Origin of the sequence: Pseudomonas sp. B22129, assembly GCF_044218875.1 — a bacterium.
GTDB lineage: Bacteria > Pseudomonadota > Gammaproteobacteria > Pseudomonadales > Pseudomonadaceae > Aquipseudomonas.
On the sequence record NZ_CP162592.1, the window covers coordinates 6,754,651 to 6,812,321 of the forward strand.

Consider the following 57,671-nt stretch of genomic DNA (forward strand, 5'->3'; position numbering starts at 1 on the left):
GCGCTGGCCGTCACCACATCAAGCAACTGGGCCATCGGCCCGCAGCGCAGCCGCAGCGGCAAAAGCCTGTTGGCCAGCGACCTTGCAGCCGCGCCACAAGCGCCGTCGCCGTGGAACTACGTACAGATTCGCGCCCCGAAATACCAGGCCGTCGGCGCCTCGATTGCCGGTTTGCCGACGCTGCTGTCCGGCTTCAACGGCAAAGTGGCGTGGAGCATGAGCTCGGTCAAAGGCGACACCCAGGACCTGTTCCTGGAAAAGGTCAAACGCCAGGGCAGCGCGCTGTACTACGAAAACAACGGAAAATGGCTGCCGGCCGGTGTGCGTAACGAAACCTTCTTCGCCAAGGGCCAGCGGCCGCTTCGCGAAGTGGTGTACGAAACCCGCCACGGCGCCCTGCTCAACAGCAGCCAGGCCCTGACCAGCGGTTTCGGCCTAGCCCTGCAAACCGCCGATTTCGAGGACGACAAGAGCCTGGACGCGTTCTTCGACTTGTCCCGCGCGCAAAACGCGGGCAAGGCCTCGGACGCGACCCGCGAAATCCGCGCCATTGCCCTGAACATGATCTTTGCCGACGCCACCAACATCGGCTGGCAAGTCACCGGCCGCTTCCCCAACCGCCGCGAAGGCGAAGGCCTGCTGCCGTCGCCGGGCTGGGATGCACGCTTTGATTGGGACGGCTACGCCGACGCGATGCTGCACCCCTACGACCAGGACCCGGCCCAAGGCTGGATCGGCACCGCCAACCAGCGCACCGCCCCGCGCGGCTACGGCATGCAGTTGTCCAACTCGTGGGACGCACCGGAGCGCAGTGAGCGCTTGGCGCAACTGGCGAATGCCGGCAAGCACGACAGCCGCAGCATGATCGCCATGCAGTACGACCAGACCACCACATTCGCCGCCAAACTCAAGACCATGTTCCAGGCGCCGGGCATGGCCCAGCCGCTGAAGCAGGCGATTGACGCACTGCCGGCCGCCGAGGCGGGCAAGGCACGCGAGGCGCTCACCCGGCTGATGGCGTTCGACGGTCGCCTCGTATCGACATCAGCTGACGCCGCAATCTACGAACTGTTCCTGCAGGAAAGCGCCAAACAGATCTTCCTCGACAAGCTCGGCCCGGACAACAGCGCCAGCTGGAAAGCCTTTGTCAGCAATGGCGGCCTGTCCTACTCCGCCACCGCCGACCATTTGCTGGGCCGCGAAGACAGCCCGTTCTGGGATAACTCACGCACACCGCAGAAAGAAGACAAACCCGCCATCCTGGCGCGCAGCCTCGCCGCCGCGATCACCGCTGGCGACAGCCAGTTGGGCAGCGATCACAAGGCCTGGCAGTGGGGCAAGCTGCACACCACCACCTGGAAAGGCGCCAATGGCCAGGTGATCCGCGGCCCGTTCGCCAGCGGCGGTGACCACAATACCCTGAACCCGGCGCCGTACAGCTGGGGCCAGGACTTCGCCACCACCCAGGTGCCGGCGTTGCGCATGATCGTCGACTTCGGCCTCGCCGAACCGATGACCGGCCAGGGTGGCACCGGCCAATCCGGCAACCCGGCCAGCCCGAACTATGCGAATGGCATCGACCCGTCGCTCAAGGCGCAATACCTGAGCTTCCCGATGCAGCCGCAGAACTTTGACAAGGCGTATGGGAAAACCCGCTTGACCCTCACGCCCGGCAAGTAACCCGGTTTCTTCTGAAGGAACCGGATCAAAAAATGTGGGAGCGGGCTCGCGAATGCGGTAGATCAGTCACTACATCTTTGACTGACACTCCGCATTCGCGAGCAAGTCGAATCGTCGCACCGCCGTTCCCACAGTTGCTTTGCATGCATTCAGATAGAACTTCTGCGTTGCGCCCCGCCTCCTAACTGATAAGCCCATCGCCCCCGGCACGCCCATGGACCTTGTCATCGCCCGGCCCGAAGGCCTCTATTGCCCCGCCGGTGATTTCTACATCGACCCCTGGCGCCCCGTCGAGCGCTCGGTCATCACCCACGCCCACGGCGACCATGCCCGTACCGGCAACGAACATTACCTGGCGGCCGGTCCCGGCGAAGGCATCCTGCGTTCGCGCCTGGGCCAGGACATCAACCTGCAAACCCTGGCCTACGGCGAAAAACTGCTGCACCACGGCGTCACCTTGAGCTTTCACCCCGCCGGGCATGTGCTCGGCTCGGCGCAAGTGCGCCTGGAATACCAAGGCGAGGTCTGGGTCGCGTCCGGCGACTACAAAGTCGAGCCCGATGGCACCTGTGCGCCCTTCGAGCCGGTGCGCTGCCACACCTTTATCACCGAATCGACCTTTGGCCTGCCGATCTACCGCTGGCAGCCCCAGGCGCAGATTTTTGCGGGTATCAATGATTGGTGGCAGGGCAATATCGCGGCGGGAAAAGCCAGCGTGTTGTTCTGTTACTCCTTTGGCAAAGCCCAGCGCATCCTGCATGGCATCGACGCCAGCATCGGCCCGATCCTCAGCCACGGCGCCGTCGACCCCCTGAACCGGGTGTACCGCGAAGCCGGCATCTACATTCCCGAAACCCTCTACGCCGGTGACTTCAAAAAAACCGACCCACTGTTGCGCCAGGCACTGATCATCGCGCCGCCCTCTGCCGGTGGCAGCAGTTGGATAAAGCGCTTTGGCGACTACAGCGATGCCTTCGCCAGCGGCTGGATGCGCCTGCGCGGCACCCGTCGGCGGCGCGGGGTGGACCGGGGTTTCGTGCTGTCGGACCACGCCGACTGGCCGGGCCTGTTGTGGGCCATCGAACAAACCGGCGCCGAACGGGTGATGGTCACCCACGGCTCCGTCGGCGTTCTGGTGCGCCACCTGCGGGAAAAAGGCCTGGACGCCCAAGGCTTCACCACCGAATACGGCGATGACGAAGAAGAGGCCACGGCATGAAGGCCTTCGCCGAGCTGTACGCCAACCTAGACGCCACCACGTCCAGCAATGCCAAGCTCGCAGCGCTGCAAGCTTACTTCCGCCAAGCACCACCGGAAGACGCTGCATGGGCGGTGTACTTTTTATCCGGCGGGCGGCCCCGCCAACTGGTGCCGACGCGCCTGTTGAGGGACATGGCCACCGAAGCGTCCGGCATCGAGCCGTGGCTGTTCGAGGAGAGCTACCAATCGGTGGGCGACTTGGCCGAGACCATTTCCCTGCTGTTACCGGAATCCACCTACACATCGGAAGATGGGTTGGCCGTATGGCTGGAGGAAAAGCTCCTGCCCTTGCGTGGCCTGCCGCCCCTTGAACTGGCGCAGCGGCTGCCCGCGTTGTGGGCGCAACTGGACCAACCCAGCCTGATGGTGTGCATCAAGCTGATCACCGGCAGCTTTCGCGTGGGCGTGTCGAAACTGCTGGTCACCCGCGCCCTCGCCGCCATGGCGGACCTCGACAGCAAACGCGTGGCCCAACGGTTGGTGGGCTACACCGACTTGGCCAATCGCCCGACAGCTGAGGGCTACCTCAAGCTGATCGCTGCCGAATCGTCTGACGAACACGCGCAACGCGGCGGGCAGCCTTATCCGTTTTTTCTGGCCCACGGGCTGACGCAACCGGTGGAGCAATTCGACGCCCTGCTGGGTTCGCCTGCCGACTGGCAGGTGGAGTGGAAGTGGGACGGCATACGCGCACAGCTGGTCAAGCGTGAAGGCCGGCTGTGGATCTGGTCGCGCGGTGAGGAATTGGTGACCGAACGTTTCCCCGAACTGCATAGCCTGGTCAGTGGCTTGCCCGATGGGACAGTGATCGACGGCGAAATCGTGGTGTGGAAAGGCTCGGTGCAACCCTTCGCCCTGCTGCAACAGCGTATTGGCCGTAAAACCCTGAGCAAAAAAGTCCTCGACGATGCGCCGGTCGCCGTCCTCGCCTATGACTTGCTCGAGCATCAGGGCGATGACTGGCGCAACCACGCCCAAGCCGAACGCCGCACCCAACTTGAGCAGGTGATTGCGCAGTGCAACAACCCGGCCTTGCTGCCATCGCCCGTGCTGACAGCCACCACTTGGGCGGAACTGGCCGAACAACGCGAAGCCTCCCGCAGCCTCGGTGTGGAAGGCATGATGCTCAAAGCGCGCGACGGGCTGTATGGCGTGGGCCGCACCAAAGACATGGGCGTGTGGTGGAAGTGGAAAGTCGACCCGTTCAGCGTCGACGCGGTATTGATCTACGCCCAGCGCGGCCATGGCCGGCGCGCCAGCCTGTATAGCGACTACACCTTTGCGGTGTGGGACGGGCCACTCGGCACTGAACGCTCGCTGGTGCCCTTCGCCAAGGCGTATTCCGGGCTGACTGACGAAGAGATGCGCAAGGTCGATGCAATTGTGCGCAAAACCACGGTGGAAAAGTTCGGCCCGGTCAGCAGTGTGACGCCGAGCATGGTGTTTGAGCTGGGGTTTGAGGGGATCGCCCTGTCCAAGCGCCACAAGAGCGGGATTGCGGTGCGGTTTCCGCGGATGTTGCGGTGGCGGCAGGATAAGGCGGTGGAGGAAGCCGACAACCTCGCCACACTGCAAGACTTGTTGGCCTGACCTCTCCCTCCCAAACACTGCAAATCAATGTGGGAGCTGGCTTGCCTGCGATGGCGCTGGGTCAGACACAGAGATTTGGCTGCTCCACCGCTATCGCAGGCAAGCCAGCTCCCACATGTTTGATCCGAGTCATGATCCGAAATGGTGCATTGAAAAAACAATGCCCATTTTTGGGCATCTTCTACACTTGGAACGCCCTCATCCCACCTTTTAAAACACTCATTCGGAACTATGGTGCAGAAATTGCTACTTGAGATCCGTCTGACACCGTTCAGTAACAGTCCTAAACGCGCCACAAGCGCTTATCTTGGTTTCCAGGGATTACATAATGAAAAAAGCATTGCTGACCCTTTCTGCACTGGCTCTGTGCATGGCTGCGGGTGTCGCTACAGCCAAGGAATACAAGGAATTGCGTTTTGGTGTCGATCCTTCCTACGCGCCGTTCGAATCCAAGGCCGCTGATGGCAGCCTGGTGGGCTTCGATATCGACCTGGGCAATGCGATCTGCGCCGAACTGAAAGTGAAGTGCAAGTGGGTCGAAAGTGACTTCGACGGCATGATTCCAGGCCTCAACGCCAACAAGTTCGACGGCGTGATTTCGTCGATGACCGTGACCGAAGCCCGTGAAAAGGCGATCGACTTCTCCAGCGAGCTGTTCTCCGGCCCGACGTCCCTGGTGTTCAAAAAAGGCGCGAACTACTCCACGCCTGAATCGCTGAAGGGCAAATCGGTCGGCTACGAGCAAGGCACCATTCAGGAAGCCTACGCCAAGGCCGTGCTGGACAAAGCCGGTGTGACCACCAAGGCCTATGCCAACCAGGACCAGGTTTATGCTGACCTGACGTCCGGCCGTCTGGACGCTTCGGTGCAAGACATGCTGCAAGCCGAACTGGGCTTTTTGAAGTCGCCAGCCGGCGCTGACTACGAAGTCAGCAAGGCAATTGACGACCCACTGCTGCCAGCCAAAACGGCGGTCGGTATCAAAAAAGGTAACAAAGACCTCAAGGCCTTGCTCGATAAAGGTATCAAAGCGTTACACGATGATGGCACCTACGCCACCATCCAGAAGAAACACTTCGGCGATCTGAACCTCTACAGCGGTAAATAACACCCTGGCGCCCACCGGTTTGCGGTGGGCGCTTTTTTATCGCCATTAGGTCCTGAATTCATGTTTGAAGATCTTTTGCAAACCCTGGGGCTGGGTGCCTTCAGCTTGAAGGGGTTCGGCCCGCTGTTGCTGCAAGGTACGTGGATGACCGTGAAGTTGGCGGTCGCCTCCCTGGCCGTCAGCGTCCTGCTGGGCCTGCTCGGCGCCAGCGCGAAATTGTCCAGCGTGGCCCTGATTCGCATCCCCGCGCAGATTTACACCACCCTGATTCGCGGCATACCTGACTTGGTGCTGATGCTGCTGATTTTCTACAGCCTGCAAATCTGGCTGACTGGCCTTACCGATTTTATGGAATGGGACTACATCGAGATCGACCCATTCAGCGCCGGGGTCATTACCCTGGGCTTCATTTACGGTGCTTATTTCACCGAGACGTTTCGTGGTGCGATCCTCGCCGTGCCCCGTGGCCAGCTGGAAGCGGCCACCGCCTACGGCCTCAAACGCGGGCAACGGTTTCGCTACGTGACGTTCCCGCAAATGATGCGCTTCGCCCTGCCGGGCATTAACAACAACTGGTGCGTGATGCTCAAGGCCACAGCGCTGGTGTCGATCATCGGCCTGGCCGACCTGGTCAAGGCGGCCCAGGATGCCGGCAAGAGTACTTACCAACTGTTCTTTTTCCTGGTGCTCGCCGCGTTGATCTACCTGGTGATTACCAGCGCATCCAACGTCGTCCTGCGCTGGCTTGAACGGCGCTACTCCGCTGGGTCCCGGGAGGCCGTGCGATGATCGAACTTCTGCAGCAATACTGGCGGCCCTTCCTGTACAGCGACGGCCAACACATCACTGGGCTTGCGATGACGATGTGGCTGCTCAGCGCCTCGATCTTCATTGGTTTTCTGGTTTCGATCCCGCTGTCCATCGCCCGCGTTTCACGCACGTTCTGGGTACGTTGGCCGGTGCAGTTCTACACCTACCTGTTTCGTGGCACACCGCTCTATATTCAGTTGCTGATCTGCTACACCGGCATCTACAGCATCGCGGCCGTGCGTGCGCAGCCGGTGCTGGACGCGTTCTTTCGCGACGCAATGAACTGCACCATCCTGGCCTTCGCCCTCAACACCTGCGCCTACACCACCGAGATTTTCGCCGGTGCAATCCGCAGCATGGCCCACGGCGAAGTCGAAGCCGCCAAGGCCTACGGCCTGACCGGCTGGAAGTTGTATGCCTACGTGATCATGCCCTCGGCCCTGCGCCGCTCGTTGCCCTACTACAGCAACGAAGTGATCCTGATGCTGCACTCGACCACCGTGGCGTTTACCGCGACGGTGCCGGACATCCTCAAAGTGGCCCGGGACGCCAACTCGGCGACCTACATGACCTTTCAATCATTCGGCATCGCTGCGCTGATTTACCTGACCGTGACTTTTGCCCTGGTCGGCCTGTTTCGCCTGGCGGAGCGCCGCTGGCTGGCCTTTCTCGGGCCGAGCCACTAAGGAGTTTTTATGCGTCATCAGGTGCATGAACTGATCGCGCCCGTGCCAGGCACGGCGCGGCAGATTCACAGTTTCCACTTCGGCCCGGAGCTGGCTGAAGGCAAAATCTACATCCAGTCGTCGCTGCACGCCGACGAGCTGCCGGGCATGTTGGTCGCCTGGCATTTGAAGGTGCGCCTGGCGGAGCTGGCAGCAGCCGGCCGCCTGCGCAGCGAAATCGTGCTGGTGCCCGTCGCCAACCCGGTCGGGCTGGAGCAGGTGTTAATGGATATTCCCCTGGGCCGCTACGAGCTGGAAAGCGGGCAGAATTTCAACCGCAAGTTTGTCGACCTCAGTGACGAAGTGGGCAACCAGGTCGAGGATTTGCTCGGCGATGACCCGCAGCACAACGTCGAGCTGATCCGCACCGCACTGGTCAGCGCCCTCGCCGCGCAAACCGCCGACACCCAGCTGCAATCCCAGCGCCTGGTGCTGCAGCGCCTGGCCTGTGACGCCGACATGGTGCTCGACCTGCATTGCGATTTCGAAGCCGTGGCGCACCTGTACACCACGCCCGAAGCCTGGCCGCAGGTGGAACCACTGGCGCGTTATATCGGCTCGGAGGCCAATTTGCTGGCGACCGACTCCGGCGGGCAGTCCTTCGATGAGTGTTTCACGCTGGTGTGGTGGCAATTGCAGCAGCGTTTCGCCAAGCGTTTCCCGATTCCCATGGGCAGCTTTTCGGTGACCGTCGAACTGCGCGGCCAAGGCGACGTCAACCACGGCCTGGCGGCCCTGGATTGCCAGGCGATCATCGATTACCTGATCCACTTCGGCGCGATTGAAGGCGACGCGGCGCCACTGCCCGCGCTGCCCTACCCGGCCACACCGCTGGCGGGCGTCGAGCCGGTGACCACGCCGGTTGGCGGGCTGCTGGTGTTCAGCGCCCTGCCTGGGGAATACCTGCAAGCCGGGCAACTGATCGCCGAAATCATCGACCCCATTACTGACCGCGTAACGCCCGTGCACTGCCAGAATGCCGGCCTGCTCTACGCCCGTTCGCTGCGCCGCATGGCCACTGCCGGGATGGTCATCAGCCATGTCGCAGGTCTAGAGGCCTACCGCAGCGGCTACCTACTTTCGCCTTGAGGATGCACGCCGCATGTACAAATTGACCGTTGAAGGCCTGCATAAAAGCTATGGCGACAATGAAGTGCTCAAAGGTGTCTCGCTCAAGGCCAAGACCGGTGACGTGATCAGCCTGATCGGCGCCAGCGGCTCGGGCAAAAGCACCTTTTTGCGCTGCATCAACTTTCTGGAAACCCCTAACGACGGCGCCATGACCCTCGACGGCCAGACAATCCGCATGGTCAGCGACCGCCACGGCATGCGCGTGGCCGACGACGCCGAGCTGCAACGCTTGCGCACGCGGCTGGCGATGGTGTTCCAGCATTTCAACCTGTGGAGCCACATGAGCGTGCTGGAAAACATCACCATGGCCCCGCGCCGGGTGTTGGGCTGCAGCAAGAAAGACGCCGAAGACCGCGCCCGCCGCTACCTCGACAAGGTCGGGCTGCCGGCGCGTGTGGCCGATCAATACCCGGCATTTCTGTCTGGCGGCCAGCAGCAACGTGTGGCCATCGCCCGCGCCCTGGCCATGGAGCCGGAGGTGATGCTGTTCGACGAACCTACCTCGGCCCTTGACCCGGAGTTGGTCGGCGAAGTGTTGAAAGTGATCCAGGGGCTGGCCGAGGAAGGCCGCACCATGATCATGGTCACCCACGAGATGAGCTTTGCGCGCAAGGTGTCGAGCCAGGTGTTGTTTTTGCACAAGGGGCTGGTGGAGGAGCAAGGCGCACCGGAAGATGTGCTGGGCAATCCGAAGAGCGAGCGTTTGCAGCAATTTCTCAGCGGCAATCTCAAGTAGCCCGACTGAAAGAGACGCAGGCACGGAACGTGTAGGCTCTGCGCCGGGTATCAAGGGACCAACCGGCATGAGCGCAAGCTCGGGAGACAATCTCCAGGCCGAACCCGAAGCCTTGTGAAGAGGAATGTTTCAGTCGTGTGTTGATGATCACCAAACGTTGCTCAGTGAGGATGACCCGGACCTTTCCGGCACCATGCTGGGCGGCGTTACCGAGCAGGTTCTGGATAACACTGCACGCTATTGCTTCATTCGCCGGCAAGGTGAACGGCGCTGGGCCGCTGAACGCCAAGTCGCCCACAGCGAGCGGGTAAAGCGTCTGATATTTTTCGATCTGCTCGACCACGACTGCGCGCAAGTCAATCACCTCACAACGCAGTTGGCGCGGTTCACGGGTCAGCGATAAAAACAACTCGATGGTCATTTTCATTGCCGCCAATGCCCCTTCCATACGCAACAGGCTGCGCGCACGCTTATCAGCATTGCACTCTGACAAGCGCAGTATCGCCAGGCAGTTATTCAAGATACTCAGAGGGGTTCGCAACTCATGACTGACGTGCCGGGTAAAAGCCTGCTCGCGTAGCAGCACCCCGTTTTGCTGGGCAACCAACGAGGACAGTGTGCGACTCAACGTACCGACTTCATCTCGGCGGTCAAATCCGCTGAACCGGCTTGGCCCGCTGGGTGTGTGGGCCACCTCCGTCGCCAGCCGGGTGATTGGCTGGGAGATGGCCCGGGCAATGGCGATGGCCAGAATCGCGCCCAGGATCAGGATCAATCCGGCCACCGCGCACAACAACCCGAAAATCTGCGCGCCATAGCCTTCGGTCTGGCTGAGCTGCGCTTCGTTCAGCACTAGAATCAATCGCTGCGATGCCCCTGCGACGTCACTCACAAACATATGAATGTCCTTTCCACCGAGCTCATGGTGGCCAACCGATAGTTGCCGTGCGACTGCGGGGGCGTCTGCATCTGCCGACCAATAGCCCTGCAGGTAAATGCTATTGGGCATCGATGTGGCTTGCCCCTCCAAGGCATGCCGCTCCTGGAACGCCTCAGCCTCAAGCTTCAAATAACTGGAAATGATGTGATCCTCCGTCACGTAGACAGTGACCCAGATCAACACGCTGTAAAACAACGTGATGGTTGCCATGAACGGCAGCAGCGCACAGAGCATGCGCGCGAAGAAGGAGTCAGTGGGGAATGGCAAGACGGTAACCCTTTGCGTGGACAGTCCGGATCAGCTCGTTACCGTAGGGTTTACCCAAGGCTTGCCGCAGCCGGTAAACATAGGTTCGCAGTGCATCGCTGTCAGGGGGGTCGCCCTCGGGCCACAGGATAGCCTCCAGTCTGCGTCGGCTGACAGGTTCTGGCGCCGCATCGGCCAACAGGTTCAACAGGTTGAACGGCAGGGCAGGCAACACTGTGACAACACCGTTGTGGCTCAACGACTGCGAGACCGGGTCAATAATCAGGTCGCCCAGCTGTCTCGGGGTTCGTGGCTGGCGCGCAGCGCCTCGACGCAGCAATGCACGGATGCGCCATATCAACTCCTGGGGCTCGAATGGTTTGACCAGATAATCGTCGCCGCCGGCCTCATAGCCCTGCGCCTTATCGGGCAAGGCGTCACGCGCTGTCAAAAATATAACGGGCGTCTGGTTCTGCTCGCGGCGCAATTGCCGACAAGCGTCAAAGCCACTCATTCGCGGCATTGCAACGTCCATGACGATAAGGTCGTACTCATGCCGCCGGGCAAGTTCCAGGCAAGTTTGCCCATCCCGCGCAAAGTCTACGTCGTAGTGAAACTCGGCGAGGTAATCCATCAATGACCCGGCTAATTCATGATCATCTTCCACCAGCAATAATTCCACCATATATAACTCCAACTTCCTACATAAAATCAGGATAGATCTGTCAGTCAGCTATTGAGTTTTTAACGCAGGTGCAAAGGGGCGACGTGACATTTGATTCACGTTTCACCTTATACATTTCAAACATGCCAAATACACTTAAATTGTTCGCTCGCCACTTGAGTGCCGGTGCCGTCGCTACGCTAACGCACTTCATAGTGTTCGCCGGTTTATTGCCTCATCAGAACGCAACACGTTCAACGTTTTGCGCAGGCATCGCCGGGGCGCTGGTCGCTTATGGCCTGGCCAGACATTGGGTCTTCGCAAAGCGACCTTGCAGCGATTTACGCTTTGTTATCAATGCGACAGGCCAAGTTGCTTCAAACACGTTGATCGTCACCGTGCTGGTTGATTGGTACGCGCATCCGTATTTCGCCCAAACGGTAGCGACGGCGGTTGTAACTCTTCAGGGTTTTATCATTAATCACTTATGGGTATTCCAACATGACACCCCGCGCGACCCCTTTACTTGAGTCTCCTCCCGCCATGGAACTTACCATACTGGTTCCGTGCTTTGATGAGCAGTGTGTACTTGAAGAGTTTCACTGCCGGCTGATGGCGACCCTCAAACTTTTGAACATTACCCGTGAGGTGCTGTATGTCGATGACGGCAGCCAGGACAGAACCGCTGAACTTCTCGATCAATTTGCGCTAAGCGAAAATGTTAGAGCACTGCACCTGAGTCGTAACTTCGGTAAAGAAGCAGCGATGCGCGCAGGTATCAATGATGCACAGGGCCGCGCCGTGATCATCCTGGATTGTGATCTGCAGGACCCGCCCGAGTTGATTCCGCTGATGGTGCATGAATGGCATAAGGGGTTTGAAATTGTGAACATGCAGCGCCGATCGCGGCGTTGCGACTCCTGGGTAAGAAAAACCGCCGCCCGTGTGTATTACGCCGCCATGGACCAATTGATCAACGACTTCAACGTGCCCAAGCAAGTCAGCGATTTCCGCTTGATCGGACCTGATGCAGTCACCGCCATTCGAGCCATGGACGACAGTGCCGGTGTATTGAAGATACTGGTCAGTTGGCTCGGCTACCCCAGCACCGAAGTGAATTACGACCGCGAACCGCGCCAGGCAGGCAAGACCAAATGGACCTCGCTGTCGTTGCTGAACCTGGGTGCGGACTCGATCCTGGCGTTCTCGATTCGACCGTTGAGAATGTACAGCTACTTGAGCACAACGAGCTTTGCGGCGGGCCTGATATGGGTCGTAGGCACTGCGATGTTCGGAGATATCACCCAGCAGCATCTGCTGGTGCAATCGATTTTGTTATTGAGCCTGGGCACCGCGGTGGTCGGTGAATACGTCGGCAGGGTGCTGACTGTTGTCAGCCCCCGGCCCCATGCCCTGTGCAAGCGCGCTCAACCCTAAATCCGCCCATCTACCTGCCAAGGCTGCCAGCATGAACCTTTCCGCATCTGTACGTGTGCTCTGGGGAATTTTATTAACCGTGCTACTCATTCGCCTGGCAACGCTTGGGCTTTATCCGCTCATGGATACATCGGAGGCTCGCTATGCGGAAATCGCCCGCAAGATGCTTGTGACAGATGACTGGATCACCCCAATGTTCGATCACAATGTCCCCTTCTGGGGCAAGCCGCCGCTTTCATTCTGGCTACAGGCGCTGAGCATGAAGGCGTTCGGCATCAGTGAGTTCTCCAGCCGGTTTTCAAGCTGGCTGCTGCACGTCGCCAGTTGTTTGTTGATCGTGCGTTTCGCCGCTCAAGAGCGCAGCCTACAGGTTGGATTGACCGCAGCAATCATCTATTCGACGTGTGCGCTGGGCTTCCTTTCCAGTGGCGCGGTATTGACCGATAGCGCCTTGGCGTTCTCCCTGTTGCTCGCCCATTTGGGCTTGTGGCGCGGGCTGATGCACGCAGATCGCAGTTGGGCCTTGGCAGGGTTTATCGGATTGGGTCTGGGCTTGCTCGCAAAGGGTCCTCTTGTGTTGGTGTTGATCACTTTGCCCGCCACACTTTGGCTTGCACTCACCGGTTATTGGCGCCGGCTGCTGGGGCTGCCGTGGTTAACCGGCACCGCGCTGACGCTCGGCATCGCCCTGCCCTGGTACTGGCTGGCGGAACAGAAAACCCCGGGGTTTCTCGAATACTTCATTGCAGGAGAACACTTCAGCCGATACGTGATCAGCAAATGGCAGGGCGACCTCTACGGCAGTGCGCATGCCGAGCCATTGACGATGATATGGGGGCATTTGTTGGGTGCGCTCATGCCTTGGGCACTTTTTTTACCGGTGCTGGTTACGTTGCGAAAGCAGATTAAGGGTCAGCGCGAATACATCATCTTTGTGCTGGCATGGGCGGTTTCAACGCCGCTGTTTTTTACCATGTCCAGCAACATTCTATGGACCTACGTGTTGCCCGCGCTGCCAGCCTGGGCGCTATTGCTGGCCGATGCGATCTGCCAGAGAACCCGAGCCGTGGTGATCGCCGCCCTAGCGCTGGCACTCCCATTGAGCGGTTGCGCCATAATCGTCAGCGGGAAACTCTCCGATCGCCCCCAAAATCAAAAAGACATCGTTGCGCTGTGGAAAGCGCAACAGTCCGCCGCACCGGGCAGCCTGATTTACGTGGGCTCGCGCTCCTACTCGGCGGAGTTTTATAGCAACGGCTGGGCGCGTCACACCAAAAACCTTCAACAGGTCCTGCTTTCCGAAGATGTTTACCTGGTTCAGCGCTTGGACAAAAAGCAACCACTCCCCCTCACCTGTCGCGTGGTGGGCCAGGCAAACGCCTCTGAGTTGCACTACTGCCCAGCCACACTAACGCAGTGAATTAAACCTTTGGTACGCCTCATGGGTCAGTGAATTAAGCCCTCCAGACAGTCAGCGGTCACATGGCAAAACCTCGACACTACGCCAGGCAGTGGTTTGCCACCAAAGGCTGGAAGCCGTTCGCTTTTCAGCGAGAAGTCTGGAAGGCGGTAGAGGACGGTCAGTCCGGTTTGCTGCATGCCAGCACCGGCGCGGGTAAAACCTACGCGCTGTGGTTTGCGGCCCTCAATCGTTTCGCCATCACTCGCCCGCCTGTCACCGCAAAGCGTAAACCGCCTGCCGAGCCGTTGACTGTACTGTGGATCACGCCGATGCGTGCGCTGGCCGCCGACACCGCGCGCGCCCTTGAGGCGCCATTGCAGGCGCTACAGATTCCGTGGAGCGTCGGCCTGCGTACCGGCGACACCAGCAGCAGCGAGCGCGCGCGCCAGACCCGCCGCCAGCCCACCGCACTGGTCACCACCCCGGAAAGCCTGACGCTGATGCTCGCCCGCGCCGACAGCGAGGTGAGCCTGGGCCACCTGCGCATGGTGATCGTGGATGAATGGCATGAACTGATCGGCAACAAACGCGGCGTGCAGCTGCAACTGGCCTTGGCACGGCTGCGGCGCTGGCATCCTGACTTAATGGTGTGGGGGATTTCCGCGACGCTGGGTAATCAGGCTCACGCGCTGGAGGTATTGGTCCCACAAGGTGGCGGGATCAATGTACAGGGCCAGACCGCCAAGCAGTTGCTGGTCGACACCCTGTTACCACCGGTCACCGAGCGCTTCCCTTGGGCCGGGCATATTGGCTTGAAGATGTTGCCGCAGGTGGTCGCCGAGGTGGCCTCCAGCAACAGTTGCCTGGTGTTTACCAATACACGGGCGCAGTCGGAGATTTGGTATCAGGCAATACTGGACGCGCGCCCGGACTGGGCGGGGCTGATTGCCTTGCATCACGGCTCGCTGTCGCGAGAGACCCGCGACTGGGTGGAACGGGCGCTGAAAGACGGTCTGCTCAAAGCCGTGGTGTGCACGTCCAGCCTGGACCTCGGGGTGGATTTTCTGCCGGTGGAGCGTGTGCTGCAGATCGGCTCGGCCAAAGGCGTGGCGCGCCTGATGCAGCGCGCCGGGCGCTCCGGGCATGCGCCGGGGCGGCCATCGCGGGTGACGCTGGTACCGACCCATAGCCTGGAGCTGGTGGAGGCCGCCGCCGCCCAGGATGCGATTGCGCAGCGGCGCATCGAAGCACGGGAATCCCCCTGCAAGCCGCTGGACGTGCTCGTACAACATTTGGTGAGCATGGCACTCGGTGGCGGGTTTACGCCTGACGCCTTGCTCTCGGAAGTACGCGGCGCCTGGGCCTACAAAGACCTCACCGAGGAGGATTGGGCCTGGGCGCTGGGGTTTGTGCGCCATGGCGGGCTGTCACTGACGGCCTATCCCGATTACCGCCGGGTCGAGCCCGACGAGCACGGCGTCTGGCGCGTGCCGGACGCCCGGCTGGCACGGCGGCACCGCATGAGCGTGGGCACTATCGTCAGCGATGCAAGTATCCAGCTGAAATTCTGGAGCAAGGGCGGCGGCGGCAAGAATCTGGGCAGTGTCGAGGAAGGTTTTATTGCACGGCTCAAGCCCGGTGATGGTTTTCTGTTTGCCGGGCGTTTGCTGGAGCTGGTGCGGGTGGAGAACATGACCGCATACGTGCGCCGCAGCAGCGCGAAGAAGGCCGCCGTGCCGCGCTGGAATGGCGGGCGCATGCCACTTTCCAATGAGCTCGCCCAAGCTGTGGTCGAACGCTTTGACGCGGCGGCACAGGGGCGGTATGACGGCCCGGAGATGCAGGCCGTGCAACCCTTGTTACAGACGCAGTTGCGCTGGTCCGGCCTGCCGACGCGCGAACGTTTGCTGGCGGAAGCGTTGAAGTCGCGCGAAGGCTGGCACCTGTTTCTCTACCCGTTCGCCGGGCGTCAGGTGCACCTGGGTTTGGCAAGCTTGTTGGCATGGCGAGTCAGCCAACAACAGCCGGTGACGTTTTCGATTGCGGTGAACGATTACGGGCTGGAACTGTTGAGCGCCACCCCCATCGATTGGCCGCGGTTGTTGAACGAGGCCTTGCTGAGCTCGAAAAACCTGCTGGAAGACGTTGCAGCCAGCCTGAACGCCGGGGAGCTGGCCCTGCGCCGCTTTCGTGAGATCGCCCGTATTGCCGGGCTGGTCTTTGCCGGCTACCCCGGTGCGCCGAAAAGCACGCGTCAGGTGCAGGCCTCCAGCGGATTGTTTTTCGAAGTGTTCAAACAATATGACCCGCAGAACCTGCTGCTGGCCCAGGCCGGGGAAGAAGTCCTGCGCGATGAGTTGGATATTCGCCGGCTGGAAGAGACATTGCGTCATCTGTCGGCGCTGAAACTGGACCTGCATGTGATCGAACGGCCCACCCCCCTCGCCTTTCCGTTACTGGTGGAACGTATGCGTGAAAGCATGAGCTCGGAAAAGTTGTCGGAGCGTATTGCGCGAATGGTCAAGGATTTGGAGAAAGTCGCGGATAACGGGAAGCGCTGATGCACTGCTCACTGGTACTTGAGGATCAAGAGTTGCTGTTGCTGGCGGACAAGGCGGTGTATTGGCCTGCGCGCAAGTGCCTGCTGATTGCCGATGCGCACTTTGGCAAGGCCTCGGCCTATCGCAGCCTGGGCCAACCCGTGCCGCAAGGCACTACTACCGAAAACCTGCTGAAGCTGGATCGGCTGCTGGCCGCCTTCGAATGCACGCAAATGATTTTTCTCGGTGACTTCCTGCACGGCCCCGGCTCCCATGCCAGCGGCACCTTGAGCGCGCTGAGAGCCTGGCGTGAGCGCCATCCCGACCTGACCATGAGGCTGATTCGGGGCAACCACGATAAACGTGCAGGCGATCCACCTGCCGACCTGGGGATTGAAGTGATGGCAGAGCCCCTGCTGATGGGCCCTTTCTCCCTGCAACACGGACCTGAGGTTCACTCTACCCACCATGTACTGGCGGGGCATGTGCACCCGGTGTATCGCCTGCGTGGCAAGGGCCGGCAGAGCCTGCGCCTGCCCTGCTTTCAGATCGGCAGGCGCATGAGCCTGCTGCCCGCGTTCGGGGCATTCACCGGCGGCTATTCAGTGGAAAGAAACGACGATCAGCAGATCTTTGTAGTGGGCGATCAAGCGGTGTGGCCAGTTCAGTGAAGAACGGGCCACACCTGAATCATCACGCGACCGGCGCAGGTGGCGGCTCGTCCGGAAGTACTGGTTCGCCAGGTTCGGTCGGTTGGGGATAATCGGGTTCGGGTTGACCGGGAATGCCGCCTGCAAAGGCGGGGTCGGCCATCAGGGACCAGGCCAGAACACCAATCTGGTTGGGTTCAAGCCGGGCGAGTTCGGCGCTTATTCGCGGGTCGATCTTCATAAAGTACTCCTCAAGCGTGGCCCGGCGCGCTTTGCACGCGCCGAGGCAGTACACCCAATAGAGTCACTTCCCGCAGACAAATTCCCTTAACGTGTAAGACCTTTCGATCAAGCGCGTGGGAGCGTAACGCCGCGCTGGCCCTGATACTTGCCGGCACGGTCTTTATAGGACACTTCACAGGCCTCGTCGGACTGCAGGAACAGCATCTGTGCCACGCCCTCGTTGGCGTAGATCTTCGCCGGCAGCGTAGTGGTGTTGGAGAACTCCAGCGTCACGTGGCCTTCCCACTCAGGTTCAAGCGGAGTCACGTTGACGATGATGCCGCAACGGGCGTAGGTGCTTTTACCCAGGCAAATGGTCAACACGTCGCGGGGAATACGGAAAAACTCCACGGTGCGCGCCAGGGCAAAGGAGTTTGGCGGGATGATGCACACATCACTCTTGACGTCGACGAAGCTTTTTTCGTCGAAGTTCTTCGGGTCGACAATCGCCGAATTGATGTTGGTGAACACCTTGAATTCATCGGCGCAGCGCACGTCGTAGCCATAGCTGGACACACCGTAGGAGATCACCCGGTCAGCGCCTTCGCCACGGATTTGGCGCTCTACGAAGGGTTCGATCATGCCGTGCTCTTGCGCCATGCGGCGAATCCACTTGTCCGATTTGATGCTCATGGCGGGTGTCCTGAATAGCGAGGTGGAAAAATTCTGTGTGGCATCTTACCGGGGCCAGCGTTGGGGTTCAAAGGGCGCAGGGCATTTCTTGATGAATGCACGACGCTCTATAAGCCACAGCCAGCGGGGCCGGGACCCGAATTGCCGTGCGCAGTGACCGTAAATACCACCGCCAGTCACGAAAATGGATAAACCTTGGGAAATACCATTGGCACGTCCCGGAAAAAGGGTTAAGGTGGCGCCACTGTGCTGCTTGTGTCACTGAGAATCTCTACACGATATGTTGAATTTCGATCCAACCATCTCCAAGAATTTTTCCTGCTCTTTGCACTCAGTCTCGGCCAGGGCTTTTCCTGAGTCGCAGTTAACTTTGTCCAAGGAGATACACCATGTCTAATCGCCAAACTGGTACCGTTAAGTGGTTCAACGATGAAAAAGGCTTCGGCTTCATCACTCCACAATCCGGTGACGACCTGTTCGTTCACTTCAAAGCTATCCAATCCGACGGCTTCAAAAGCCTGAAAGAAGGCCAACAGGTTTCTTTCATCGCTACCCGCGGTCAGAAAGGCATGCAAGCTGAAGAAGTTCAAGTTATCTAACTTGTACTGACTTAGTCGAAAAAACCCCGCCCTTAAAAGCGGGGTTTTTTTATGCCCGGGATTTGGTAATGCCTGGCATAAAAAATGTGGAAGCCCTGCATCATGTGGGAGCTGGCTTGCCTGCGATAGCTTCACCCGGTTTTTCAGTTACACCGAGGCGATGCCATCGCAGGCAAGCCAGCTCCCACACAAGCCCGGCTCCCACATTTCAGGGCGCGTCGCTTACTGGAACAACGACTCACTCGACAAGCCATTCTTCTCAAGGATCTCACGCAAGCGCTTGAGACCCTCCACCTGGATCTGCCGCACCCGCTCACGGGTCAGGCCGATCTCCAGGCCTACATCCTCCAGGGTGCTGCTCTCATGGCCGCGCAGGCCGAAGCGGCGAATCACCACCTCACGCTGCTTGTCCGTAAGCTCCGACAGCCACTGGTCAATGCTTTGGGAAAGATCATCGTCCTGTAACAGCTCACAAGGATCCGTCGGACGATCATCCGTCAGAGTGTCCAGCAGGGTTTTATCCGAGTCCGGACCCAATGAGACATCGACCGAAGACACACGCTCGTTCAAGCCGAGCATGCGCTTGACCTCCCCTACCGGTTTTTCCAGCAGGTTGGCGATTTCTTCAGGCGAGGGTTCATGATCGAGTTTTTGAGTCAGCTCACGTGCCGCCCGCAGGTAGACGTTGAGCTCCTTGACCACATGGATCGGCAACCGGATCGTGCGGGTCTGATTCATGATCGCCCGTTCGATGGTCTGGCGAATCCACCAGGTGGCATACGTGGAGAAGCGGAAGCCCCGCTCAGGGTCGAACTTCTCCACCGCCCGGATCAAGCCCAGGTTGCCTTCCTCGATCAAGTCCAACAGGGAAAGACCACGATTGACATAGCGTCGGGCGATTTTCACCACCAGCCGCAGGTTGCTTTCAATCATGCGCTTGCGCCCAGCCGGATCGCCCTTTTGCGACAAGCGCGCAAAATGGACTTCTTCTTCGGGGGTCAGCAGAGGGGAAAAGCCGATTTCATTGAGGTACAGCTGGGTCGCGTCGAGCGCCCGCGTGTAGTCAATGTACTTGTGTTGCTTTAACGCGGTGGAGTTCTTGGATTTGGTGCGAACTGAAGGTGCAGCTGACCCTTCATCATTCGACATCGATTCCTTTTCGGTGAGAATCTCCATTTCAAGGAGAACCTCATCGTCGATGTCAAACTCCGGCGCTTCTTTACTGAGAGCCATTGTTATAGTCCTTTGGTGAGTTCGACCTCAAGCTCAAGCGACGCCTTTATCCTTGGCAACGCTGGAGCCTGTTCCTTCTACGTGAGGGAACAGGCTGTGCAACACATCAACGACGGGGCAGGAATTGCAGCGGATCTACAGGCTTCCCTTGACGGCGAATCTCAAAGTGCAGTTTCACCCGGTCTGTACCAGTTGACCCCATTTCGGCAATTGTCTGTCCGACTTTGACCTGCTGCCCCTCCCGAACCAACAGCCTACGGTTGTGGCCGTAAGCACTGACGTAGGTATCGCTGTGTTTGATGATGACCAGTTCGCCGTAGCCCCGCAAACCACTCCCGGCGTACACCACTGTCCCATCAGACGCAGCTAAAACAGGCTGTCCCAAATCCCCGGCGATATCAATGCCTTTATTCAAACTACCGTTTGAAGAGAATTTTCCAATCAGCACTCCGTTTGAGGGCCACCCCCAACCCGTCGGTGCAGGCCCTGCAGGCGGCAACGGCGCGGGTGCCGGTTTGTTCGCAACCCCAGGCGCGGCGGTGCCTGCAGGCCGGGTGATGATCGTTGTTTTGCTCGAAGACGACGGCGAAGATCCGGTGTTTGTCACAACTGCCACAGGTGCAGAACCGGTGCGCCCATCGAATCGGATGGTTTGCCCCGGATGTATCGTATATGGCACAGGAATATTGTTACGAGCTGCGAGCGCCTTGTAATCCCAACCGTAACGGAAGGCGATCGAGAACATCGTGTCGCCTTTGCGCACCACATATTGCCCGGTGGTGACCGTCGGCTTTTGCGGCACGGCACTGGCACCTGTTCGGTCGACAACCCTGGCGCCACTGGATGGCGAGCTGGAGCAACCCACCAATACCGAACTCAAGACAAGGCCAAGCACCAGTCGCTGAAAACTTGTTTTACTCATACGCTGCGCAAGACCTGTGAGACTCACCCGCCGCTCCCTTTGTGGTGGCTGAACATGAACGCCTGTATCAGGCTTGAAATATGTCGCAAGTATAACTGGGCATTGGCTTTTTACCGGCACACGACTGAAACGAAAAATTCATCATGTTTAAAACCGGTTGTTGACCATGTTGACTCAACTGACCCCGCCGTAAGACACATCCCCGCCAACAGAATTCACTGCCGGCGAATAAATGATCAGGCCAACGGGCCATTGAGCAACGGCACAAAGCGCACGGCGCCCAGCACATGCCGTGAAAAGCCCTCCTCCTCACGGATAATGAGCATCAATTGTTGCACTTCACCGGAACCCACCGGGATAACCAGCCGCCCGCCAGGCGCGAGCTGATCCAGCAATGCCTGGGGCACGTCAGTCGCCACGGCGGTGACGATAATGCCGTTATAAGGCGCCAGCGCCGGCCAGCCTTCCCAACCGTCACCCCAGCGGAACACCACATTGCGCAGGTTCAACTCCACCAGGCGCTCCTTGGCGCGGTCCTGCAGGACCTTGATGCGCTCCACCGAGAACACCCGCTCCACCAACTGTGACAGCACGGCCGTCTGGTAACCCGAACCAGTGCCAATCTCCAGCACCTTGTCCAACGGCCCTGCCGCCAACAGCAGCTCGCTCATGCGCGCCACCATATAAGGCTGGGAGATGGTCTGGTTGTGGCCGATGGGCAGCGCGGTGTCCTCATAGGCACGGTGCGCCAGGGCCTCATCGACAAACAGATGCCGCGGTGTACGGCGGATGACTTCCAGCACCTGGGCGTTGGACAGGCCTTCTTCGTACAGGCGCTGGATCAAACGCTCGCGGGTGCGCTGGGAGGTCATGCCGATACCACGGCGCAGCATTTCGTCTTGTTCACGTGCCATCAACGCAGCCCCTCAAGCCAGCCATCGAGGCTACTGAAGGCATCACTGAAGGTGCGATCAAGTTGCAACGGGGTAATCGAAACATAACCTTGCATCACCGCATGAAAGTCCGTGCCGGGGCCACCGTCTTCAGCGTCGCCTGCCGCCGCGATCCAATAGCCTTCCTTGCCACGCGGGTCGACCACTTTCAAGGGCGCCGCCGCACGGGCGCGATGGCCCAGGCGCGTCAGCTGAATGCCGCGAATATGATCAAGGGGCAAGTTGGGGATATTGACGTTGAGCACCGTGCGCGGCGGCAACTCCAGGGAACCGTGAGCTTGCACCAGCTTGCGCGCGAAGTACGCCGCTGTCGCCAGGTTATCCAGCTGCCGCGAGGCGAAGGAGAACGCGAACGAAGTCCGGCCGAGAAAGCGCCCTTCAAGGGCCGCCGCCACGGTGCCGGAATACAGCACGTCATCGCCCAGGTTGGCGCCGAGGTTGATGCCCGACACCACCAGATCCGGCTCCTGGTCCAACAGGCTGTTGATCGCCAGGTGCACGCAGTCGGTGGGGGTACCGTTCACGCTGATAAAGCCATTGGCCAGAACCTGGGGGTGCAACGGACGGTCGAGCGTCAGCGAACTGCTGGCGCCGCTCTTGTCCTGGTCCGGGGCAACCACCACACACTCGGCATAATCTTGCAGCGCGCCATAGAGCGCGGCAAGACCGGGTGCGGTGGCACCGTCATCGTTTGATATCAGAATACGCATGGGCTGTCCGTCTGCCCCACCGGCACCAGATCAACAAGCTCGCGCACCAAGACAGTGGCGAAGCATCCAGCCGGCAGGACGAATTCCAATTGCAGAATGTCAGGCCCGGGATAATGCCACGTCAACCCGCCAATGGGCAGTCGCAGAATGCGACGTTCCTGGCTCATGCCCGCGTTCACCAGCCAATCGCGCAGCTCAGGTTCACTGGCGGCAACCTTTTGCTCAAGCTCATGGGTCGCGCCGGCAGCCGGCGAATCACCCTCGCCCCACTGCGGCCCGGTTGGGTGCAGGTCCAGAATGGCCAGGCGCGGGTCGCTGCATTCAGCCTCCCCCGCCGGGAAGAAACTGCGACTGTCGGTGAACGCCAGCAAGTCGCCCACCTGGGCGCGCTGCCACGAACCGTCTGCAACCCGCGCCGCCAATACTTTGTTGAACAGGAAACTGCGCGCGGTAGACAACAACCGCGAACGCACATTGCGCTGTTCCGGCAAAGCCTTGCGCACTGCCCAGTCACGGGCGTCCACGACGTTACCGCCGTTATGGCCGAAGCGCTGGGCGCCGAAATAGTTGGGAATGCCGTGCCGGGCGATCTGTTGCAAGCGCGCATCGATGGCGGCGGCGTCACCGGCAAACTGGGTCAGGCGCAAGGTGAAACCGTTGGCCGAGTGCGCGCCGCGTTGCAGCTTGCGCTTGTGGCGGGCGATTTTGAGAATCTTGAGCGTGTCGTTTTCCGCCGCGCTCATGTCCGGGTCGGCCTTGCCGGGCAGTTGCACACTGAACCATTGGCGGGTCAATGCCTGGCGATCCTTGAGCCCGGCATAGCTGACGGTGCGCAAAGGCACGCCAGCCGCCTTGGCGATACGCCGCGCGGCCTCTTCGGTATTCAGCCCGCGCTTTTCCACCCACAACCACAGGTGCTCGCCATCGCCGGTCAGCGGAATGTCGAGGACTTCATCAACCTGAAAATCTTCAGCCGTCGCTTTCAGGACCGCGCTGCCCAGCGCCTCGCCATAGGCCCGTGGGCCCAGCAATTGCAGATCATTCATGCGCGCAGCAACAAGGCGACGGAGTGCACCGCGATGCCCTCTTCACGACCGGTAAACCCGAGCTTTTCGGTGGTGGTGGCTTTCACGTTGACTTGATCCAATTCAATTTGCAGGTCGGCGGCAATCAGTGCGCGCATCGATTCGATATGCGGCGCCATTTTCGGCGCCTGGGCCACGATGGTGTTGTCGACGTTGCCGACCTTCCAGCCCTTGGCGTGGATCAGGCCGACCACATGGCGCAGCAAAACACGGCTGTCCGCCCCCTTGAAGGCAGGATCAGTGTCCGGAAAATGTTTGCCGATATCACCCAACGCGGCCGCGCCGAGCAAGGCATCGCTCAAGGCATGCAACACAACGTCGCCATCGGAATGAGCCAGCAACCCATGGTGGTGCGAGATGCGCACGCCACCCAGGGTGATGAAATCGCCTTCGGCGAAACGGTGCACATCGTAGCCGTGGCCAATACGCATAAAAAAACGCCCCGATTTAATTCAGGGCGTGATTCTACCTACTTTTGCCTCACATTAACCGAGCAAAGCGCGGCCATGGTGTCGCAAATGATCTTCGATGAAGCTGGCGATAAAGAAGTAACTGTGGTCATAGCCGGGTTGCAGGCGCAATTGCAACGGATGGTTGGCTGCCTTGGCGGCTTGTTGCAACGCTTCAGGCTTGAGTTGCACGGCCAGGAAATCGTCGCGATCACCTTGGTCCACCAGCAGCGCAAGCTTTTCCGAGGCTTCGCTGATCAGCACGCAGGCGTCCCATTCGCGCCATTTGGAGCGTTCTTCACCCAGATAACGGGAGAATGCTTTTTGACCCCACGGGCAATCCATCGGATTACTGATCGGTGAAAACGCCGACACCGACTGGTAGCGCCCAGGGTTGCGCAACGCGCAGACCAGCGCGCCGTGGCCGCCCATCGAATGGCCGCTGATGCCGCGCTTGTCCGAAGCCGGGAAATGCGCCTCAACCAACGCAGGCAATTCCTGCACTACATAGTCATGCATCCGATAATGCTTGGCCCAGGGTTCCTGCGTGGCATTGAGGTAAAAGCCGGCCCCGAGGCCAAAATCCCAGGCATTGTCCGGGTCGCCCGGCACACCTGGCCCACGGGGGCTGGTATCCGGCGCAACGATAATCAGCCCCAGCTCGGCGGCCATGCGCTGAGCACCGGCCTTCTGCATGAAGTTTTCATCAGTACAGGTCAAACCGGACAACCAATACAGCACCGGCAGCTTGCCACCCTGCTCCGCTTGCGGCGGCAGGTAGACGGCAAACGTCATGTCGCAACCCAACACGTCGGAATGATGTTTGTAGCGTTTATGCCAGCCGCCGAAGCTCTTCTGGCAGGACAGGTTTTCCAGACTCATGGCCGACCTCAGAAGTGGATGACGGTACGAATGCTCTTGCCTTCATGCATCAGGTCAAACGCTTTGTTGATGTCTTCCAGGCCCATGGTGTGGGTGATGAAAGTGTCCAGCGGGATTTCGCCGGTCTGGGCCATTTCCACATAGCTCGGCAATTCGGTACGGCCGCGTACGCCGCCGAACGCCGAACCGCGCCAGACGCGACCGGTGACCAGCTGGAACGGGCGCGTGGCGATTTCCTGGCCGGCACCGGCCACGCCGATGATCACCGACTCGCCCCAGCCTTTGTGGCAGCACTCAAGCGCGGCGCGCATCAGTTGCACATTGCCGATGCACTCAAAGGAGAAATCCACGCCGCCGTCGGTGAGGTCGACGATCACGTCCTGGATCGGGCGGTCGTAGTCTTTCGGGTTGATGCAGTCGGTAGCGCCCAGTTGCTTGGCGATCTCGAACTTGGCCGGGTTGATGTCGATGGCAATGATGCGGCCGGCCTTGGCTTTGACTGCACCGATGACCGCTGACAGGCCGATACCGCCCAGACCGAAGATGGCCACGGTGTCGCCCGGTTTGACTTTGGCGGTGTTGATCACTGCGCCGATGCCGGTGGTGACGCCGCACCCCAGCAGGCAGACTTTTTCCAGCGGCGCCTCTTTAGGAATCTTGGCCACGGAGATTTCCGGCAACACGGTGTACTCGGAAAACGTCGAGGTGCCCATGTAATGGAAAATCGGCTGGCCCTTGTAGGAAAAGCGCGTGGTGCCGTCTGGCATCAAGCCCTTGCCCTGGGTCGAACGAATGGCCTGGCACAAGTTGGTCTTGCCCGACAGGCAGAACTTGCACTTGCCGCATTCAGGGGTATACAGCGGGATCACGTGGTCGCCAACGGCCACCGAGGTCACGCCCTCGCCGATCGCCTCAACCACCGCACCGCCTTCATGGCCGAGAATCGACGGGAAGATGCCTTCCGGGTCGGCGCCTGACAGGGTGTAGGCATCGGTATGGCACACGCCGGACGCGACCACCCGCAACAGCACCTCGCCCGCCTTGGGCATGGCCACATCCACCTCCACTATCTCAAGGGGCTTCTTGGCTTCGAAGGCTACAGCGGCGCGGGATTTGATCATCCGGGTTTCTCCATGGCGTTAAAAACTGAGGCATCGAGTGTAAAACATGGCTTATTGATTAATAATCCGAACCAAAGCAAAACATTATTGCTGTATGGGGATAATCAACATGCTGGAAAACCGCTGGGAAGGCATCGATGAATTTGTCGCCGTTGCCGAATGCAGCCAATTCACGGCGGCAGCCGAGCGGCTGGGTGTGTCGTCATCGCACATCAGCCGGCAGGTGGCGCGCCTGGAAGAGCGGCTACAGACGCGGTTGCTGTATCGCAGTACGCGCAAGGTGACGCTGACCGAAGCCGGCCAGACCTTTCTGCAGCATTGCCAGCGGTTGCAGGACGGCCGTGAAGAAGCCTTGCGTGCGGTCGGCGACCTCACCAGCGAACCCAAGGGCATGTTGCGCATGACCTGCGCGGTGGCGTACGGCGAACGCTTTATCGTGCCGTTGGTGACGCGCTTCATGGAGCTTTATCCGCAATTGCGCGTCGACGTTGAACTGACCAATCGCCAACTTGACCTGGTACATGAAGGCCTCGACCTGGCGATTCGCCTGGGGCGTCTGCAAGACTCACGCATGGTCGCCAGTCGCCTGGCACCACGGCGCATGTATTTGTGTGCGTCACCGTCCTACCTGGAACGGTATGGACGGCCACATAGTTTGTCGGAGTTGAGCCGGCATAACTGTTTGATCGGCAGCTCGGATATCTGGCAAATGGCCCAGGACGGGCGCGAGTTTTCCCAGCGGGTGCAAGGCAATTGGCGCTGCAACAGCGGGCAGGCGGTGCTGGATGCGGCGTTGCAGGGGGTTGGGTTGTGCCAGTTGCCGGATTATTACGTGCTGGAGCACTTGCACAGTGGCGCGCTGGTGTCGTTGCTGGAAGCGCATCAGCCGCCGAATACGGCGGTGTGGGCGTTGTATCCGCAGCAGCGGCATTTGTCGCCGAAGGTCAGGAAGCTGGTGGATTTTTTGAAGGTGGGGTTGGCACAGCGGCCGGAGTACAGCAGCTAATCATGGGTTGTCTGCCCGGGCCTCATCGCAGGCAAGCCAGCTCCCACACCTGGAACGCATTCCTCCTGTGGGAGCTGGCTTGCCTGCGATGAAGTCGACGCGGTGCAATTGACTAGCGCCGATTAGCCCAACGCAGCCGCAACCACTCCAAATCCTCAGGCCGGGTCACTTTGATGTTGTCCGAGCGCCCTTCGATCAAACGTGGCGCCTGGCCGGACCATTCCATGGCCGAGGCTTCGTCGGTGATCACCGCATCCGCCACCAGGCTGTCAGCCAGGGCACGGTGCAACGCGCCGAGGCGGAACATCTGCGGCGTGTAGGCTTGCCAGATCAGGCTGCGGTCGACGGTTTCCACCACGCGGCCGTGTTTGTCGACGCGCTTGAGGGTGTCGCGAGCCGGCACCGCCAGCAAGCCGCCCACCGGGTCATCCGCCAGCTCGGCCAGCAGCTTATCGAGGTCATCGCGGCTCAGGTTGGGCCGCGCTGCGTCGTGCACCAACACCCAGTCGTCATCGCTGGCGCCTTGGGCATTGAGTTGCAGCAACGCATTGAGTACCGAGCCCGAGCGCTCGGTGCCACCGTCCGCACGCAGGATGCGCGGGTCGTTGGCGCACGGCAGACTTGGCCAATAGGGATCATCGATAGCGACACTGACCACCAGCCCCTTGAGGCCGGGGTGGTCGAGAAAACAGCCGAGGCTGTGTTCGAGAATTGTGCGCCCGCCCAATTGCAGATACTGCTTGGGACGGTCCGCGGTCATTCGGGCACCAACGCCCGCGGCAGGAATCACGGCCCAGAAGGCCGGCAGAGAGTCGATCATTGGGCCAACTGATAAAGGGTTTCGCCGTCCTTGACCATGCCCAACTCATGACGAGCCCGCTCTTCAACGGTCTCCGTGCCTTTTTTCAGCTCCAGCACTTCAGCGTCAAGCACGCGGTTACGCTCCAGCAGGATTTCGTTTTCGGCGTGTTGGTCGGCAATTTGCTGGGTCAGCTCTTTTACCTGCGCAAAGCTGCCATTACCGACCCATAGGCGGTACTGCAGGCCAGCCAGCAACAAGAGCAAGACGAGGAACAACCAATTGGGACTGCGCATCGAAATCCGGGTATCCAGTAAAAAAAGACAGCCATGCAAAACTTTTGCAGCAACTGATAGCACGAAGCCTGGAAAAACCAGGCTTGTGCTTGATAGCCATCAGATTAGCGTCGAAATCCACACTGTTGTGTTTTTTCCGACGCAATCCGCAAGCTTTTTACCATCGATCAATCAGCCGCGAAACTCGCTGCGGCCGTTGTACTTGGCTTTACCCGCCAATTGCTCTTCGATACGCAGCAATTGGTTGTACTTGGAAACGCGGTCGGAACGGCACAGCGAACCGGTCTTGATCTGGCCAGCCGAGGTGCCCACAGCCAGGTCGGCAATGGTCGAATCTTCGGTTTCACCGGAGCGGTGGGAGATCACGGCAGTGTAGCCCGCAGCCTTGGCCATCTGGATGGCTTCCAGGGTTTCGGTCAGGGTGCCGATCTGGTTGAACTTGATCAGGATCGAGTTGGCGATCTTTTTGTCGATGCCCTCTTTCAGGATCTTGGTGTTGGTCACGAACAGGTCGTCGCCCACCAATTGGATCTTCTCGCCGATCTTGTCGGTCAGCACTTTCCAGCCTGCCCAGTCGGACTCGTCCAGGCCGTCTTCGATCGAGATGATCGGGTAGCGCTCGGTCAGGCCTTTGAGGTAGTCAGCGAAACCTTCGGAGGTGAACACGTGGCCTTCACCGGACAGGTTGTACTTGCCGTCCTCAAAGAATTCGCTGGCCGCGCAGTCCAGGGCCAGGGTCACGTCGGTGCCCAGCTTGTAGCCAGCGTTGGCAACAGCTTCAGAGATCACTTTCAGTGCATCTTCGTTGGACGCCAGGTTCGGCGCGAAACCACCTTCGTCGCCCACTGCAGTGCTCAGGCCACGGGCCTTCAGCACAGCCTTGAGGTGATGGAAAATCTCGGTGCCCATGCGCAGGCCTTCGGAGAAGGTCTTGGCGCCAACCGGCTGCACCATGAATTCCTGGATGTCGACGTTGTTATCGGCATGCTCGCCACCGTTGATGATGTTCATCATCGGAACCGGCATCGAGTACACACCCGGGGTGCCGTTCAGGTTGGCGATGTGGGCGTACAGCGGCAGGTCCTGGTCCTGGGCAGCAGCCTTGGCAGCGGCCAGGGACACGGCGAGGATGGCGTTGGCGCCCAGGCTGCCTTTGTTTTCGGTGCCGTCGAGCTTGATCATCGCGTGGTCCAGGGCTTTCTGGTCCAGCGGGTCCTTGCCCAGCAGCAGGTCACGGATCGGGCCGTTGATGTTGGCGACGGCCTTGAGTACACCTTTGCCCAGGTAACGGCTCTTGTCGCCATCACGCAGTTCCAGCGCTTCGCGCGAACCGGTAGAAGCACCGGACGGCGCGCAGGCGCTGCCGATGATGCCGTTATCGAGAAGCACGTCGGCTTCGACGGTGGGGTTGCCACGGGAGTCGAGAACTTCACGACCTTTGATGTCGACGATTTTTGCCATTGTTGTAAACACTCCAAAGTTGACGAAAACGACGCAGCTGAAGGAAATCTTTTGACCGACCGCAAGGGTGGAACAACGGGGCAGGCTTGCAGGCGACAAGGCTCAGGCCCGCAGGCCTGAGCGTAAAACGAGGGAAAGTCTACCGGAGAAACAGGGCTTACGCGGTCTCTACCGTCGGAAAACTCTTGACCAGTTCGTCCAACTGCTTGAGCTGGGCCAGGAACGGCTCCAGCTTGTCCAGGCGCAGGGCACAGGGGCCGTCGCATTTGGCGTTGTCCGGGTCCGGGTGGGCTTCCAGGAACAGGCCGGCCAAGGACTGGCTGAGGCCGGCCTTGGCCAAATCCAATACCTGGGCACGTCGCCCACCGGCGGAATCGGCACGACCACCGGGCATTTGCAGCGCGTGGGTCACGTCGAAGAACACCGGGTATTCGAACTGTTTCATGATGCCGAAACCGAGCATGTCCACCACGAGGTTGTTGTAGCCGAAGCTCGAACCGCGCTCGCAGAGGATCAACTGGTCGTTACCCGCTTCCACGCACTTGTTCAGGATATGTTTCATTTCCTGAGGCGCGAGGAACTGGGCTTTCTTGATATTGATCACAGCGCCGGTCTTGGCCATCGCGACAACCAGGTCGGTCTGGCGCGACAGGAAGGCCGGCAACTGGATGATGTCGCACACCTCGGCGACCACGGCAGCCTGTTCAGGCTCGTGGACGTCGGTGATGATCGGCACGCCGAAGGCTTGCTTGATGTCCTGGAAGATCCGCATGCCTTCTTCAAGGCCCGGGCCGCGATAGGACGTCACGGACGAACGGTTGGCCTTGTCGAAGCTGGCCTTGAACACGTAAGGGATACCGAGTTTCTCGGTGACCCGCACGTACTCTTCACAGACCTGCATCGCCATGTCGCGGCTTTCCAGCACGTTCATGCCGCCGAACAGCACCATGGGCTTGTCGTTGGCAATCTCGATGTCGCCTACGCGAATGATCTTCTGGGCCATCAGGTTTACGCCTTCTTCTGATGTTGCGTCAGTGCAGCTTTAACGAAACCGGTGAACAACGGATGACCGTCGCGCGGGGTCGAGGTGAACTCAGGGTGGAACTGGCAGGCCACGAACCACGGATGATCCGGCGCCTCGACCACTTCAACCAGCTTGCCATCACCGGAACGACCGGAGATTTTCAGGCCGGCTTCTTTGATCTGCGGCAGCAGGTTGTTGTTCACTTCATAACGGTGACGGTGACGCTCGACGATCACGTCCTTGCCGTAGCAATCGTGAACCAGCGAACCCGGCTCCAGCAGGCAATCCTGCGCGCCAAGGCGCATGGTGCCGCCCAGGTCGGAGGTTTCGGTGCGGGTTTCGACGGCGCCGGTGGCATCTTCCCACTCGGTGATCAGGCCCACGACCGGGTGGCCGCTGGTGTGATCGAACTCGGTGGAGTTGGCGTCTTTCCAGCCCAGCACGTTACGCGAGAACTCGATAACGGCCACTTGCATACCCAGACAGATACCCAGGTACGGCACTTTGTTCTCACGAGCGTACTGCACGGCAGTGATCTTGCCTTCCACGCCACGCAGGCCGAAACCGCCTGGAACGAGGATCGCATCAACACCTTCGAGCAAGGCAGTGCCCTGGTTCTCGATGTCTTCGGAGTCGATGTAGCGCAGGTTGACCTTGGTGCGGTTGCTGATACCGGCGTGGCTCATCGCTTCGATCAGCGACTTGTACGCGTCCAGCAGTTCCATGTACTTGCCGACCATGGCGATGGTGACTTCGTGCTCCGGGTTGAGCTTGGCGTCAACCACCGCTTCCCACTCGGACAGGTCCGCGCCATTGCATTGCAGGCCGAAACGCTCGACCACAAAATCGTCCAGGCCTTGCGAATGCAGAATGCCCGGGATCTTGTAGATGGTGTCGGCGTCTTCCAGCGCAATCACCGCACGTTCTTCAACGTTGGTGAATTGCGCGATCTTGCGACGCGAGGAGATGTCGATCGGGTGATCGGAGCGGCACACCAGCACGTCCGGCTGCAGGCCGATGGAACGCAGTTCCTTGACCGAGTGCTGGGTTGGCTTGGTTTTGGTTTCGCCGGCGGTGGCGATGTACGGCACCAGGGTCAGGTGCATCAGCATCGCGCGCTTGGCGCCGACTTCGAAACGCAGCTGGCGGATGGCTTCGAGGAACGGTTGGGATTCGATGTCACCCACGGTGCCACCGATCTCGACCATTGCCACGTCGGCATCGCCTGCACCTTTGATGATGCGGCGCTTGATTTCATCGGTAATGTGCGGAATCACCTGGATGGTTGCACCCAGGTAGTCACCACGGCGCTCTTTGCGCAGCACGTGCTCGTAGACACGGCCGGTGGTGAAGTTGTTGTTCTGGGTCATGGTCGTGCGGATGAACCGCTCGTAGTGGCCCAGGTCCAGGTCGGTCTCGGCGCCGTCGTGGGTGACGAACACTTCACCGTGCTGGAACGGGCTCATGGTGCCCGGGTCAACGTTGATGTACGGGTCCAGCTTGAGCATGGTGACCTTAAGTCCCCGCGCCTCCAGGATGGCCGCCAATGAAGCGGAGGCAATGCCTTTCCCCAATGAAGAAACAACACCGCCCGTGACGAATATGTAGCGCGTCATGAAAAACCCTAGAAGTCTGCGTTAAAGCGGTCCGAGCCGCCGGGGAAAGCGAAGGAAGGCCGAAGCCCCCGATCACCTGCATTAATCACAGTGCACCTTTCAAAAAAACCGCCGCGTGGTGACAGACCAGCAATGAAACACCGGTACGTTGATCGCTACACATTTTTTGGAATCGCCCAGCAAAGACTGCTTGGTAATCGGCAACGACTGCGATTCAGGCGAATCCACAGAAGTTGTATCAAGAAGGGAGCGTAGTCTACCGGAAAGGCTCTATCAGCTCAAACCTTGATCGCAGGTCTGTGGCATCCAATGTAATTGCCACTCATCCGACGAACTGCGCCATAACCCCGCAAGGGTTGGGACAGCCAGCAATTGCTCGCCCCGATACAGCAGCGGCAATCTGCCACGGATGAAGCCCGGCAGCGCACTTTCATTAAACAGGCGCTTCAGGTCACGCCGGCCGCGACCTGGCACTTCGATGATTTCACCGCCCTGACGATAGCGGATCACCAAAGGGCCTTCGGGCGCCGCACCGATAAATTCCAGCCGGCCGTTACCGGGTAGCTCCAGCGGGTTTTGCGGGTGCGGCCAACTCACCGGCGCATCGGAAAATTCCGACCAGGCGGTGGGCAACCACCAAATGCGTTCGGCGCAACGGTGCAACTCACCGTCGGCGAGGCGCCATAGGGGCTGTGCGTCACCTTTCGCGTCACGCAGGGAACGCCAGCCGGCCCAGTGGTCGCTATCGGGTAAACGGGTCAGAGGCGTCAGCCAGTGGCGCAAGGCGTTGCGTTGCCGGGCGTCGGACAGTTCGCGCAACGAGGTCAGCGCCAGCGACGGCAAGGGCAACCACGGAAACGGCGAAGGCAGGTCAGCGGCGAGCACGTCCATTTGCGCAAGCTCATCCAGCAAGCCTTGGGCCTCGCTCAAATGTTCGGCGGTGCGCGCCAGGCTTGAGACGGCTTGGGGCCAGCGCTCAGTCAGCACCGGAAATACGCGATGGCGCAGGTAATTACGGGAAAAACGCGAGTCTGCATTGGACGGGTCCTCAATCCATTTGAGCTGATGCTCGCGGGCGTAGGCTTGCAGCTCATTGCGCGACACCCCCAGCAACGGCCGCACCAGATGACCACCTGCCAACGGGCGCTGCACCGGCATGGCGGCCAGCCCTCGCACACCGGCCCCGCGCAGCAGGCGAAACAACAGGGTTTCAGCTTGATCGTCGCGATGCTGGCCAGTGAGCAGCAACGCCCCTGCCCCGGTTACTTCGGCAAATGCTTGATAGCGCGCATCACGGGCGGCACGCTCAAGGCTGGCACCGGGCTGGACGTGCACATGCATCACGCGCAAGGGCACGCCCAGGCTGTCGCATAGCGACTTGCAATGCAGCGGCCACGCATCGGCAGCTGCTTGCAGGCCATGGTGAACATGGACAGCGCTGAGCGGCGGGAGGGTTTCAGTGTTTGCCATATCGGCGAGAAGGTGCAGCAGGACGGTGGAATCAAGCCCGCCAGAGAATGCAATGTGCCAGGCCGGGGCACTGCGCCAGGGGGCCAGAACTTGCAAGAGTTTGGCGGCTAAGGAAGGCTTCATGAAAAGGACCGCCATCTGTCTGGAATGCGATGACTCAGCATACACAAAGCAAATGTGGGAGCGGGCTTGCTCGCGAAAGCGGTGTGTCAGTCACTGAAAGGTTGACTGATACACCGCTTTCGCGAGCAAGCCCGCTCCCACATTTTGTCTTGCGTTGCCTTACAGGCCGTAGCTCATCAAACGCTCATAACGACGCGCCAGCAGCGCCTCGTTATCCAGCTTCTTGAGCATCGCCAGCTGCGAGCCCAGTTCAGCACGGATGGTGGCAGCAGCGGCAGCCGGGTCACGGTGAGCGCCGCCCAGGGGCTCGGCGATCACTTTGTCCACGATGCCCAGGCCCTTGAGGCGATCGGCAGTGATGCCCATGGCTTCAGCAGCGTCCGGCGCCTTCTCTGCGGTTTTCCACAGGATGGAGGCACACCCTTCCGGCGAAATCACCGCGTAGGTCGAATATTGCAGCATGTTCAGTTGGTCGCACACGCCAATGGCCAATGCACCGCCGGAACCACCTTCACCAATCACGGTGGCGATGATCGGGGTTTTCAGGCGGGACATGACGCGCAGGTTCCAGGCAATTGCTTCACTCTGGTTGCGCTCTTCGGCATCGATGCCCGGGTATGCGCCCGGCGTGTCGATGAAGGTCAGAATCGGCATTTTGAAGCGCTCGGCCATTTCCATCAGGCGGCACGCCTTGCGGTAGCCTTCAGGGCGCGGCATGCCGAAGTTGCGGCGCACCTTCTCGCGGACTTCACGGCCTTTCTGGTGACCGATCACCATCACCGGCTGGTCGTCCAGGCGAGCGATACCGCCCACGATGGCCGCGTCGTCGGAGAAGTGGCGGTCGCCATGCAACTCGTCGAACTCGGTGAAGATGTGCTGAATGTAGTCCAGGGTGTACGGACGACGCGGGTGGCGGGCCAGACGCGCGATCTGCCAGCTGGTCAGCTTGCCGAAGATGTCTTCGGTGAGCGTGCTGCTCTTGTCTTGCAGGCGAGCGATCTCATCGCCGATATTCAGCGAATTGTCATTGCCGACCAGGCGCAGTTCTTCAATCTTGGCTTGCAGGTCAGCGATCGGCTGTTCGAAATCAAGAAAATTCGGGTTCATAAGCGTCCGTCTTGGGTCGACGGCCAGGGCGTGCCTGGCCAGCCGGTTGTCTATTCGCGCCCTACCTTAAGGGAGAGGCGCGTTTAGGTCGAGATTAAATGTTCAGCCGAGGTCAGACATATCTGACCATCAACGGTATTGGAGGAAGACGTTGTCTCGCCCGAACTGGTCACGCAAAGCTTGAATCAAGCCATCGGCGGGATCAATTCGCCAGGTCTCGCCAAACTGCAACATGGCCTTGGCGTCATTGCCGGTGTACTCCATGGTCACCGGGCACGCGCCACGGTGGCGTTTGAGCAAATCACCCAACCAGCGTAGCTGATCACCCTTGAGGGCTTCGGTCTTGACCTTCAAACGCAGGCTTTCCGCCAGGTTGGTGCGCGCATCTTCCATGCTCATCACCCGCTTGATCCGCAAGCGCAGGCCGCCGGAGAAGTCATCGTTGCTGACCTCCCCTTCCACCACCACCATGGCGTCAGTCTGCAGAAGCGACTGAGCGGAGTGGAATGCATCGGCAAACAGCGACGCCTCGATGCGGCCCGAGCGGTCATCGAGGGTGATAAAGCCCATCTTGTCGCCCTTCTTGTTCTTCATCACGCGCAGGGCGATGATCATGCCGGCGACGGTCTGGGTGTCGCGCGCCGGCTTCAGGTCAATGATGCGCTGGCGGGCGAAACGGCGGATTTCGCCCTCATATTCGTCAATCGGGTGGCCGGTGAGATACAGGCCCAAGGTGTCTTTTTCACCCTTGAGGCGTTCCTTGAGGGTCAGCTCCTTGGCCTTGCGGTGGTTACCATACACATCCGCATCCTCCTCGACGAACAACCCGCCAAACAGGTCGGCGTGGCCGCTGTCATGGGTACGCGCAGTCTGTTCGGCGGCCTTGATCGCTTCTTCCATGGCGGTCAGCAGCACCGCGCGGTTACGGTCGATATTCGCCTGATAAGCCTTCGGCTCGTCATGGAAGTACGGGCCAAGACGGTCGAGTGCGCCGCTGCGGATCAAACCATCGAGGGTTCGCTTGTTGATCCGCTTGAGGTCAACCCGCGCGCAGAAGTCGAACAAGTCGGTGAACGGCCCGTTCTGTCGCGCTTCGGTGATCGCTTCCACCGGGCCTTCACCCACGCCTTTGATCGCGCCCAGACCATAAATGATGCGGCCTTCGTCGTTCACCGTGAACTTGAACTCAGAGGCGTTCACGTCCGGCGCGTCGAGGCGCAGCTTCATGGTGCGCACTTCCTCGATCAAGGTCACGACCTTGTCGGTGTTGTGCATATCCGCCGAGAGTACCGCGGCCATGAACGGCGCCGGGTAGTGGGCTTTCAGCCAGGCAGTCTGGTAGGACACCAGGCCGTAGGCGGCGGAGTGGGATTTGTTGAAGCCATAACCGGCGAATTTTTCCACCAGGTCGAAAATGTTACCGGCCAGATCGGCGTCGATATTGTTGCTGGCGCAACCTTCAATGAAACCGCCACGCTGCTTGGCCATCTCCTCGGGCTTTTTCTTACCCATGGCCCGACGCAGCATGTCTGCACCACCGAGGGTGTAACCGGCCATGACCTGAGCGATCTGCATCACCTGTTCCTGATACAGGATGATGCCGTAGGTCGGCGCCAGTACCGGCTTGAGGCCTTCGTACTGATAGTCGGAGTGCGGGTAGGCCAGTTCGGCGCGGCCGTGCTTACGGTTGATAAAGTCATCAACCATGCCCGATTGCAGCGGGCCCGGACGGAACAGCGCCACCAGTGCGATCAAGTCTTCCAGGCAGTCGGGCTTGAGCTTTTTGATCAGCTCTTTCATGCCGCGCGACTCAAGCTGGAACACCGCCGTGGTTTCGGCTTTTTGCAGCAATTGGTAAGTCGGTTTGTCATCCAGCGGGATAAACGCGATATCCAGCGGCGCCTCATCGACCTTGGCGCGATCGCGGTTGATGGTCTTGAGCGCCCAGTCGATGATCGTCAGGGTTCGCAGGCCGAGGAAGTCGAACTTCACCAGGCCGGCAGCCTCCACGTCGTCCTTGTCGAACTGGGTTACCAGGCCATCGCCCTCTTCGTCGCAATAGATCGGCGAAAAGTCGGTGAGTTTGGTTGGCGCAATAACCACACCACCGGCGTGCTTGCCGACGTTACGCACTACGCCTTCGAGTTTGCGCGCCATGTCCCAGATTTCGGCGGCTTCTTCATCGATCTTGATGAAGTCGCGCAGGATTTCTTCCTGCTCGTAGGCCTTTTCCAGGGTCATGCCGACTTCGAACGGGATCATCTTCGACAGGCGATCCGCCAAGCCGTAGGACTTGCCCTGCACCCGGGCCACGTCGCGGATTACAGCCTTCGCGGCCATGGAACCGAAGGTAATGATCTGGCTTACCGCGTTGCGCCCGTATTTCTCGGCCACGTATTCGATCACGCGGTCACGGCCGTCCATGCAGAAGTCGACGTCGAAGTCGGGCATGGACACCCGTTCCGGGTTCAGGAACCGTTCGAACAGCAGGTCATATTCCAGCGGGTCAAGGTCAGTGATCTTCTGCACATAGGCCACCAGCGAGCCGGCACCCGACCCCCGGCCCGGCCCAACCGGCACGCCATTGCTTTTGGCCCACTGGATAAAGTCCATTACGATCAGGAAGTAACCGGGGAACCCCATCTGGATAATGATATCCAGCTCGAAATTCAGCCGGTCGACATACACCTGGCGCCTGGCGTCGTAATCTTCAGTGGTATCCCTGGGCAGCAGAACGGTGAGCCGCTCTTCGAGGCCGTCGAACGAGACTTTGCGGAAATATTCGTCGATGGTCATGCCATCGGGAATCGGGAAGTTGGGCAGGAAGTGCTTGCCCAGCTTCACTTCAATATTGCAGCGCTTGGCAATTTCGACGGAGTTTTCCAGCGCCTCAGGCAAGTCACTGAACAGCTCGGCCATCTCGTCGGCGCTTTTGAGGTACTGCTCTTCGCTGTAGTTCTTCGAGCGGCGCGGATCGTCCAGCGCCCGGCCTTCACCGATGCACACGCGGGTTTCGTGGGCTTCGAAATCTTCTTTCTTGATGAAACGCACATCGTTGGTCGCCACCAACGGCGCACCCAGCTTGTCGGCCAGGGCCACGGCGGCGTGCAGGTGTTCTTCATCGTTGGGGCGGTTGGTGCGCTGGACCTCGAGGTAGAAACGGTCGGGAAAGACCTGCATCCACTCACGGGCCAACACTTCAGCTTCCTGGGGGTTGCCACCCAGCAATGCGATACCGATTTCGCCCTCTTTCGCCGCCGAGAGCATGATCACACCCTCGCTCGCCTCGGCCACCCACTCACGCTCGATGATAATCGAGCCATTGCGTTGGCCATCGATAAATCCGCGCGAGATCAACTCGGTAAGGTTGCGATAACCCACGCCGTTCATCGCCAGCAGGCTGATGCGGCTCAGGGGGTTATCCGGGTCTTTGTTGGACAGCCACAGGTCGACGCCGCAGATCGGCTTGATGCCGGCGCCCATGGCGTTCTTGTAGAACTTGACCAGGGAACACATGTTGTTCTGATCGGTCACCGCGACTGCAGGCATGTTCATGCCCACCAGGGTTTTGACCAGCGGTTTGATCCGTACCAGGCCGTCGACCAGGGAGTATTCAGTGTGCAGGCGCAGGTGAACGAATGAAGCCGGCATAGTGATCCTGTTCTAATACGTGGAGACAACAAGGCCCGGATTGTACCGGGCCTTGGCAAAAACATCAGCCTCGCGGCTAAACCTCGCTGAGGCTTTCCCGCGCCTCGTAAGCCAGGCGAACCGGGGCAAACGAGCGACGGTGGATCGGAGTTGGCCCCAGACGCGCCAGGGCTTCCAGATGAACGGGCGTCGGATACCCCTTGTGGCCACCAATGCCGTAGCCGGGGTAGATCAATTCGAACGCTGCCATTTCACGGTCGCGGCTGACTTTGGCCAGGATCGAGGCCGCGGCGATGGCTGGAACCTTGCTATCGCCCTTGACCACCGCCTCAGACGGCATTGCCAGCTTCGGGCAACGGTTGCCGTCGATCATCGCCATTTTCGGCGTGATGTGCAGGCCCTCTACCGCGCGCTGCATGGCCAGCATGGTCGCGTGGAGGATGTTCAATTCATCGATTTCTTCGACTTCGGCCCGAGCAATGTGCCAGCTCAGGGCTTTTTCGCAGATTTCGTCGTAAAGCTTTTCGCGACGTGCTTCGGTGAGTTTTTTCGAATCGTTAAGGCCGAGTATCGGACGATTCGGATCAAGAATCACCGCTGCCGTGACCACTGCGCCACACAGCGGGCCACGCCCGACCTCATCGACACCGGCCACCAGTTCGTGAGCTTCAGCCACCAGGCTGAAGTCCAGGCCCATTTGCGTCGTCATAGGGTTTCCTGTTTGTGGCCGATCAACGTCAGCACAGCATCCGCCGCTGTGTTCGACGCATCACGACGCAGGGTGCGATGGATGTCGTCAAAACCACGGGTCTGCTCTTCGCCGCCATCGATCAGGGGAAGGAGGGTTTGCGCCAGCGCTTCGGGCGTCGCATCGTCCTGCAACAATTCCGGCACCAGCAAGCGCTGGGCCAACAGGTTGGGCAAGGAAATGTAGGGGCTTTTGACCATGCGCTTGAGAATCCAGAAGGTCAGCGGCGCCAAGCGGTAGGCCACGACCATCGGACGCTTGTACAACAAGGCTTCCAGGGTCGCAGTACCCGACGCGATCAGCACCGCATCGCAGGCGGCCAAAGCCAGGTGCGATTGGCCGTCGAGCAAGGTCAACGGCAGCTCACGCCCTTCCAGCAGTGTTTCAATTTGTGCGCGACGCTGCGGGCTGGCACACGGCAGCACAAAACGCACCCCCGGCTTCAAGGTTTGCAGGCGCTTGGCAGCATCAAAGAACAGCGCGCCAAGGCGACCCACTTCACCACCTCGGCTGCCCGGCATCAATGCAACCAGCGGGCCGTCGGGCAAGCCCAACTCGGCGCGCGCGGCTGCACGATCTGCCTGCAGGGGGATGGTGTCAGCCAGGGTGTGGCCGACAAACCGCACCGGCACGCCCTTCTCTTCATAGAACCGGGCCTCGAAAGGCAACAGCGTCAGCATCAAGTCACAGCCTTCGCGGATCTTCAGCACGCGCTTCTGCCGCCATGCCCACACGGAGGGGCTGACGTAGTGAACGGTCTTGATCCCGGCCTGGCGCAACTTGAGTTCGATATTGAGGGTGAAATCCGGTGCGTCGATGCCGATGAAGACGTCAGGCTTTTCTTCGATCAGTGTCTGAATAAGCAGCTTGCGGCGAGCCAGCAACTCACGCAGTCGGCCCAACACCTCCACCAGCCCCATGACCGACAAGCGCTCCATGGGAAAGTAGGAAGTGAGACCTTCGGCCTGCATCAGCGGGCCACCCACCCCCATGAACTCCACCGCAGGATGCTGGGCCTTGAGGGCCCGCATCAGCCCCGCGCCCAGAATATCGCCGGAAGCTTCACCGGCGACCAACGCAATACGCAGATTGGCCATGATCAGCGCGTGATGCCGCGAGTCGACGCCTGGATCGAGTCACGGAACACCGCGACTTCCGGGAACAACACTGCCGGCTCGGTCAGTTCAGTCAGGGCCTGCTCAACCGTCAGCCCCTGGCGGTAAACCACCTTGTAGGCTCGGCGCAGGGCATGGATCGCGTCTTCGCTGAAACCCCGACGGCGCATGCCTTCGAAGTTCATGCTGCGCGCTTCGGCCGGGTTGCCGAACACGGTGACGAATGCCGGAACATCCTTGCCGATCGCGGTACCCATGCCGGAGAAGCTGTGGGCGCCGATATGGCAATACTGATGCACCAGGGTGAAACCGGACAGAATCGCCCAGTCATCAACATGAACATGGCCCGCCAACGCGGTGTTGTTGACCAGGATGCAATGGTTGCCGATCACGCTGTCATGACCGATGTGCGCATAGGCCATGACCAGGTTGTGATCGCCCAAGGTGGTTTCAGCGCGATCCTGCACGGTGCCACGGTGAATGGTCACGCCTTCACGGATGATGTTGTGATCACCAATGACCAGGCGCGTCTCTTCACCCTTGTACTTCATGTCCGGAGTGTCTTCACCCACCGACGAAAACTGGTAGATGCGATTGTGTTTGCCAATGCGGGTCGGACCCTTGAGGATCACGTGCGGCCCGATGACAGTCCCCTCGCCGATTTCCACACCTGCGCCGATGATCGACCAAGGGCCGACCTCAACGTCGGCGGCCAGAACGGCCGACGGATCGATGATTGCGCGAGGGTCAATCAAACTCATAGTTTGCGTTCCGCGCAGATGATCTCGGCGGAGCACACTGGCTTGCCGTCCACCGAGGCCTGGCACTCGAACTTCCAGATCTGGCGCTTGCAGCTGATGAACTTGGCTTCCAGGATCAACTGGTCACCCGGGGTAACCGGGTTGCGAAAGCGCAGCTTGTCGGAGCCCACGAAATAATACAGCGTGCCGTCGGCAGGCTTGAGGTCGAGCATTTTGAAACCAAGGATACCGGCAGCCTGGGCCATCGCTTCAATGATCAACACACCCGGCATGATTGGATGCGCAGGGAAGTGACCATTGAAGAACGGTTCGTTGATGCTGACATTCTTATAGGCACGAATGCGCTTTTCCTCAACGTTGAGGTCCACCACGCGATCCACCAGCAGGAACGGGTAACGGTGAGGCAGGTATTCGCGAATCTCGTTGATGTCCATCATTTCGGGGGGAAGCCTGTAATAAAGATTGGGGGCGGGCGGACTAAAAGCCCGCCCCGCTAGCAAATCAAGGAGGCAGTCTAGCGGCTGTACACACTTGATATGGAAATGGTATCAGCCTTCAGATGAAGCATTACCGTCAGGGGTCACGTCTGCAACGCGCTTTTCCAACTGCTTGAGACGCCGAGCCATGTCGTCGAGCTGCCTCAAACGTGCCGCACTTTTGCGCCATTCAGCCGCAGGCTGCATGGCAGTACCGGAAGAATAGGCACCTGGCTCGGTAATCGAGTGGGTCACCATGGTCATCCCGGTAATGAAGACGTTGTCGCAAATATCGATATGTCCCACCAGCCCAACACCACCTGCAAGCATGCAGTGCTTGCCGATTTTGGTACTGCCGGAAATACCCACGCACGCCGCCATGGCCGTGTGATCGCCAATCTGTACGTTGTGGGCAATCTGAATCTGGTTGTCGAGCTTCACGCCATTACCGATCACTGTGTCGGCCAAGGCGCCGCGATCAACGGCGGTATTGACGCCGATTTCCACGTCATCGCCGATCATTACGCCACCGACCTGGGCAATCTTGTGCCAAATGCCTTTGGAGTTGGCAAAGCCAAAGCCTTCACCCCCGATCACGGCACCCGACTGAATCACCACGCGCTCACCAATACGCACATCGTGGTACAGGGTCACGCGAGGCGCCAGCCAACCATCGGCGCCGATCTCGCAACGCACACCGATAAAGCAGTGGGCACCCACCGTTACACCCGCGCCAATGCGCGCACCACTTTCGATCACGGCAAACGCGCCTATGCTGGCCGCAGGATCAACCTGCGCATCATCGGCGATCACGGCCGACGGATGAATTCCGCCCGCGGCCTTGGGTTTTGGATCGAACAGGTGTGACGCCCGGGCATAAGCCAGGTACGGATCAGCCACCACCAATGCATCCCCGGCAAACCCTTCGGCGTCAGCCGCCTTGAGCAACACGGCTGCGGCTTTGCTGTCGACCAGGTATTTACGGTATTGGGGATTTGCGAGGAAGCTCAACTGAGCTGGGCCAGCCTCCTGCAAGGTGGCTAGCCCAGTGATTTCTTTCTCCTTGGAGCCACTCAAGGTGGCCCCCAGGAACTCGGCCAACTCGCCGAGCTTGATAGTCGCGGTCATGGCTTACTTCAGCTGGTTCATGCGCTCGATCACCTGGCGGGTGATGTCGTATTGAGGCTTGACGTCAATCACGGCGCCGCGTTCGAACACTAGGTCAAAGGCACCTTTCTTGATGACTTCTTCCACGGCGCTGTCGAGTTTCGGCTTGAGCTGCTTGAGCATTTCACGGTCGGCAACGGCCTTGGCTTCGTTCAGCTCCTTGGACTGGAACTGGTAGTCACGGGCCTTTTGCTTGAATTCAAGCTCCAGACGCTCACGCTCGCCTTGCTGCATTTTGTCGCCACCGGCTACCAGACGATCCTGGATGCCCTTGGCGCTGCTTTCCAGCGTTTTCAGCTTGGTCAGTTGCGGACCGAATTTTTTCTCGGCGTCCACGGCATATTTCTTGGCCGCGTCAGACTCCAGCAGAGCCATCTGATAGTTCAGGACGGCGATTTTCATTTCGGCGAAGGCCGGGGTGGTTACCAGCACAGTGGCCAGCAGGACCAATTGAGTCAACTTACGCACGATGTACTCCTACAGAATCCGTTGTCGTTATCTTGGGTCAGACGCTTAGAACGTCTGGCCGAGGGAGAATTGGAAAATCTGGGTTTCAGCGTTATCCGGTTTTTTGATCGGCATGGCCAGAGCAAAGCTCAATGGGCCAAGCGCAGTTACCCAAGTCACGCCCACACCCACGGAGCTCGCCAGGTTACTGAAGCTCACGTCGTTGCACTGCGTGTTGGATACCGAGCCAGGTGCGGGGTTTTTAACCTGCTCGCACTTGGAGTCGAATACGTTACCCACATCCCAGAAGACCGAAGTACGCAGCGAACGCTGATCCTTGACGAATGGCAGCGGGAACAGGAGTTCCGCACCACCCTGAATCAACACGTTACCACCGAACGGCAGCGGGTCGTTGTCAGAATCTGGCTGTGTCCCGACGTTACCGGTTACACCGACACCACGACTCGGCGTACCACGAGGCCCCAATGTACTGTCCTTGAAACCACGAACCGAGTTGAAACCACCTGCGTAGTAGTTCTCGTAGAACGGCAGACCGCTGGTAGAACCGTAACCGTCGCCATAACCCAGCTCAGTGTGCAGACGAACAGTGTAGTTATCGCTCAACGGCTGGAACAACTGGCCACGGTAGTCGAGTTTGAAGAACGACAGGTCGCTGCCCGGCGTGGTGGCTTCCAGGGTCAGGCTCTGGGAATGGCCACGGGTTGCGAGTACACCTTTGTTCAGGGTCGACTCCGACCAACCGGCCGATGCCTTGAAGTTCAGGAACTGGTCGCCTTCTTTACGTACGAAGTCGAAAATCTCATCGACTGTGTACACGCCGGTCTTGATCTTGTCCTGTTGCGCGGTCAGGCCGAAGGTCAGACGCGAGGTCTCACTGATCGGGTAACCAATGTTGGCGCCAACACCAAAGCTGTCGATGGCATAGCTGGCTACGTCAACATCAAGGTCTTTGTAGTCGGTGGTGCGATAGAAAGCGTTGTAGCCCAGGCTCACACCGTCAGGAGTCCAGTAGGGGTCGGTATAACCGAAGTTATAGCGGCTCTGGTATTCGCTTCGGGTCAAGCCGATAGACACGCGGTTACCGGTACCCAGGAAGTTGTTTTGAGTGATGGAACCACCCAGGATCAGACCGGCGCTCTGCGCGAAACCAACGCTGGCGGTGATCGAACCCGAGGCTTGTTCTTCAACGGCGTAGTTCACGTCAACCTGGTCATCCACACCCGGCACGGCCGGAGTCTCGACGTTGACTTCCTTGAAGAAGCCCAGGCGCTCAAGGCGGGTCTTGGACTGGTCGATCAGGTAAGTCGACGCCCAGCCACCTTCCATCTGGCGCATTTCGCGACGCAGCACTTCGTCCGCAGACTTGGTGTTGCCACGGAAGTTGATGCGGTTTACATAAGCACGCTTGCCGGGGTCGACTACAAAGGTGATGTCCACAGTGTGGTCATCATCGTGTGGGGTCGGTACGCCGTTGACGTTGGCAAAGGTATAGCCTTCGTTACCCAGGCGGCGGGTAATCAGTTCGGACGTGGTGGTCATCAGCTTGCGCGAGAACACCTGGTCCTTCTGTACCAGCAAGAGGGACTTGACCTGATCTTCAGGCACTTTCAAGTCGCCGCTGAGCTTGACGTCACGAACGGTGTACTTCTCGCCTTCGTTGACGTTGACGGTGATGTAGACGTGCTTCTTGTCCGGGGTGATGGACACCTGGGTCGAAGCGATATCCATATTGATATAGCCACGGTCCAGGTAGTAGGAACGCAGACGCTCCAGGTCACCGGACAATTTTTCACGGGCGTACTTGTCATCGTTCTTGAAGAACGACAACCAGTTGGTGGTCTTGAGTTCGAACAGGTCGATCAGGTCGTCATCAGCGAACTTGGTGTTACCCACCACGTTGATGTGCTGAATCGCCGCTACCGTGCCTTCGTTGATCTTGACCTTGAGGCCAACACGGTTACGAGGCTGCGGGATCACTTCGGTTTCAACAGTCGCAGAGTAGCGGCCTTGGGCAACGTACTGGCGTTGAAGTTCGTTACGCACACCTTCAAGGGTGGCGCGCTGGAAGATCTCGCCTTCGGCCAGGCCGGATTGCTTGAGGCCCTTCATCAGGTCTTCAGTGGAGATCGCCTTGTTGCCTTCGATCTCGATACTGGCGACGGAAGGTCGCTCGACGACGGTGATGACCAGGACGTTACCTTCGCGACCCAGTTGGATATCTTGAAAGAACCCGGTTTTGAACAGCGCACGAGTGGATTCCACCAGGCGACGGTCATCAGCCTGTTCCCCGACGTTCAACGGCAAGGCACCAAACACGCTACCGGCGGAAACCCGCTGGAGGCCGTTGACGCGAATATCGGAGATAGTGAAGGACTCGGCGTGAACTTCGGCGATCATCAATACGGTGAGAACCGCAGTTAGCAGCAGACGTTTCATGAAGTCCTTTCTTATTCCAACTGGCAATAAACAAACTGCCGCAAAATGCGGCAGATTCGCAATTCAGCGAAGCGTTACAGACGTCCCAGATCGTTGACCAGAGCTAACAACATCACTCCGACCACCAAACTGATACCAATCTGTATCCCCCAACCCTGCACCCGATCCGACAAGGGGCGACCACGCACCCACTCGACCAGATAAAACAACAGATGCCCCCCATCCAACACTGGAATAGGCAGCAAATTCAGAACCCCAAGGCTAATACTCAGATAAGCCAGGAAATTCAGGAAATCCGCGACACCCGACTGGGCAGAAGCGCCCGCCACTTTAGCAATGGTTATCGGTCCACTCAAGTTTTTTACCGAGAGCTCACCGAACAACATTTTCTTGAGCGATTCGAGGGTCAGCACGCTCATGGTCCAAGTGCGTTTTGCACCCTCGCCAATGGCTGCCAAAGGCCCGTAGCTGACCTCGCGCATCATCGATGGCGGCCACTCGACACCCTTGACCCCCGCACCGAGGTATCCCCCGGCCGCCTTGGCTTCCCCACGGACCGACAGGGTCACAGGGACATCGATTTGAGCACCATCGCGCTCAACTTTCAGCACAATTTTGGTATCAGGGCGTACACGCACCAAGTCAACCACTTGCTGCCAGTCACCCAGCGCCTGACCATCCAGGGTCAGGAGGCGATCACCGGTTTTCAGGCCGGCAGCCTGGGCCGGACCTTTCGGGTCCAGCTCGGCGAGCACTGGCGGCAAGGCCGGGCGCCACGGGCGAATGCCCAAAGACTTGATCGGATCAGGTTCATCGGACCCCTTGAGCCAATGATCCAGCGCCAGCTCACGCGGCGTTTCGGCCGTGGAGTCCTGTTCGCGCACCACTACGTTGACGGTGCCGCTTTCACCCAGGCGGCTCACCAGACGAAGATTGACATCGCGCCAGCCCAATGTGGGCTCGCCATCAATGGAAACAATTTCCTGCCCGGCAACCAAGCCTGCCTTGGCCGCGATACTGTCAGCCTCGACAGCGCCGATGACCGGACGCATCTCCTGGCTGCCCAGCATGGCCAGGACCCAAAAAAACACCATCGCCAACAGGAAATTGGCGATTGGGCCCGCCGCAACAATGGCGATACGCTGACGAACGGTCTTGCGATTGAACGACTGATCCAACTGGTCAGCAGGCACTTCGCCTTCACGCTCATCGAGCATTTTGACGTAGCCACCCAGTGGAATGGCTGCGATTACAAATTCAGTGCCACGCCGGTCGTGCCAGCGCAGCAACGGCATGCCGAAACCGACGGAAAAGCGCAATACCTTGACGCCGCAACGACGCGCCACCCAGAAGTGGCCGAATTCGTGGAAGGTAACCAGCACACCCAGAGCAACCAGGGTGCCGACAATCATGTAGAGCGCACTCATCTAATTTCTCCGCATTCCAATCCAGTGCCTGAAGGCGCACACCTGCCCACAGACTAACGCGCGTTGCGGTTCAACCATTGTTCGGCCAGGGCACGGGCTTTGGCATCCGCCTCGAACACAGCCGCCAATTCCTCTACAGCCACTACAGGCTCGAGGCTCAGAACGTCCTCGATGATACTCGGGATCTGCGGAAAGCGGATGCGCCGTTCGAGAAACGCCGCCACTGCCACTTCATTGGCCGCATTGAGCATCGCCGGCGCACTTTTGCCCACTTCTGCCGCTTGCCGCGCCAAGCGCAGGCATGGAAAACGCTGTTCGTCGGGCGCTTCGAAGTCCAGACGGGCAATGGCAAACAGGTCCAACGGGGCAACGCCGGAGTCGATCCGCTCCGGCCACGCCAGGGCATTGGCAATCGGCGTGCGCATGTCAGGGTTACCCAACTGAGCCAGCACCGAGCCATCCACATAGTCGACCAGGGAATGAATCACACTTTGTGGATGAATGACCACTTCAACCTGATCCGGGCGCGCATCGAACAGCCAGCACGCCTCAATCAGCTCCAGACCTTTGTTCATCATGCTGGCAGAGTCCACGGAGATTTTGCGCCCCATGGACCAGTTCGGGTGCGCACACGCCTGGTCCGGAGAGACGTGCTCCAGCTCCGCCAACGGAGTTTGCCGGAACGGGCCACCGGAAGCTGTCAGAAGAATCCGGCGCACCCCGACCTGATTCAAGCCGCGAGCAAAATCACCCGGCATGCATTGGAAGATCGCATTGTGCTCGCTATCCAAAGGCAGCAGAACGGCTCCGCTTTTGCGCACAGCCTGCATAAACAGGGTGCCGGACATCACAAGCGCTTCTTTGTTAGCCAACAGAATCTTCTTGCCCGCGTTGACAGCTGCCAGCGTCGGGCGCAAACCAGCCGCCCCGACGATGGCCGCCACGACGGTATCAACCTCGGCGTCGGCCGACACCGCGCACAACCCCTCCTCGCCCACCAACACCTGCGTGGCAAGGCCGGCAGCGCGCAGTTCTTCCTGCAGCCCTCGCGCCAGCGCTTCTTGCGGCACAACAGCGAAGCGAGGCGTATGGCGCACACACAGAGCCAGCAATTCGGTCAGGCGAGAGAACCCGGTCAAGGCAAAAACCTGATACCGCTCAGGGTGGCGCGCGATCACGTCCAGTGTGCTCAGGCCTACCGAGCCAGTCGCACCCAGCACGGTCACCTGCTGCAGGCCACTCACGAAGCGGTCATCCACAACAGTACGGCAAAAATCGGAATCGCTGCGGTAAGGCTGTCGATACGATCCAGCACGCCGCCATGACCCGGCAGCAGATTACTGCTGTCTTTGATACCGGCCTGACGCTTGAACATGCTTTCGGTGAGGTCACCCACAACGGAGATGAACACAACAACAGCCGTCCCCAACAACGCCAGGAAGATTTCCTTTGCCGACCAATCGCGCACCAACCCGACCACGAGTGTGATCAACAGTGTCAACGCAAGGCCACCGTAAACGCCTTCCCAGCTCTTGCCTGGGCTGACCGCCGGCGCCAGCTTGCGCTTGCCGAAAGCCCGGCCGGAGAAGTACGCACCAATATCAGCGCCCCAGACCAGCACCATCACTGCCAGGATCAACCAGTTGCCCATCGGCGCATTTTTGATTTCCACCAGCCCTTGCCAGGCCGGTAGCAGCACCAACAAACCGATCACCAGCTTGCTGGCAACACTCGACCACTGGCCACTGGTTCGTGGATAGGTCAGCACCAGGAACGTCGCCAGCGCCCACCACAGCACCGCCGCCCCCAATACCCACGGCACGACAATGCTGGAAAGGTAATGCATGAGGAACAGCAAAACCGCCACGACCGCAGCGTACACCACGCGCGGCAGTTGGTTATTGAAGCCCGCCAGGCGCGCCCATTCCCAGGCCCCCAAGGTCACGACCAGGCCGATAAACAAGGCAAAGCCGGAACCGTCGAGCAGGAAAAAACCGCACAAGGCAATCGGCAGCAGGATCAGGGCCGTGATGATTCGTTGTTTGAGCATTTAAACCCGGGCTCCAGCTTCGATCTGCTCGCTCGTTTTACCGAAGCGACGCTGACGGGAAGCGAAATCGGCCAGCGCATTGCGCATGGCATCGTGTTTGAAGTCCGGCCAGAACAGGTCGGAGAAATACAGCTCGGTGTAGGCCAACTGCCACAGCAAGAAATTGCTGATGCGATGCTCACCACCGGTACGGATACACAAGTCCGGTAGCGGCAGGTCGCCGGTTACCAGGCACGTCTGCAGCAGTTCGGGGGTGATGTCGTCCGGCCGCAAATGGCCAGCCTGCACTTCGCGGGCAAGCCGTTGGGCGGCCTGCGCGATATCCCACTGGCCACCGTAGTTGGCCGCAATCTGCAGCACAAAACGATTGGCACCCGCGGTAATCGCCTCGGCTTCGCGCATGGCGGCCTGAAGCTCGGGATGGAACCGCGAACGATCGCCAATGATGCGCAAGCTGATGTTGTTCTCATTGAGACGCTTGGCCTCACGACGCAGGGCCTTGAAGAACAGGTCCATCAAGGCACTGACTTCTTCGGCCGGGCGCTGCCAGTTTTCACTGGAGAAGGCAAACAGAGTCAACACCTCGACCTTGGCTTCGGCGCACACCTCTATGACGGCGCGTACCGCATCGACACCCGCTTTATGCCCGGCAACACCCGGCATAAAGCGTTTCTTCGCCCAGCGATTATTCCCATCCATGATGATCGCGACATGGCGCGGCACCACAGAGGGTACAGTCTGCTTGGTCTTTTCCATGAAGGCGTCCTGACCCCTTATACGGCCATCAGGTCCTTTTCTTTTTCTTCCGTGGCCTTGGTGATCTGGGCCTCGGCGTCTTTGGTCAGCTTGTCGATATCGGCGGTGGCACGACGTTCTTCGTCTTCGCTGATTTCCTTGTCCTTGACCAGTTTCTTCAGGTCACCCAAGGCATCGCGGCGGATGTTGCGCACGGCAACACGGGCATCTTCAGCTGCGCTGCGCGCCTGTTTGGTGAAGCCCTTGCGGGTTTCTTCAGTCAGGGCTGGCATGGAGATCAGCAGCAACTCGCCCAGGTTGGTCGGGTTGAGGTTCAGGCCGGCACTCTGGATGGCCTTGTCGACAGCACCCAGCATGTTGCGCTCAAACGCGACGACTTGCAGCGTGCGCGAGTCTTTAACGGTAATGTTGGCGACGCTGCTGATAGGTGTATCGGAGCCGTAGTAAGGCACCATCACGCTGCCCAGAATGCTTGGGTGCGCCTTGCCGGTACGAATCTGGCCGAATGCGTGGCTCAGAGACTCCAGGGATTTTTGCATACGCGCTTGGGCGTCTTTCTTGATTTCGTTGATCATTGTTGGCCTTCCTCGATCAGAGTCCCTTCCGCGCCGCCGTGTACGATATTCAGCAGGGCGCCGGGCTTGTTCATGTTAAATACGCGCAGCGGCATCTTGTGGTCGCGGCACAGGCAAATAGCCGTCAGGTCCATCACGCCCAGCTTGCGATCCAGTACTTCATCGTAGGTCAGATGATCGAACTTCTCGGCATGCGGGTCTTTGAACGGGTCTGCGGTATACACACCGTCAACCTTGGTCGCTTTCAACACGACGTCAGCATCGATCTCGATAGCGCGCAGGCACGCCGCCGAATCAGTGGTGAAGAACGGGTTGCCGGTACCGGCGGCAAAGATCACCACCTCTTTGGCGTTCAGGTGGCGCATGGCTTTGCGGCGATCATAGTGATCGGTCACGCCAACCATGGAAATAGCCGACATCACGATGGCCGAGATGTTGGCACGCTCCAGGGCGTCGCGCATGGCCAGGGCGTTCATCACAGTGGCCAGCATGCCCATGTGGTCGCCGGTGACCCGATCCATGCCGGCCGCACTCAGTGCCGCGCCGCGGAACAGGTTACCGCCGCCGATCACCAGGCCGACCTGCACGCCGATACCGACCAACTGGCCGACTTCCAGCGCCATGCGGTCGAGCACCTTGGGATCGATCCCGAACTCTTCCGAGCCCATCAGGGCCTCGCCGCTGAGCTTGAGTAGAATGCGTTTATAGCGAGCCTGATAACCACTGCCCTGCTGAGCCATTGCGAATCTCTCCTGCGGCGTATTTTTTAAAAATTCTTGGCGAGCCGTTTACGGCTTGCGTTCACTCTAGCTGGACGCTATCACAGCGCCATCGGAACACGGCTTTGTAAGCCAGTTCCGAGGGGAAGCCAAATAAAATCGGCCTTCCCATTTGAAAAGAGGCTGCGCGCGTGAGCGGGCAGCCTCTTTCGGGCGACAGTTTAAAACTGTCTTATTGCTTGGCGGCAGCCAGCTGGGCAGCAACTTCTTCAGCGAAGTTGTCGACCGGCTTCTCGATGCCTTCGCCTACTTTGTAGTAAGTGAAGGAAACGATTTCAGCACCGGCTTTCTTGGCCAGTTCGCCCACCTTGATTTCAGGGTTCTTGACGAACGCCTGCTCAACCAGGGAAGCCTCAGCCAGGAACTTGCTGATACGGCCTTTGATCATGTTTTCAACGATGTTTTCTGGCTTGCCGGCGATCTTGTCGGCGTTCAGGCTCAGGAACACAGCTTTTTCACGCTCGATCGCTTCGTCAGAAACTTCCGAAGGCAGCAGGAATTCTGGGTTGCTTGCAGCAACGTGCATAGCGATGTCTTTGGCCAGCTCAACGTCGCCGCCTTTCAGAACAACGGCTACGCCGATCTTGTTGCCGTGCAGGTAACCACCAACAACATCACCTTCAACGCGAGTCAGGCGACGGATGTTGACGTTTTCGCCAACCTTGCCGACCAGTACCAGGCGAGCAGCTTCTTGAGCTTCGATCAGAGGCTCAACGGTAGTCAGCTTGTCAGCGAATGCTTTTTCAACGCTGGCAGCAACGAATGCCTTGAAGTCATCTTGCAGGGCCAGGAAGTCGGTCTGCGAGTTCACTTCCAGCAGAACAGCGGATTTACCGTCTTCTTTCAGAGCGATAGCGCCTTCAGCAGCTACGTTGCCTGCTTTCTTGGCGGCCTTGATGGCGCCGGAAGCACGCATGTCGTCGATGGCTTTTTCGATGTCGCCGCCGGCCTTGGTCAAGGCCTTTTTGCAATCCATCATGCCTTCGCCGGTACGCTCACGCAGTTCTTTAACCAACGCTGCAGTAATCTCTGCCATTTCAAAATCCTCTTGGATAGGTTTTCAACCATTCCACCCGATCAAACGGGCGATCAATTCTTCCCGAATCTCCGTTGTAGGCCGCCGCACGTTACAGTCGCTAGGTTGCGCTGCCACAAGTGGGCGCCGACAAACGGTTTTCGAGGTGGCAAAAAGGGGGCCAAGCCCCCTTTTTGCTTACTGAGTCAACGCCAGGGCGTTAATTACTCAGCGGCAGCTACCGGAGCTTCTTCAACGAACTGCTCGGTACCACCAGCAACGTGGTTACGACCACGGATTACAGCGTCAGCCATCGAACCCATGTACAGCTGGATAGCGCGGATTGCGTCATCGTTGCCTGGGATGATGTAGTCAACGCCTTCCGGGCTGCTGTTGGTATCGACTACGCCGATAACAGGGATGCCCAGCTTGTTGGCTTCGGTGATCGCGATGCGCTCATGATCAACGTCGATAACGAACAGTGCGTCAGGCAGACCGCCCATGTCCTTGATACCACCCAGGGAACGATCGAGCTTTTCCAGGTCACGGGAGCGCATCAGCGCTTCTTTCTTGGTCAGCTTGGCGAAAGTACCGTCTTCGGCTTGCACTTCAAGGTCACGCAGACGCTTGATGGAAGCACGGATGGTTTTGAAGTTGGTCAGCATGCCGCCCAACCAGCGGTGATCGACGTACGGCGAACCGCAACGTGCTGCTTCTTCAGCAACGATCTTGCCAGCGGAACGCTTGGTGCCGACGAACAGGATCTTGTTTTTGCCCTGGGCCAGACGCTCTACGAAAGTCAGAGCTTCGTTGAACATTGGCAGGGTTTTTTCAAGGTTGATAATGTGGATCTTGTTACGCGCGCCGAAAATGTACTTACCCATTTTCGGGTTCCAGTAACGGGTCTGGTGACCGAAGTGCACACCGGCCTTCAGCATATCGCGCATGTTGACTTGGGACATGATAGTTCCTTAATAAGTCGGGTTTGGCCTCCACGTATCCCAATGACCAACCAGCGGCATCAAGGCCTCCGGCACCCAGGTCATCGTGTCGACACGTGTGTGGATTTAAGCCTTGCGGGGTATCCCCGGAAAGCGGCGCATTTTATACCACACGAACGGCAAAAACGAAACCCGCAATCACATTTGCCGACGACCGCTTTCGCGTAACCCCTTGAATAGAGCCGACATACCCCTACTCTATAGAAAGAAGCGATCACCAGAGGCTCATGATTTGGGGCCATCGTCTGGTAGAATCGCGTTTTTTGTGGCTTGTGCGAATTCTGCAACCTTTTGTCGCACGCCCGTAAACCGCATTGATTTCAGCGCGTCGCGCTAGAGAGAGCCTGTATGACCGTAAGTTTGAAAACCGCCGAAGACATCGCCGGCATGCGCATTGCCGGCAAACTGGCTGCCGACGTGCTGGAAATGATTGCCGAACACGTCAAGCCCGGCGTCACCACCGACACCCTGAACCAAATCTGCCACGACTATATAGTCGACGTGCAAAAGGCCATCCCTGCGCCGTTGAATTACAAAGGCTTCCCCAAGTCAATCTGCACCTCGGTCAACCACGTGGTCTGCCACGGAATTCCAGGCGACAAGCCATTGAAGGACGGCGATACCTTGAACATCGACGTCACCGTGATCAAGGACCGTTATTTCGGCGACACCAGCCGCATGTTCCACGTGGGCACCGTGCCGGTCTGGGCCGAGCGCCTGTCCCAGGTGACCCAGGAATGCATGTACAAAGCCATCGAGATCGTCAAACCCGGCTGCCGCCTGGGCGACATCGGTGAAGTGATCCAGAAGCACGCCGAAAAGAACGGTTTCTCGGTGGTGCGCGAATTCTGCGGCCACGGCATCGGCACCGTGTTCCACGAAGAGCCACAGATCCTGCACTACGGCCGCGCGGGCACCGGTATGGAGCTCAAAGCGGGCATGACCTTCACCATCGAGCCGATGATCAACCAGGGCAAGGCCGACACTAAGGTGCTGGGCGACGGCTGGACCGCCATCACCAAGGACCGCAAGCTCTCGGCCCAGTGGGAGCACACCCTGCTGGTCACCGAAACCGGCTACGAGATCTTCACCCTGCGCGCCGATGACACCATCCCGCGCACGTCGGGTGCCGCGTCGGCGTAAAAGTTGCTCAGGTTTTCCCCCACTGCGTTGTGACTGACTGATTAGATAGAAAGGAAAACCGATCGATGCCCCAGGTGGATCCCGAACTCTTCGACCGTGGCCAGTTCCAGGCCGAGCTGGCACTGAAGGCAAGCCCCATCGCCGCCTTCAAGAAGGCGATCCGCCAGGCCCGCGAGGTGCTCGATGAGCGCTTTCGCAGTGGCCGGGATATCCGCAGGCTGATCGAGGACCGCGCCTGGTTCGTCGACAACATCCTGCAAAAGGCCTGGGAGCAGTTCAACTGGAGTGAAGACGCCGATATCGCCCTGGTGGCAGTCGGCGGCTACGGGCGTGGCGAGCTGCACCCCTACTCCGACATCGACCTGCTGATCCTGCTCGACAGCGCCGATCATGAGATTTTTCGCGATTCCATCGAGCGTTTTCTCACACTGTTGTGGGACATCGGCCTGGAAGTCGGCCAAAGCGTGCGCTCCGTGGACGAATGCGCCGAAGAAGCCCGCGCCGACCTCACCGTCATCACCAACCTGATGGAAAGCCGCACCATTGCCGGCCCCGAGCGCCTGCGCCAGCGCATGCTCGAAGTCACCAGCACCGCGCACATGTGGCCGAGCAAGGACTTCTTCCTGGCCAAGCGCGCTGAACAGAAGGCTCGGCACCACAAGTACAACGACACCGAATACAACCTGGAGCCCAATGTCAAAGGCTCGCCGGGCGGGTTGCGGGATATCCAGACCATTCTGTGGGTTGCCCGCCGCCAGTACGGCACCCTGAACCTGCGCGCCCTGGCGGGTGAAGGCTTCCTGGTAGAGAGCGAAAACGCCCTGCTGGCCTCGTCCCAGGAATTCCTCTGGAAAGTGCGCTACGCCCTGCACATGCTCGCTGGGCGCTCCGAAGACCGCCTGCTGTTCGACCACCAACGCTCCATCGCCACCCTGCTGGGTTTTGAAGGCGAGGACGCAAAAACCAGCATCGAAAGCTTCATGCAGCAGTACTACCGGGTGGTCATGAGCATTGCCCAGCTCAGCGACCTGATCATCCAGCACTTCGAAGAAGTGATCCTGGCCCCCGAAGATGAAGCACCGCCGCAGCCGATCAACTCGCGCTTCCAATTGCACGACGGCTATATCGAGGCGCGCAACGACAACGTGTTTCGCCGCACCCCCTTCGCGATGCTGGAAATCTTCGTGCTGATGGCCCAGCAGCCCGAAATCAAAGGCGTGCGCGCTGACACCATTCGCCTGCTGCGGGAAAACCGCCACCTGATCGACGACGACTTCCGTAACGACATCCGCAACACCAGCCTGTTTATCGAACTGTTCAAATGCAAGATCGGCATCCACCGCAACCTGCGGCGCATGAACCGTTACGGCATCCTCGGGCGCTACCTGCCGGAGTTCGGCTTTATCGTCGGGCAGATGCAGCATGACCTGTTCCACATCTATACCGTGGACGCCCACACCCTGAACCTGATCAAACATCTGCGTAAGTTGCAGTACACCCAGGTGTCGGAGAAATTCCCGCTGGCCAGCAAGCTGATGGCCAAGCTGCCCAAGCCGGAACTGATCTACCTCGCCGGCCTCTACCACGACATCGGCAAAGGCCGGCATGGCGACCACTCGGAGGTTGGCGCGGTCGACGCCGAAGCGTTCTGCCAGCGCCACCAGTTGCCGCTGTGGGATAGCCGCCTGATCGTCTGGCTGGTGCAGAACCACCTGGTGATGTCGACCACTGCCCAGCGCAAGGACTTGTCCGACCCGCAGGTGATCCACGACTTTGCCGGGATCGTCGGCGATGAAACCCGCCTCGACTACCTGTATGTGCTGACTGTCTCCGACATCAACGCCACCAACCCGACGCTCTGGAACTCGTGGCGCGCCAGCCTGTTGCGCCAGCTCTACACTGAGACCAAGCGTGCGCTGCGTCGTGGCCTTGAGAACCCGGTGGACCGCGAAGAACAGATTCGCCGTACTCAAAGCGCGGCGCTGGATATCCTCGTGCGCGGCGGCAACGACCCGGACGACGTCGAGCAGTTGTGGTCGCAATTGGGTGACGATTACTTCCTGCGCCACACCGCTGGCGACGTGGCCTGGCACAGTGACGCCATCCTGCAACAACCTGCCGATGGCGGCCCGCTGGTGCTGATCAAGGAAACCACCCAGCGCGAATTCGAGGGCGGCACGCAGATCTTCATCTATGCACCCGACCAGCATGATTTCTTCGCTGTGACCGTGGCCGCCATGGACCAGCTCAACCTGAACATTCACGACGCGCGGGTCATCACCTCCAGCAGCCAGTTCACCCTCGACACCTACATCGTGCTCGACACCGACGGCGACTCGATTGGCGATAACCCGGTGCGCGTGAAAAAGATCCGCGAAGGCCTTACCGAGGCCCTGCGCAACCCTGACGACTACCCGACCATCATCCAGCGCCGGGTACCGCGCCAACTCAAGCACTTTGCGTTTGCGCCCCAGGTGACCATCTCCAACGACGCCCAACGCCCGGTGACCGTGCTGGAACTCAGCGCCCCGGACCGTCCGGGCCTGTTGGCACGCATTGGCGGGATATTCCTGGAATTCGACCTGTCGTTGCAAAACGCCAAGATTGCGACCCTCGGCGAGCGCGTGGAAGACGTGTTCTTCATCACCGACGCCGACAACCAGCCGCTGTCCGACCCCGAGCTGTGCCTGCGTTTGCAGGAAGCCATCGTGCAGCAGCTGAGCGTGACCCAGGAACCCGGCGTCGAACTCACACGCCTGACGATATAAATACCCAATTTCACTGTGAGAGCGGGGCTTGTGTGGGAGCGGGCTTGCTCGCGAATGCGGTGGGTCAGCCACACATTAATAGACTGATCCACCGCATTCGCGAGCAAGCCCGCTCCCACATTTAAAGTGCTTTGCCCGGCAGACCGCAGTTTCAAACTGAATTTGACGAGATTTACGATGAACAACGCCCTGAACCAACTGCAGCCCTACCCGTTCGAGAAACTGCGCGCCCTGCTCGGCAGCGTCACGCCGAACCCGGACAAACGCCCGATCGCCCTGTCCATCGGCGAGCCGAAGCACAAATCCCCGGAGTTCGTTGCCAAGGCGCTGGCGGACAACCTCGACCAGATGGCGGTGTACCCGACCACGCTGGGCATCCCGGCATTGCGTGAGGCCATCGGCGCCTGGTGCGAACGCCGCTTCGATGTGCCCAAGGGCTGGCTGGACCCGGCGCGCAACATCTTGCCGGTCAACGGCACCCGCGAAGCACTGTTCGCCTTCACCCAGACCGTGGTCAACCGTGGCGACGACGCGCTGGTGGTCAGCCCGAACCCGTTCTACCAGATCTACGAAGGCGCAGCCTTCCTGGCCGGGGCCAAGCCGCATTACCTGCCGTGCCTGGACGCCAACGGCTTCAACCCGGAT

The 57,671-nt window shown here is 59.5% G+C and carries 53 protein-coding genes (2 of these 53 only partly in view); 18 read left to right on the plus strand and 35 right to left on the minus strand.

What is annotated here, in order from left to right; all coding sequences use genetic code 11:
- The 8 genes from AB4P94_RS30860 to AB4P94_RS30895 form a co-directional block, all read left to right on the plus strand.
- On the plus strand, positions 1-1,680 hold the 3' portion of the coding sequence (locus AB4P94_RS30860; RefSeq protein WP_395608829.1) for a penicillin acylase family protein. The gene continues 762 nt to the left of window position 1, outside the view; only the last 1,680 of its 2,442 coding nucleotides appear in the window; the start codon falls outside the window, past its left edge; the stop codon is at positions 1,678-1,680.
- 214 nt (positions 1,681-1,894) lie between these two features.
- Positions 1,895-2,899: a ligase-associated DNA damage response exonuclease gene (locus AB4P94_RS30865; RefSeq protein WP_395608830.1), complete on the plus strand. Its 1,005-nt coding sequence runs from the start codon at positions 1,895-1,897 to the stop codon at positions 2,897-2,899.
- Complete coding sequence (locus AB4P94_RS30870) at positions 2,896-4,530, plus strand: ATP-dependent DNA ligase (RefSeq protein WP_395608831.1); 1,635 nt, start codon at positions 2,896-2,898, stop codon at positions 4,528-4,530. Before AB4P94_RS30865 ends, AB4P94_RS30870 begins: the two co-directional genes overlap by 4 nt.
- Positions 4,531-4,858: 328 nt before the next feature.
- A complete protein-coding gene (locus AB4P94_RS30875) occupies positions 4,859-5,638 on the plus strand; it encodes a transporter substrate-binding domain-containing protein (protein WP_017254762.1) in 780 nt (259 codons plus the stop codon).
- 60 nt (positions 5,639-5,698) lie between these two features.
- On the plus strand, positions 5,699-6,427 hold the full coding sequence (locus AB4P94_RS30880) for an ABC transporter permease (protein WP_395608832.1): 729 nt from the start codon (positions 5,699-5,701) through the stop codon (positions 6,425-6,427).
- On the plus strand, positions 6,424-7,134 hold the full coding sequence (locus AB4P94_RS30885; RefSeq protein ID WP_395608833.1) for an ABC transporter permease: 711 nt from the start codon (positions 6,424-6,426) through the stop codon (positions 7,132-7,134). The genes AB4P94_RS30880 and AB4P94_RS30885 overlap by 4 nt, the downstream gene beginning before the upstream one ends.
- A gap of 9 nt (positions 7,135-7,143) precedes the next feature.
- A complete protein-coding gene (locus AB4P94_RS30890) occupies positions 7,144-8,262 on the plus strand; it encodes a succinylglutamate desuccinylase/aspartoacylase family protein (protein WP_395608834.1) in 1,119 nt (372 codons plus the stop codon).
- 13 nt (positions 8,263-8,275) lie between these two features.
- Positions 8,276-9,040, plus strand: a complete 765-nt coding sequence (locus tag AB4P94_RS30895; RefSeq protein ID WP_090408459.1) for an ABC transporter ATP-binding protein — start codon at positions 8,276-8,278, stop codon at positions 9,038-9,040.
- Here the strand turns inward: AB4P94_RS30895 and AB4P94_RS30900 are convergent.
- Positions 9,033-10,190, minus strand: a complete 1,158-nt coding sequence (locus AB4P94_RS30900) for a sensor histidine kinase (RefSeq protein ID WP_395608835.1) — start codon at positions 10,188-10,190, stop codon at positions 9,033-9,035. The genes AB4P94_RS30895 and AB4P94_RS30900 overlap by 8 nt on opposite strands.
- A gap of 40 nt (positions 10,191-10,230) precedes the next feature.
- Positions 10,231-10,911: a response regulator transcription factor gene (locus AB4P94_RS30905; protein WP_395608836.1), complete on the minus strand. Its 681-nt coding sequence runs from the start codon at positions 10,909-10,911 to the stop codon at positions 10,231-10,233.
- An 83-nt stretch (positions 10,912-10,994) separates the two neighbouring features.
- Between AB4P94_RS30905 and AB4P94_RS30910 the strand changes: the two genes are divergently transcribed.
- From AB4P94_RS30910 to pdeM, 5 genes are all read left to right on the plus strand, one after another.
- Positions 10,995-11,420 carry a GtrA family protein gene (locus tag AB4P94_RS30910; protein ID WP_395608837.1) on the plus strand — a complete coding sequence of 142 codons (426 nt, stop codon included), beginning with the start codon at positions 10,995-10,997 and terminating at the stop codon, positions 11,418-11,420.
- A gap of 13 nt (positions 11,421-11,433) precedes the next feature.
- On the plus strand, positions 11,434-12,327 hold the full coding sequence (locus AB4P94_RS30915; RefSeq protein WP_395608838.1) for a glycosyltransferase family 2 protein: 894 nt from the start codon (positions 11,434-11,436) through the stop codon (positions 12,325-12,327).
- A gap of 31 nt (positions 12,328-12,358) precedes the next feature.
- Complete coding sequence (locus tag AB4P94_RS30920) at positions 12,359-13,747, plus strand: ArnT family glycosyltransferase (protein WP_395608839.1); 1,389 nt, start codon at positions 12,359-12,361, stop codon at positions 13,745-13,747.
- Positions 13,748-13,809: 62 nt separating this feature from the next.
- On the plus strand, positions 13,810-16,290 hold the full coding sequence (locus AB4P94_RS30925) for a ligase-associated DNA damage response DEXH box helicase (RefSeq protein ID WP_395608840.1): 2,481 nt from the start codon (positions 13,810-13,812) through the stop codon (positions 16,288-16,290).
- Complete coding sequence (gene pdeM, locus AB4P94_RS30930) at positions 16,290-16,940, plus strand: ligase-associated DNA damage response endonuclease PdeM (RefSeq protein ID WP_395608841.1); 651 nt, start codon at positions 16,290-16,292, stop codon at positions 16,938-16,940. The genes AB4P94_RS30925 and pdeM overlap by 1 nt, the downstream gene beginning before the upstream one ends.
- 22 nt (positions 16,941-16,962) lie before the next feature.
- Here the strand turns inward: pdeM and AB4P94_RS30935 are convergent, their stop codons facing one another.
- Positions 16,963-17,160: a hypothetical protein gene (locus AB4P94_RS30935; RefSeq protein WP_016973171.1), complete on the minus strand. Its 198-nt coding sequence runs from the start codon at positions 17,158-17,160 to the stop codon at positions 16,963-16,965.
- Positions 17,161-17,267: 107 nt separating this feature from the next.
- Positions 17,268-17,834 (minus strand): dCTP deaminase, encoded by a 567-nt coding sequence (gene dcd / locus AB4P94_RS30940; RefSeq protein ID WP_395608842.1) that lies wholly within the window; start codon positions 17,832-17,834, stop codon positions 17,268-17,270.
- A 389-nt stretch (positions 17,835-18,223) separates the two neighbouring features.
- On the opposite strand from dcd, the gene AB4P94_RS30945 reads away from it, so the two are divergent.
- Positions 18,224-18,433 (plus strand): cold-shock protein, encoded by a 210-nt coding sequence (locus AB4P94_RS30945; RefSeq protein ID WP_002554837.1) that lies wholly within the window; start codon positions 18,224-18,226, stop codon positions 18,431-18,433.
- 222 nt (positions 18,434-18,655) lie between these two features.
- On the opposite strand, the gene rpoS is transcribed toward AB4P94_RS30945, so the two are convergent.
- From rpoS to AB4P94_RS30985, 8 genes are all read right to left on the minus strand, one after another.
- Positions 18,656-19,666 (minus strand): RNA polymerase sigma factor RpoS, encoded by a 1,011-nt coding sequence (rpoS, locus tag AB4P94_RS30950; protein WP_078741117.1) that lies wholly within the window; start codon positions 19,664-19,666, stop codon positions 18,656-18,658.
- Between the two features lie 106 nt (positions 19,667-19,772).
- Positions 19,773-20,615 (minus strand): peptidoglycan DD-metalloendopeptidase family protein, encoded by an 843-nt coding sequence (locus AB4P94_RS30955; RefSeq protein ID WP_395608843.1) that lies wholly within the window; start codon positions 20,613-20,615, stop codon positions 19,773-19,775.
- A 209-nt stretch (positions 20,616-20,824) separates the two neighbouring features.
- The gene (locus tag AB4P94_RS30960; RefSeq protein ID WP_010176736.1) at positions 20,825-21,460 is read right to left on the minus strand and encodes a protein-L-isoaspartate(D-aspartate) O-methyltransferase; all 636 of its coding nucleotides are present in this window, start codon (positions 21,458-21,460) and stop codon (positions 20,825-20,827) included.
- 41 nt (positions 21,461-21,501) lie between these two features.
- Entirely contained in the window at positions 21,502-22,251 is a 750-nt protein-coding gene (gene surE, locus AB4P94_RS30965) for a 5'/3'-nucleotidase SurE (RefSeq protein WP_395608844.1), read from the minus strand.
- On the minus strand, positions 22,239-23,297 hold the full coding sequence (truD, locus tag AB4P94_RS30970) for a tRNA pseudouridine(13) synthase TruD (protein ID WP_395608845.1): 1,059 nt from the start codon (positions 23,295-23,297) through the stop codon (positions 22,239-22,241). Before truD ends, surE begins: the two co-directional genes overlap by 13 nt.
- On the minus strand, positions 23,294-23,767 hold the full coding sequence (gene ispF / locus AB4P94_RS30975) for a 2-C-methyl-D-erythritol 2,4-cyclodiphosphate synthase (protein ID WP_395608846.1): 474 nt from the start codon (positions 23,765-23,767) through the stop codon (positions 23,294-23,296). The genes truD and ispF overlap by 4 nt, the downstream gene beginning before the upstream one ends.
- Before the next feature lie 54 nt (positions 23,768-23,821).
- Complete coding sequence (fghA, locus tag AB4P94_RS30980; protein ID WP_395608847.1) at positions 23,822-24,667, minus strand: S-formylglutathione hydrolase; 846 nt, start codon at positions 24,665-24,667, stop codon at positions 23,822-23,824.
- 8 nt (positions 24,668-24,675) lie between these two features.
- Positions 24,676-25,788, minus strand: a complete 1,113-nt coding sequence (locus tag AB4P94_RS30985; protein ID WP_025855143.1) for an S-(hydroxymethyl)glutathione dehydrogenase/class III alcohol dehydrogenase — start codon at positions 25,786-25,788, stop codon at positions 24,676-24,678.
- A 109-nt stretch (positions 25,789-25,897) separates the two neighbouring features.
- Between AB4P94_RS30985 and AB4P94_RS30990 the strand changes: the two genes are divergently transcribed.
- Positions 25,898-26,794, plus strand: coding sequence for a LysR substrate-binding domain-containing protein (locus AB4P94_RS30990; RefSeq protein ID WP_395608848.1), 897 nt, complete (start codon positions 25,898-25,900; stop codon positions 26,792-26,794).
- Between the two features lie 112 nt (positions 26,795-26,906).
- Here AB4P94_RS30990 and ispD read toward each other — a convergent pair whose 3' ends face one another.
- The 23 genes from ispD to rpsB all read right to left on the minus strand — a co-directional run bounded on the left by ispD (position 26,907) and on the right by rpsB (position 53,076).
- Positions 26,907-27,614 (minus strand): 2-C-methyl-D-erythritol 4-phosphate cytidylyltransferase, encoded by a 708-nt coding sequence (gene ispD, locus AB4P94_RS30995; RefSeq protein WP_395608849.1) that lies wholly within the window; start codon positions 27,612-27,614, stop codon positions 26,907-26,909.
- Positions 27,611-27,889: a cell division protein FtsB gene (gene ftsB, locus AB4P94_RS31000; RefSeq protein WP_078741107.1), complete on the minus strand. Its 279-nt coding sequence runs from the start codon at positions 27,887-27,889 to the stop codon at positions 27,611-27,613. Before ftsB ends, ispD begins: the two co-directional genes overlap by 4 nt.
- A 171-nt stretch (positions 27,890-28,060) precedes the next feature.
- A complete protein-coding gene (gene eno / locus AB4P94_RS31005; RefSeq protein ID WP_395608850.1) occupies positions 28,061-29,350 on the minus strand; it encodes a phosphopyruvate hydratase in 1,290 nt (429 codons plus the stop codon).
- A gap of 157 nt (positions 29,351-29,507) precedes the next feature.
- Positions 29,508-30,353 carry a 3-deoxy-8-phosphooctulonate synthase gene (gene kdsA, locus AB4P94_RS31010; RefSeq protein ID WP_395608851.1) on the minus strand — a complete coding sequence of 282 codons (846 nt, stop codon included), beginning with the start codon at positions 30,351-30,353 and terminating at the stop codon, positions 29,508-29,510.
- Positions 30,354-30,358: 5 nt separating this feature from the next.
- Entirely contained in the window at positions 30,359-31,990 is a 1,632-nt protein-coding gene (locus AB4P94_RS31015; RefSeq protein WP_395608852.1) for a CTP synthase, read from the minus strand.
- 273 nt (positions 31,991-32,263) lie between these two features.
- Positions 32,264-33,583, minus strand: coding sequence for a tRNA lysidine(34) synthetase TilS (gene tilS, locus AB4P94_RS31020; RefSeq protein WP_395608853.1), 1,320 nt, complete (start codon positions 33,581-33,583; stop codon positions 32,264-32,266).
- 159 nt (positions 33,584-33,742) lie between these two features.
- A complete protein-coding gene (locus tag AB4P94_RS31025) occupies positions 33,743-34,690 on the minus strand; it encodes an acetyl-CoA carboxylase carboxyltransferase subunit alpha (protein WP_003172288.1) in 948 nt (315 codons plus the stop codon).
- 129 nt (positions 34,691-34,819) lie between these two features.
- The gene (gene dnaE, locus AB4P94_RS31030; protein ID WP_395608854.1) at positions 34,820-38,341 is read right to left on the minus strand and encodes a DNA polymerase III subunit alpha; all 3,522 of its coding nucleotides are present in this window, start codon (positions 38,339-38,341) and stop codon (positions 34,820-34,822) included.
- A 76-nt stretch (positions 38,342-38,417) separates the two neighbouring features.
- Positions 38,418-39,050, minus strand: coding sequence for a ribonuclease HII (gene rnhB / locus AB4P94_RS31035; RefSeq protein ID WP_395608855.1), 633 nt, complete (start codon positions 39,048-39,050; stop codon positions 38,418-38,420).
- Positions 39,047-40,186, minus strand: a complete 1,140-nt coding sequence (lpxB, locus tag AB4P94_RS31040) for a lipid-A-disaccharide synthase (protein ID WP_395608856.1) — start codon at positions 40,184-40,186, stop codon at positions 39,047-39,049. Before lpxB ends, rnhB begins: the two co-directional genes overlap by 4 nt.
- 2 nt (positions 40,187-40,188) lie before the next feature.
- A complete protein-coding gene (gene lpxA / locus AB4P94_RS31045; RefSeq protein WP_395608857.1) occupies positions 40,189-40,965 on the minus strand; it encodes an acyl-ACP--UDP-N-acetylglucosamine O-acyltransferase in 777 nt (258 codons plus the stop codon).
- Complete coding sequence (fabZ, locus tag AB4P94_RS31050; RefSeq protein WP_003172281.1) at positions 40,962-41,402, minus strand: 3-hydroxyacyl-ACP dehydratase FabZ; 441 nt, start codon at positions 41,400-41,402, stop codon at positions 40,962-40,964. Before fabZ ends, lpxA begins: the two co-directional genes overlap by 4 nt.
- A 111-nt stretch (positions 41,403-41,513) precedes the next feature.
- A complete protein-coding gene (gene lpxD / locus AB4P94_RS31055; RefSeq protein ID WP_395608858.1) occupies positions 41,514-42,569 on the minus strand; it encodes a UDP-3-O-(3-hydroxymyristoyl)glucosamine N-acyltransferase in 1,056 nt (351 codons plus the stop codon).
- Between the two features lie 3 nt (positions 42,570-42,572).
- Positions 42,573-43,076: an OmpH family outer membrane protein gene (locus AB4P94_RS31060; protein ID WP_003172279.1), complete on the minus strand. Its 504-nt coding sequence runs from the start codon at positions 43,074-43,076 to the stop codon at positions 42,573-42,575.
- A 45-nt stretch (positions 43,077-43,121) separates the two neighbouring features.
- Positions 43,122-45,512 (minus strand): outer membrane protein assembly factor BamA, encoded by a 2,391-nt coding sequence (gene bamA / locus AB4P94_RS31065; RefSeq protein ID WP_395608859.1) that lies wholly within the window; start codon positions 45,510-45,512, stop codon positions 43,122-43,124.
- A gap of 74 nt (positions 45,513-45,586) precedes the next feature.
- Positions 45,587-46,939 carry a sigma E protease regulator RseP gene (gene rseP, locus AB4P94_RS31070; protein ID WP_395608860.1) on the minus strand — a complete coding sequence of 451 codons (1,353 nt, stop codon included), beginning with the start codon at positions 46,937-46,939 and terminating at the stop codon, positions 45,587-45,589.
- A 53-nt stretch (positions 46,940-46,992) separates the two neighbouring features.
- Complete coding sequence (ispC, locus tag AB4P94_RS31075) at positions 46,993-48,183, minus strand: 1-deoxy-D-xylulose-5-phosphate reductoisomerase (protein ID WP_395608861.1); 1,191 nt, start codon at positions 48,181-48,183, stop codon at positions 46,993-46,995.
- Positions 48,180-48,989, minus strand: coding sequence for a phosphatidate cytidylyltransferase (locus AB4P94_RS31080; RefSeq protein WP_395608862.1), 810 nt, complete (start codon positions 48,987-48,989; stop codon positions 48,180-48,182). The genes ispC and AB4P94_RS31080 overlap by 4 nt, the downstream gene beginning before the upstream one ends.
- Positions 48,990-49,745, minus strand: coding sequence for a polyprenyl diphosphate synthase (uppS, locus tag AB4P94_RS31085; protein WP_395608863.1), 756 nt, complete (start codon positions 49,743-49,745; stop codon positions 48,990-48,992). It abuts the gene before it with no gap.
- Between the two features lie 17 nt (positions 49,746-49,762).
- Entirely contained in the window at positions 49,763-50,320 is a 558-nt protein-coding gene (gene frr / locus AB4P94_RS31090; RefSeq protein ID WP_012722596.1) for a ribosome recycling factor, read from the minus strand.
- Positions 50,317-51,060, minus strand: coding sequence for a UMP kinase (pyrH, locus tag AB4P94_RS31095; RefSeq protein WP_003172271.1), 744 nt, complete (start codon positions 51,058-51,060; stop codon positions 50,317-50,319). Before pyrH ends, frr begins: the two co-directional genes overlap by 4 nt.
- Before the next feature lie 211 nt (positions 51,061-51,271).
- On the minus strand, positions 51,272-52,135 hold the full coding sequence (gene tsf / locus AB4P94_RS31100; protein ID WP_395608864.1) for a translation elongation factor Ts: 864 nt from the start codon (positions 52,133-52,135) through the stop codon (positions 51,272-51,274).
- Positions 52,136-52,338: 203 nt separating this feature from the next.
- On the minus strand, positions 52,339-53,076 hold the full coding sequence (gene rpsB, locus AB4P94_RS31105; RefSeq protein WP_003189158.1) for a 30S ribosomal protein S2: 738 nt from the start codon (positions 53,074-53,076) through the stop codon (positions 52,339-52,341).
- Positions 53,077-53,463: 387 nt separating this feature from the next.
- On the opposite strand from rpsB, the gene map reads away from it, so the two are divergent.
- From map to dapC, 3 genes are all read left to right on the plus strand, one after another.
- Positions 53,464-54,258, plus strand: coding sequence for a type I methionyl aminopeptidase (map, locus tag AB4P94_RS31110; RefSeq protein ID WP_395608865.1), 795 nt, complete (start codon positions 53,464-53,466; stop codon positions 54,256-54,258).
- Between the two features lie 65 nt (positions 54,259-54,323).
- Positions 54,324-57,026 carry a [protein-PII] uridylyltransferase gene (locus tag AB4P94_RS31115; protein ID WP_395608866.1) on the plus strand — a complete coding sequence of 901 codons (2,703 nt, stop codon included), beginning with the start codon at positions 54,324-54,326 and terminating at the stop codon, positions 57,024-57,026.
- Positions 57,027-57,203: 177 nt separating this feature from the next.
- Positions 57,204-57,671 carry the 5' portion of a succinyldiaminopimelate transaminase gene (dapC, locus tag AB4P94_RS31120; RefSeq protein ID WP_395608867.1) on the plus strand. Its footprint extends 732 nt past the window's final position, so 468 of the gene's 1,200 nt are visible here — the first part of the coding sequence; it begins with the start codon at positions 57,204-57,206; the stop codon falls past the right edge of the window.

Bases quoted from the DNA above. Each gene is read 5' to 3' on its own strand.
- AB4P94_RS30865 (WP_395608830.1), top strand. From the start codon at position 1,895: ATGGACCTTGTCATCGCCCGGCCCGAAGGCCTCTATTGCCCCGCCGGT.
- AB4P94_RS30870 (WP_395608831.1), top strand. From the start codon at position 2,896: ATGAAGGCCTTCGCCGAGCTGTACGCCAACCTAGACGCCACCACGTCC.
- AB4P94_RS30875 (WP_017254762.1), top strand. From the start codon at position 4,859: ATGAAAAAAGCATTGCTGACCCTTTCTGCACTGGCTCTGTGCATGGCT.
- AB4P94_RS30880 (WP_395608832.1), top strand. From the start codon at position 5,699: ATGTTTGAAGATCTTTTGCAAACCCTGGGGCTGGGTGCCTTCAGCTTG.
- AB4P94_RS30885 (WP_395608833.1), top strand. From the start codon at position 6,424: ATGATCGAACTTCTGCAGCAATACTGGCGGCCCTTCCTGTACAGCGAC.
- AB4P94_RS30890 (WP_395608834.1), top strand. From the start codon at position 7,144: ATGCGTCATCAGGTGCATGAACTGATCGCGCCCGTGCCAGGCACGGCG.
- AB4P94_RS30895 (WP_090408459.1), top strand. From the start codon at position 8,276: ATGTACAAATTGACCGTTGAAGGCCTGCATAAAAGCTATGGCGACAAT.
- AB4P94_RS30900 (WP_395608835.1), bottom strand. From the start codon at position 10,190: ATGGCAACCATCACGTTGTTTTACAGCGTGTTGATCTGGGTCACTGTC.
- AB4P94_RS30905 (WP_395608836.1), bottom strand. From the start codon at position 10,911: ATGGTGGAATTATTGCTGGTGGAAGATGATCATGAATTAGCCGGGTCA.
- AB4P94_RS30915 (WP_395608838.1), top strand. From the start codon at position 11,434: ATGGAACTTACCATACTGGTTCCGTGCTTTGATGAGCAGTGTGTACTT.
- AB4P94_RS30920 (WP_395608839.1), top strand. From the start codon at position 12,359: ATGAACCTTTCCGCATCTGTACGTGTGCTCTGGGGAATTTTATTAACC.
- AB4P94_RS30925 (WP_395608840.1), top strand. From the start codon at position 13,810: ATGGCAAAACCTCGACACTACGCCAGGCAGTGGTTTGCCACCAAAGGC.
- pdeM (WP_395608841.1), top strand. From the start codon at position 16,290: ATGCACTGCTCACTGGTACTTGAGGATCAAGAGTTGCTGTTGCTGGCG.
- AB4P94_RS30935 (WP_016973171.1), bottom strand. From the start codon at position 17,160: ATGAAGATCGACCCGCGAATAAGCGCCGAACTCGCCCGGCTTGAACCC.
- dcd (WP_395608842.1), bottom strand. From the start codon at position 17,834: ATGAGCATCAAATCGGACAAGTGGATTCGCCGCATGGCGCAAGAGCAC.
- AB4P94_RS30945 (WP_002554837.1), top strand. From the start codon at position 18,224: ATGTCTAATCGCCAAACTGGTACCGTTAAGTGGTTCAACGATGAAAAA.
- rpoS (WP_078741117.1), bottom strand. From the start codon at position 19,666: ATGGCTCTCAGTAAAGAAGCGCCGGAGTTTGACATCGACGATGAGGTT.
- AB4P94_RS30960 (WP_010176736.1), bottom strand. From the start codon at position 21,460: ATGACCTCCCAGCGCACCCGCGAGCGTTTGATCCAGCGCCTGTACGAA.
- surE (WP_395608844.1), bottom strand. From the start codon at position 22,251: ATGCGTATTCTGATATCAAACGATGACGGTGCCACCGCACCCGGTCTT.
- truD (WP_395608845.1), bottom strand. From the start codon at position 23,297: ATGAATGATCTGCAATTGCTGGGCCCACGGGCCTATGGCGAGGCGCTG.
- ispF (WP_395608846.1), bottom strand. From the start codon at position 23,767: ATGCGTATTGGCCACGGCTACGATGTGCACCGTTTCGCCGAAGGCGAT.
- fghA (WP_395608847.1), bottom strand. From the start codon at position 24,667: ATGAGTCTGGAAAACCTGTCCTGCCAGAAGAGCTTCGGCGGCTGGCAT.
- AB4P94_RS30985 (WP_025855143.1), bottom strand. From the start codon at position 25,788: ATGATCAAATCCCGCGCCGCTGTAGCCTTCGAAGCCAAGAAGCCCCTT.
- AB4P94_RS30990 (WP_395608848.1), top strand. From the start codon at position 25,898: ATGCTGGAAAACCGCTGGGAAGGCATCGATGAATTTGTCGCCGTTGCC.
- ispD (WP_395608849.1), bottom strand. From the start codon at position 27,614: ATGATCGACTCTCTGCCGGCCTTCTGGGCCGTGATTCCTGCCGCGGGC.
- ftsB (WP_078741107.1), bottom strand. From the start codon at position 27,889: ATGCGCAGTCCCAATTGGTTGTTCCTCGTCTTGCTCTTGTTGCTGGCT.
- eno (WP_395608850.1), bottom strand. From the start codon at position 29,350: ATGGCAAAAATCGTCGACATCAAAGGTCGTGAAGTTCTCGACTCCCGT.
- kdsA (WP_395608851.1), bottom strand. From the start codon at position 30,353: ATGGCCCAGAAGATCATTCGCGTAGGCGACATCGAGATTGCCAACGAC.
- AB4P94_RS31015 (WP_395608852.1), bottom strand. From the start codon at position 31,990: ATGACGCGCTACATATTCGTCACGGGCGGTGTTGTTTCTTCATTGGGG.
- tilS (WP_395608853.1), bottom strand. From the start codon at position 33,583: ATGAAGCCTTCCTTAGCCGCCAAACTCTTGCAAGTTCTGGCCCCCTGG.
- AB4P94_RS31025 (WP_003172288.1), bottom strand. From the start codon at position 34,690: ATGAACCCGAATTTTCTTGATTTCGAACAGCCGATCGCTGACCTGCAA.
- dnaE (WP_395608854.1), bottom strand. From the start codon at position 38,341: ATGCCGGCTTCATTCGTTCACCTGCGCCTGCACACTGAATACTCCCTG.
- rnhB (WP_395608855.1), bottom strand. From the start codon at position 39,050: ATGACGACGCAAATGGGCCTGGACTTCAGCCTGGTGGCTGAAGCTCAC.
- lpxB (WP_395608856.1), bottom strand. From the start codon at position 40,186: ATGGCCAATCTGCGTATTGCGTTGGTCGCCGGTGAAGCTTCCGGCGAT.
- lpxA (WP_395608857.1), bottom strand. From the start codon at position 40,965: ATGAGTTTGATTGACCCTCGCGCAATCATCGATCCGTCGGCCGTTCTG.
- fabZ (WP_003172281.1), bottom strand. From the start codon at position 41,402: ATGATGGACATCAACGAGATTCGCGAATACCTGCCTCACCGTTACCCG.
- lpxD (WP_395608858.1), bottom strand. From the start codon at position 42,569: ATGACCGCGACTATCAAGCTCGGCGAGTTGGCCGAGTTCCTGGGGGCC.
- bamA (WP_395608859.1), bottom strand. From the start codon at position 45,512: ATGAAACGTCTGCTGCTAACTGCGGTTCTCACCGTATTGATGATCGCC.
- rseP (WP_395608860.1), bottom strand. From the start codon at position 46,939: ATGAGTGCGCTCTACATGATTGTCGGCACCCTGGTTGCTCTGGGTGTG.
- AB4P94_RS31080 (WP_395608862.1), bottom strand. From the start codon at position 48,989: ATGCTCAAACAACGAATCATCACGGCCCTGATCCTGCTGCCGATTGCC.
- uppS (WP_395608863.1), bottom strand. From the start codon at position 49,745: ATGGAAAAGACCAAGCAGACTGTACCCTCTGTGGTGCCGCGCCATGTC.
- frr (WP_012722596.1), bottom strand. From the start codon at position 50,320: ATGATCAACGAAATCAAGAAAGACGCCCAAGCGCGTATGCAAAAATCC.
- pyrH (WP_003172271.1), bottom strand. From the start codon at position 51,060: ATGGCTCAGCAGGGCAGTGGTTATCAGGCTCGCTATAAACGCATTCTA.
- tsf (WP_395608864.1), bottom strand. From the start codon at position 52,135: ATGGCAGAGATTACTGCAGCGTTGGTTAAAGAACTGCGTGAGCGTACC.
- rpsB (WP_003189158.1), bottom strand. From the start codon at position 53,076: ATGTCCCAAGTCAACATGCGCGATATGCTGAAGGCCGGTGTGCACTTC.
- map (WP_395608865.1), top strand. From the start codon at position 53,464: ATGACCGTAAGTTTGAAAACCGCCGAAGACATCGCCGGCATGCGCATT.
- AB4P94_RS31115 (WP_395608866.1), top strand. From the start codon at position 54,324: ATGCCCCAGGTGGATCCCGAACTCTTCGACCGTGGCCAGTTCCAGGCC.